The 55,301-nt window shown below is 71.8% G+C and carries 52 protein-coding genes and 4 pseudogenes (1 of these 56 running past the window's edge); 29 read left to right on the top strand and 27 right to left on the bottom strand.

Going from position 1 to position 55,301, the window contains the following annotated elements; all coding sequences use genetic code 11:
• Nucleotides 1-1,338 carry the 5' portion of an FUSC family protein gene (locus tag IE318_RS02675; protein ID WP_189895849.1) on the bottom strand. Its footprint begins 168 nt before the window's first position, so only the first 1,338 of its 1,506 coding nucleotides appear in the window; its start codon is at nucleotides 1,336-1,338; its stop codon lies off the left edge, out of view.
• Between the two features lie 298 nt (nucleotides 1,339-1,636).
• Here IE318_RS02675 and IE318_RS02670 point away from each other — a divergent pair, with 298 nt between their 5' ends.
• Nucleotides 1,637-2,113: an Lrp/AsnC family transcriptional regulator gene (locus IE318_RS02670; RefSeq protein ID WP_189895847.1), complete on the top strand. Its 477-nt coding sequence runs from the start codon at nucleotides 1,637-1,639 to the stop codon at nucleotides 2,111-2,113.
• Between the two features lie 13 nt (nucleotides 2,114-2,126).
• Here the strand turns inward: IE318_RS02670 and IE318_RS02665 are convergent, their stop codons facing one another.
• Complete coding sequence (locus IE318_RS02665; RefSeq protein ID WP_189895844.1) at nucleotides 2,127-2,969, bottom strand: LysR family transcriptional regulator substrate-binding protein; 843 nt, start codon at nucleotides 2,967-2,969, stop codon at nucleotides 2,127-2,129.
• A gap of 59 nt (nucleotides 2,970-3,028) precedes the next feature.
• Here IE318_RS02665 and IE318_RS02660 point away from each other — a divergent pair, with 59 nt between their 5' ends.
• Together IE318_RS02660 and IE318_RS02655 are read left to right on the top strand one after the other, a co-directional pair.
• Entirely contained in the window at nucleotides 3,029-3,445 is a 417-nt protein-coding gene (locus IE318_RS02660; RefSeq protein ID WP_030166632.1) for a DUF5997 family protein, read from the top strand.
• A 292-nt stretch (nucleotides 3,446-3,737) separates the two neighbouring features.
• A complete protein-coding gene (locus tag IE318_RS02655; RefSeq protein WP_189895842.1) occupies nucleotides 3,738-6,647 on the top strand; it encodes an ATP-binding protein in 2,910 nt (969 codons plus the stop codon).
• 61 nt (nucleotides 6,648-6,708) lie between these two features.
• Here the strand turns inward: IE318_RS02655 and IE318_RS02650 are convergent, their stop codons facing one another.
• The 4 genes from IE318_RS02650 to IE318_RS02635 are packed head-to-tail and all read right to left on the bottom strand — an operon-like array spanning nucleotide 6,709 to nucleotide 11,603.
• Nucleotides 6,709-7,860 (bottom strand): XdhC family protein, encoded by a 1,152-nt coding sequence (locus tag IE318_RS02650; protein ID WP_189895840.1) that lies wholly within the window; start codon nucleotides 7,858-7,860, stop codon nucleotides 6,709-6,711.
• A complete protein-coding gene (locus tag IE318_RS02645; protein WP_189895838.1) occupies nucleotides 7,853-9,991 on the bottom strand; it encodes a xanthine dehydrogenase family protein molybdopterin-binding subunit in 2,139 nt (712 codons plus the stop codon). Before IE318_RS02645 ends, IE318_RS02650 begins: the two co-directional genes overlap by 8 nt.
• Nucleotides 9,988-10,980: an FAD binding domain-containing protein gene (locus IE318_RS02640; protein WP_189895835.1), complete on the bottom strand. Its 993-nt coding sequence runs from the start codon at nucleotides 10,978-10,980 to the stop codon at nucleotides 9,988-9,990. Before IE318_RS02640 ends, IE318_RS02645 begins: the two co-directional genes overlap by 4 nt.
• Nucleotides 10,977-11,603: a 2Fe-2S iron-sulfur cluster-binding protein gene (locus IE318_RS02635; protein WP_189895833.1), complete on the bottom strand. Its 627-nt coding sequence runs from the start codon at nucleotides 11,601-11,603 to the stop codon at nucleotides 10,977-10,979. Before IE318_RS02635 ends, IE318_RS02640 begins: the two co-directional genes overlap by 4 nt.
• A 270-nt stretch (nucleotides 11,604-11,873) precedes the next feature.
• Here IE318_RS02635 and IE318_RS02630 point away from each other — a divergent pair, with 270 nt between their 5' ends.
• The 7 genes from IE318_RS02630 to IE318_RS02600 all read left to right on the top strand — a co-directional run bounded on the left by IE318_RS02630 (nucleotide 11,874) and on the right by IE318_RS02600 (nucleotide 18,777).
• Nucleotides 11,874-12,452 (top strand): TetR/AcrR family transcriptional regulator, encoded by a 579-nt coding sequence (locus tag IE318_RS02630; RefSeq protein WP_189895830.1) that lies wholly within the window; start codon nucleotides 11,874-11,876, stop codon nucleotides 12,450-12,452.
• A 638-nt stretch (nucleotides 12,453-13,090) separates the two neighbouring features.
• A complete protein-coding gene (locus IE318_RS02625) occupies nucleotides 13,091-14,224 on the top strand; it encodes an acyl-CoA dehydrogenase family protein (protein ID WP_189895828.1) in 1,134 nt (377 codons plus the stop codon).
• 84 nt (nucleotides 14,225-14,308) lie between these two features.
• A complete protein-coding gene (locus IE318_RS02620; protein ID WP_189895827.1) occupies nucleotides 14,309-15,415 on the top strand; it encodes an SDR family oxidoreductase in 1,107 nt (368 codons plus the stop codon).
• Entirely contained in the window at nucleotides 15,412-16,695 is a 1,284-nt protein-coding gene (locus tag IE318_RS02615; protein ID WP_189895824.1) for an aspartate aminotransferase family protein, read from the top strand. The genes IE318_RS02620 and IE318_RS02615 overlap by 4 nt, the downstream gene beginning before the upstream one ends.
• Nucleotides 16,696-16,759: 64 nt before the next feature.
• The gene (locus tag IE318_RS02610) at nucleotides 16,760-17,245 is read left to right on the top strand and encodes a type II toxin-antitoxin system RatA family toxin (RefSeq protein ID WP_189895822.1); all 486 of its coding nucleotides are present in this window, start codon (nucleotides 16,760-16,762) and stop codon (nucleotides 17,243-17,245) included.
• Complete coding sequence (locus tag IE318_RS02605) at nucleotides 17,238-17,813, top strand: flavin reductase family protein (RefSeq protein WP_189895811.1); 576 nt, start codon at nucleotides 17,238-17,240, stop codon at nucleotides 17,811-17,813. Before IE318_RS02610 ends, IE318_RS02605 begins: the two co-directional genes overlap by 8 nt.
• 94 nt (nucleotides 17,814-17,907) lie before the next feature.
• Entirely contained in the window at nucleotides 17,908-18,777 is an 870-nt protein-coding gene (locus IE318_RS02600; RefSeq protein ID WP_189895810.1) for an alpha/beta fold hydrolase, read from the top strand.
• A 65-nt stretch (nucleotides 18,778-18,842) separates the two neighbouring features.
• Here the strand turns inward: IE318_RS02600 and IE318_RS02595 are convergent, their stop codons facing one another.
• The 10 genes from IE318_RS02595 to IE318_RS02550 all read right to left on the bottom strand — a co-directional run bounded on the left by IE318_RS02595 (nucleotide 18,843) and on the right by IE318_RS02550 (nucleotide 29,817).
• Entirely contained in the window at nucleotides 18,843-19,469 is a 627-nt protein-coding gene (locus IE318_RS02595) for a hypothetical protein (protein ID WP_189895809.1), read from the bottom strand.
• Nucleotides 19,466-20,518 (bottom strand): fatty acid desaturase family protein, encoded by a 1,053-nt coding sequence (locus tag IE318_RS02590; protein ID WP_189895808.1) that lies wholly within the window; start codon nucleotides 20,516-20,518, stop codon nucleotides 19,466-19,468. The genes IE318_RS02595 and IE318_RS02590 overlap by 4 nt, the downstream gene beginning before the upstream one ends.
• A gap of 75 nt (nucleotides 20,519-20,593) precedes the next feature.
• The gene (locus IE318_RS02585) at nucleotides 20,594-21,574 is read right to left on the bottom strand and encodes a ferritin family protein (RefSeq protein ID WP_189895807.1); all 981 of its coding nucleotides are present in this window, start codon (nucleotides 21,572-21,574) and stop codon (nucleotides 20,594-20,596) included.
• Between the two features lie 42 nt (nucleotides 21,575-21,616).
• On the bottom strand, nucleotides 21,617-22,660 hold the full coding sequence (locus IE318_RS02580) for a DUF2156 domain-containing protein (RefSeq protein WP_189895806.1): 1,044 nt from the start codon (nucleotides 22,658-22,660) through the stop codon (nucleotides 21,617-21,619).
• Nucleotides 22,657-23,124, bottom strand: a complete 468-nt coding sequence (locus IE318_RS02575) for a membrane protein (protein ID WP_030166687.1) — start codon at nucleotides 23,122-23,124, stop codon at nucleotides 22,657-22,659. Before IE318_RS02575 ends, IE318_RS02580 begins: the two co-directional genes overlap by 4 nt.
• 5 nt (nucleotides 23,125-23,129) lie before the next feature.
• Complete coding sequence (locus IE318_RS02570) at nucleotides 23,130-24,029, bottom strand: SAM-dependent methyltransferase (RefSeq protein WP_189895805.1); 900 nt, start codon at nucleotides 24,027-24,029, stop codon at nucleotides 23,130-23,132.
• Nucleotides 24,030-24,122: 93 nt separating this feature from the next.
• On the bottom strand, nucleotides 24,123-25,676 hold the full coding sequence (locus IE318_RS02565; protein WP_189895804.1) for an ABC1 kinase family protein: 1,554 nt from the start codon (nucleotides 25,674-25,676) through the stop codon (nucleotides 24,123-24,125).
• Between the two features lie 103 nt (nucleotides 25,677-25,779).
• Complete coding sequence (locus IE318_RS02560; RefSeq protein ID WP_189895803.1) at nucleotides 25,780-26,427, bottom strand: hypothetical protein; 648 nt, start codon at nucleotides 26,425-26,427, stop codon at nucleotides 25,780-25,782.
• A gap of 137 nt (nucleotides 26,428-26,564) precedes the next feature.
• The gene (locus tag IE318_RS02555; RefSeq protein WP_229903302.1) at nucleotides 26,565-27,140 is read right to left on the bottom strand and encodes an RNA polymerase sigma factor; all 576 of its coding nucleotides are present in this window, start codon (nucleotides 27,138-27,140) and stop codon (nucleotides 26,565-26,567) included.
• A 280-nt stretch (nucleotides 27,141-27,420) separates the two neighbouring features.
• Nucleotides 27,421-29,817: a glycoside hydrolase family 65 protein gene (locus tag IE318_RS02550; protein WP_229903318.1), complete on the bottom strand. Its 2,397-nt coding sequence runs from the start codon at nucleotides 29,815-29,817 to the stop codon at nucleotides 27,421-27,423.
• Nucleotides 29,818-30,215: 398 nt separating this feature from the next.
• On the opposite strand from IE318_RS02550, the gene IE318_RS44665 reads away from it, so the two are divergent.
• On the top strand, nucleotides 30,216-30,431 hold the full coding sequence (locus tag IE318_RS44665; protein ID WP_229903317.1) for a universal stress protein: 216 nt from the start codon (nucleotides 30,216-30,218) through the stop codon (nucleotides 30,429-30,431).
• A 163-nt stretch (nucleotides 30,432-30,594) separates the two neighbouring features.
• Nucleotides 30,595-31,008 (top strand): VOC family protein, encoded by a 414-nt coding sequence (locus tag IE318_RS02540; RefSeq protein ID WP_189895802.1) that lies wholly within the window; start codon nucleotides 30,595-30,597, stop codon nucleotides 31,006-31,008.
• A gap of 51 nt (nucleotides 31,009-31,059) precedes the next feature.
• Here IE318_RS02540 and IE318_RS02535 read toward each other — a convergent pair whose 3' ends face one another.
• Nucleotides 31,060-32,211, bottom strand: coding sequence for an MFS transporter (locus IE318_RS02535; protein ID WP_189896418.1), 1,152 nt, complete (start codon nucleotides 32,209-32,211; stop codon nucleotides 31,060-31,062).
• A 216-nt stretch (nucleotides 32,212-32,427) separates the two neighbouring features.
• Here IE318_RS02535 and IE318_RS02530 point away from each other — a divergent pair, with 216 nt between their 5' ends.
• The 5 genes from IE318_RS02530 to IE318_RS02510 all read left to right on the top strand — a co-directional run bounded on the left by IE318_RS02530 (nucleotide 32,428) and on the right by IE318_RS02510 (nucleotide 35,989).
• The gene (locus IE318_RS02530) at nucleotides 32,428-32,880 is read left to right on the top strand and encodes a hypothetical protein (protein WP_189895801.1); all 453 of its coding nucleotides are present in this window, start codon (nucleotides 32,428-32,430) and stop codon (nucleotides 32,878-32,880) included.
• 86 nt (nucleotides 32,881-32,966) lie between these two features.
• Nucleotides 32,967-33,308 (top strand): ArsR/SmtB family transcription factor, encoded by a 342-nt coding sequence (locus tag IE318_RS02525; RefSeq protein ID WP_030166715.1) that lies wholly within the window; start codon nucleotides 32,967-32,969, stop codon nucleotides 33,306-33,308.
• Nucleotides 33,305-35,011 carry a SulP family inorganic anion transporter gene (locus tag IE318_RS02520; protein WP_189895800.1) on the top strand — a complete coding sequence of 569 codons (1,707 nt, stop codon included), beginning with the start codon at nucleotides 33,305-33,307 and terminating at the stop codon, nucleotides 35,009-35,011. Before IE318_RS02525 ends, IE318_RS02520 begins: the two co-directional genes overlap by 4 nt.
• Nucleotides 35,011-35,439 (top strand): ATP-binding protein, encoded by a 429-nt coding sequence (locus tag IE318_RS02515; RefSeq protein ID WP_189895799.1) that lies wholly within the window; start codon nucleotides 35,011-35,013, stop codon nucleotides 35,437-35,439. Before IE318_RS02520 ends, IE318_RS02515 begins: the two co-directional genes overlap by 1 nt.
• A gap of 196 nt (nucleotides 35,440-35,635) precedes the next feature.
• Nucleotides 35,636-35,989, top strand: a complete 354-nt coding sequence (locus tag IE318_RS02510) for an ArsR/SmtB family transcription factor (protein WP_030166725.1) — start codon at nucleotides 35,636-35,638, stop codon at nucleotides 35,987-35,989.
• Here the strand turns inward: IE318_RS02510 and IE318_RS46460 are convergent.
• Nucleotides 35,886-36,506: a universal stress protein gene (locus IE318_RS46460; RefSeq protein WP_373311057.1), complete on the bottom strand. Its 621-nt coding sequence runs from the start codon at nucleotides 36,504-36,506 to the stop codon at nucleotides 35,886-35,888. The genes IE318_RS02510 and IE318_RS46460 overlap by 104 nt on opposite strands.
• A 290-nt stretch (nucleotides 36,507-36,796) precedes the next feature.
• Here IE318_RS46460 and IE318_RS02500 point away from each other — a divergent pair, with 290 nt between their 5' ends.
• Nucleotides 36,797-37,219: a pyridoxamine 5'-phosphate oxidase family protein gene (locus tag IE318_RS02500; protein WP_189895797.1), complete on the top strand. Its 423-nt coding sequence runs from the start codon at nucleotides 36,797-36,799 to the stop codon at nucleotides 37,217-37,219.
• A gap of 631 nt (nucleotides 37,220-37,850) precedes the next feature.
• Here IE318_RS02500 and IE318_RS02495 read toward each other — a convergent pair.
• From IE318_RS02495 to IE318_RS02485, 3 genes and pseudogenes are all read right to left on the bottom strand, one after another.
• On the bottom strand, nucleotides 37,851-38,885 hold the full coding sequence (locus IE318_RS02495; RefSeq protein ID WP_189895796.1) for a 2-hydroxyacid dehydrogenase: 1,035 nt from the start codon (nucleotides 38,883-38,885) through the stop codon (nucleotides 37,851-37,853).
• Between the two features lie 43 nt (nucleotides 38,886-38,928).
• Nucleotides 38,929-39,153, bottom strand: a pseudogene (locus tag IE318_RS02490) (type I glyceraldehyde-3-phosphate dehydrogenase); the annotation flags it as partial.
• A gap of 102 nt (nucleotides 39,154-39,255) precedes the next feature.
• Nucleotides 39,256-39,384: pseudogene (locus tag IE318_RS02485) on the bottom strand (NrdR family transcriptional regulator); the annotation flags it as partial.
• A 104-nt stretch (nucleotides 39,385-39,488) separates the two neighbouring features.
• Between IE318_RS02485 and IE318_RS02480 the strand changes: the two are divergent.
• Nucleotides 39,489-39,817 (top strand): annotated as a pseudogene (locus IE318_RS02480) (LexA family protein); the annotation flags it as partial.
• A gap of 38 nt (nucleotides 39,818-39,855) precedes the next feature.
• On the opposite strand, the gene IE318_RS02475 reads toward IE318_RS02480, so the two are convergent.
• Nucleotides 39,856-40,056, bottom strand: a complete 201-nt coding sequence (locus tag IE318_RS02475) for a hypothetical protein (protein WP_189895795.1) — start codon at nucleotides 40,054-40,056, stop codon at nucleotides 39,856-39,858.
• Nucleotides 40,057-40,441: 385 nt separating this feature from the next.
• On the opposite strand from IE318_RS02475, the gene IE318_RS02470 reads away from it, so the two are divergent.
• A complete protein-coding gene (locus tag IE318_RS02470) occupies nucleotides 40,442-41,911 on the top strand; it encodes a hypothetical protein (protein WP_189895794.1) in 1,470 nt (489 codons plus the stop codon).
• 192 nt (nucleotides 41,912-42,103) lie between these two features.
• On the opposite strand, the gene IE318_RS02465 is transcribed toward IE318_RS02470, so the two are convergent.
• Nucleotides 42,104-42,694: a TetR/AcrR family transcriptional regulator gene (locus tag IE318_RS02465; RefSeq protein ID WP_189895793.1), complete on the bottom strand. Its 591-nt coding sequence runs from the start codon at nucleotides 42,692-42,694 to the stop codon at nucleotides 42,104-42,106.
• A gap of 94 nt (nucleotides 42,695-42,788) precedes the next feature.
• Between IE318_RS02465 and IE318_RS02460 the strand changes: the two genes are divergently transcribed.
• The 6 genes from IE318_RS02460 to IE318_RS02435 all read left to right on the top strand — a co-directional run bounded on the left by IE318_RS02460 (nucleotide 42,789) and on the right by IE318_RS02435 (nucleotide 47,415).
• The gene (locus tag IE318_RS02460) at nucleotides 42,789-43,799 is read left to right on the top strand and encodes a zinc-dependent alcohol dehydrogenase family protein (protein ID WP_189895792.1); all 1,011 of its coding nucleotides are present in this window, start codon (nucleotides 42,789-42,791) and stop codon (nucleotides 43,797-43,799) included.
• 38 nt (nucleotides 43,800-43,837) lie between these two features.
• Nucleotides 43,838-44,242, top strand: a complete 405-nt coding sequence (locus IE318_RS02455; RefSeq protein ID WP_189895791.1) for a nuclear transport factor 2 family protein — start codon at nucleotides 43,838-43,840, stop codon at nucleotides 44,240-44,242.
• Nucleotides 44,243-44,334: 92 nt separating this feature from the next.
• Nucleotides 44,335-45,084: an SDR family NAD(P)-dependent oxidoreductase gene (locus IE318_RS02450; RefSeq protein ID WP_189895790.1), complete on the top strand. Its 750-nt coding sequence runs from the start codon at nucleotides 44,335-44,337 to the stop codon at nucleotides 45,082-45,084.
• 253 nt (nucleotides 45,085-45,337) lie between these two features.
• Nucleotides 45,338-46,474 carry a VanZ family protein gene (locus IE318_RS02445; RefSeq protein ID WP_189895789.1) on the top strand — a complete coding sequence of 379 codons (1,137 nt, stop codon included), beginning with the start codon at nucleotides 45,338-45,340 and terminating at the stop codon, nucleotides 46,472-46,474.
• 104 nt (nucleotides 46,475-46,578) lie between these two features.
• Nucleotides 46,579-46,860 carry an IS3 family transposase gene (locus IE318_RS02440; protein ID WP_189896417.1) on the top strand — a complete coding sequence of 94 codons (282 nt, stop codon included), beginning with the start codon at nucleotides 46,579-46,581 and terminating at the stop codon, nucleotides 46,858-46,860.
• 114 nt (nucleotides 46,861-46,974) lie between these two features.
• Entirely contained in the window at nucleotides 46,975-47,415 is a 441-nt protein-coding gene (locus IE318_RS02435) for an integrase core domain-containing protein (RefSeq protein ID WP_189895788.1), read from the top strand.
• On the opposite strand, the gene IE318_RS02430 is transcribed toward IE318_RS02435, so the two are convergent.
• From IE318_RS02430 to IE318_RS02420, 3 genes are all read right to left on the bottom strand, one after another.
• Nucleotides 47,375-48,028, bottom strand: a complete 654-nt coding sequence (locus IE318_RS02430) for a TetR/AcrR family transcriptional regulator (RefSeq protein WP_229903299.1) — start codon at nucleotides 48,026-48,028, stop codon at nucleotides 47,375-47,377. The genes IE318_RS02435 and IE318_RS02430 overlap by 41 nt on opposite strands.
• Nucleotides 48,029-48,082: 54 nt before the next feature.
• Nucleotides 48,083-49,321 (bottom strand): MFS transporter, encoded by a 1,239-nt coding sequence (locus IE318_RS02425; protein ID WP_189895787.1) that lies wholly within the window; start codon nucleotides 49,319-49,321, stop codon nucleotides 48,083-48,085.
• A gap of 235 nt (nucleotides 49,322-49,556) precedes the next feature.
• Nucleotides 49,557-50,513: a LysR family transcriptional regulator gene (locus IE318_RS02420; protein WP_189895786.1), complete on the bottom strand. Its 957-nt coding sequence runs from the start codon at nucleotides 50,511-50,513 to the stop codon at nucleotides 49,557-49,559.
• A 123-nt stretch (nucleotides 50,514-50,636) separates the two neighbouring features.
• On the opposite strand from IE318_RS02420, the gene IE318_RS02415 reads away from it, so the two are divergent.
• From IE318_RS02415 to IE318_RS02405, 3 genes are all read left to right on the top strand, one after another.
• Complete coding sequence (locus tag IE318_RS02415; RefSeq protein ID WP_189895785.1) at nucleotides 50,637-51,332, top strand: type 1 glutamine amidotransferase domain-containing protein; 696 nt, start codon at nucleotides 50,637-50,639, stop codon at nucleotides 51,330-51,332.
• A 166-nt stretch (nucleotides 51,333-51,498) separates the two neighbouring features.
• The gene (locus IE318_RS02410) at nucleotides 51,499-52,893 is read left to right on the top strand and encodes an MFS transporter (RefSeq protein ID WP_229903298.1); all 1,395 of its coding nucleotides are present in this window, start codon (nucleotides 51,499-51,501) and stop codon (nucleotides 52,891-52,893) included.
• A gap of 68 nt (nucleotides 52,894-52,961) precedes the next feature.
• The gene (locus IE318_RS02405) at nucleotides 52,962-53,747 is read left to right on the top strand and encodes an SDR family NAD(P)-dependent oxidoreductase (protein ID WP_189895783.1); all 786 of its coding nucleotides are present in this window, start codon (nucleotides 52,962-52,964) and stop codon (nucleotides 53,745-53,747) included.
• A gap of 1,058 nt (nucleotides 53,748-54,805) precedes the next feature.
• Here IE318_RS02405 and IE318_RS02400 read toward each other — a convergent pair.
• Nucleotides 54,806-55,301: pseudogene (locus tag IE318_RS02400) on the bottom strand (IS5 family transposase); the annotation flags it as partial.

Here is a 55,301-nt window from a genome sequence, read left to right as displayed (position 1 = left end):
CTCCACGGCCGCCTCCACTCGCCAGCAGGCGGCGGCCAGGCGCGCGTCGTGGGAGGCCTCCGGGTCGGCGGCCACGGCGACCAGACCTCGGATCTCGCGGGCGCAGTCGTCGAGCAGCGCGAGCACCTGGCGGGCGCGGCGCTTGCGGCCGAGCATCGGGTTCAGCGGGTGGACCAGCGGAGCCACGGAGAGCCGTACCCGGCCGAGCAGCTGCTCCAGTTCGGCCACGCGGGGCGTGGGATCGGCGTCCGCGACGCCCGCGAGCCGGGCGGCCGCCTCGGCGGTGCACACGTGGACGCAGCGCAGGGCGCGCTGGATCCAGGCGTCGGTGACGGAGTGGGTGGTGACGGGCAGCACGAACAGCACGGCCAGCCCGGCACCGAGTGCGCCGACGGCGGTCTCCCCGAGCCGCAGGGCGACCAGGCCGGGGGTGAGGACGCCGAGGAGGCCGTAGAGCGACTCGGCGAGCAGCGTGACCCAGAGCATCATCCAGGTGTAGGACACGGCGGCCGTGTAGAAGATGCCGAAGACGCTGACGGCGACGAGGGCCAGGGTGGGCAGGACGGCGCCGTGCAGCGGGACGACGAGGAGGGCGCCGAGGCCCAGGCCGAGCACCGTGCCGAGGACGCGGCGGAAGCCGCGCACCAGGGTCTCGCCGCGCGAGACGGTGTTCACGAAGACCCACCAGGTGGCGCCGACGGCCCAGTACCAGCGCTGTCCGGAGACCATCTGCCCCACGACGAGGGCGAAGGCGGCGCCGGAGGCGGCCTGGACGGCCTGCCGGGTGGTCACCCGGGCCAGTGCGCCGCCGGCCGGCGGCGCGGGCGCGGCGGCCGGGGGCAGTCGGCGTTCGTAGCACCACAGCCCGAAACGGACCGCCGCCGCGCTGAGCACGGACAGGACGACGGCGGCCGACAGCTCGGGCAGCTGCCCGCCGGTCGCGTGCAGGAACTGCGCCACGAAGAAGGTCATGAACGCGAACACGCCCAGGCTGTGGCCCCGCGGTCCCCAGCGGCGCGCGTACACGCCCGCGCCGACCACGGCGAGGAAGGCGAGGTCCCGCGCCACGGCGTGGTCGTGCAGTTCGGCCGCGGCGGCGAGGACGGGGATGCCGACGACCGGCAGCAGCGCAGTGGTGACCGCCTGCCCCCGGACCGTGGGGTCGGTGACGGTGAACAGGGCCAGCAACGCGGCGAGCCCACCGGTGACGGCGCCCGGAAGGGAGTGTCCGGCCAGTCCGCAGACGACGACCGCCAGGCCGATGCCGAGGACGGCACGGGCCGCGAACCGCAGCCGCACCCGTCCCGGGTCCGGAGCCGCGAACACCCTCTTCAGCATTGTTTACCGCCCCCTTGGCAGACCTGGAACACCGGCATGGGACGCCGGTACGGCGCACCGGCACGAAAAAGGCGCCGCGGGGGTCCGCAGCGCCATCGACGTGTCCATAACACCATCCTCTCCACCCATGGCTCAAGTGAAGTCCGAATCACTGAGCCATTGGCCCAGCCGGACGCCGATATCCGGTACCGGCGGAGGGCCAATGGACGACGGCGCCCGGCCAGGGCAGGGCGCACCGCACTGGGCCATTGGTACAGTCGGCGTCGATCGACGAACGCAGGAGGGCACGGGCGCCGCCATGGCCGTGGACGAACTCGACACCCGTATCCTGCGGCTGCTCCTCGAACAGCCGCGCACCAGCGTGCGCGAGTACGCCCGCGTCCTCGGCGTGGCGCGCGGCACGCTCCAGGCCCGCCTGGACCGCCTCGAACGCGACGGCGTGATCACCGGCACGGGTCCCATCCTCTCCCCCGCCGCACTCGGCCACCCGGTGCTCGCCTTCGTGCACATCGAGGTCACCCAGGGGCATCTGGACGACGTCGGGGACGCGCTGGCCGCGGTACCGGAGATCGTCGAGGCGTTCTCGATCACCGGCGGCGGCGATCTGCTGACTCGGGTCGTCGCACGGGACAACGCCCACCTGGAGGACGTGATCCAGAAGCTGATCAGTTTGCCGGGCGTGGTCCGCACCCGCACCGAGGTGGCCCTGCGCGAGCGCGTTTCCCACCGGCTGCTGCCGCTGGTGGAGTCGATCGGCCGTACGGCGAAGAGGTGACCGAAGAGGTGACCTAGGGCCGGCGCGGCCTGCCGCGCTTGGTGCCCTTGGTCTCCTTGGCGGTCCTCGCGCCCTTCGCGCCCTTCGCGCCCCTGCCGCCGCGTGATCCTCCGGAGCCGCCCGAGCCGGCTCTCGTGGTGCCGGCCTTGCCGGCACGTCCGGTCGCCTTGCCCGCCGCGGGCTTCCGGCGGGCGTCCGCGGCCCCGGTCCGGTCGTCCTGGGAGCCGCCCGGGGTCCGGGCGCCACCGCGTCCCCGGGTGCTGTTGACCGTCCGGCCTCGGACGATCCCGATGAAGTCGTCGACCAGGTCGGTGGTCCTCTCCTCCGGCCACGCCAGCGCGACGCTCGACTGCGGGGCGTCGACGACCGGACGGTAGGTGAGGTCCCGGCGGTGGTGGAGGCGGGCCAGCGACTGCGGGACGACGAGCAGACCCACGCCCGCGGCCACCAGCTCGACGGCGTCCTCGGTGGTGGCGGGGCGCTCGAAGGCGGGCTCCCCCGGTGGCCGCTCCCAGCCGAGTACGTCGTCCAGGGGGTGGAAGACGACCTCGTCGGCCAGGTCCTCGACCGATACCTCGTCCGCGGCCGTCACCAGATGGCCCTTGGGGACGATGACCACCGTCGTCTCGGTGTAGAGGGGGATCGCGCTGAAGAACGTACGGTCCACGGGCAGCCGTACGAGGCCCGCGTCCGCCGCGCCGTCGCGCAGCATTCCGGGCACGTCGGCGGCCGGGACCTGGACGAGTTCGAGGGGGATGTCGGGCAGCCGCTCGTTCCAGATCCGAGCCCACTTGGCGGGCGTCGCCCCGGGAACGTACGCGAGCCGGAACGAGGGGGATGCTTCCGAGCCTGTCACCCAGCCAAGGTTACCCGGCGTGGTCGGACCACCCGCGACCGGTCGATATTCTGGACACCATGAAGTCGCACCGCAGCACCCAGACCATGAAGCCCGCCACCGCGGCGAAGAAGCTGGGTGTGTACCTGCCCGCCACGCCCGCCGAGTTCCAGGAGGGCGTCGTCTCGCGGGCAGAGCTCGACGAGCTCCAGGCCGAGCCGCCCGAGTGGCTGCTCGAGCTGCGACGCAACGGCCCCCACCCGCGCCCGGTGGTCGCGGCCAAGCTGGGCGTCTCCATCGCGGGGCTCGCGCGCGGAGGAATCACCGAGGCGCTCACCACGGAGCAGATCGACGCCCTGAAGCAGGACCGGCCTCAGTGGCTGGAGAAGGAGCGGGCCACTCAGGCCGAGGTCCGCAAGGAGGCGGCCCGTCTGAAGAAGCGGAACGCCGAACGCGCGGCGCGGAGCGCCGAGCAGAGCGGCACATCGCGCGCCTGACACCGGAGACCACCGGCCGACTCAGCACACACACAAAGGCGGTTCGCCGCACGCCTCTGCGCGCTCCTCTACTGGTCCCGCAGTGTGCCCCGCTACGCGGACACGGCGGAGGTGCCCGCCTGGTAGACGCCTATCCGACGCGAGATACCCCTCCGAAGAGAGGACCAACCCTCTCCGCCCGCCGATTCCCCCTTCCTTGTCCCTTCGGCTCTCTGTCCAGTCGGTGCGGAGCGATGCGGGCGTACGCTCTGGCCTGCCCCCGATGGCCAAAGGACAGGAAGCGGAAGGGCACATGGCACATGGGCCGCGGCAATCGACCAACAGGCACCAGCCGTTGCTCGAACGCCACCGAGAACTCCGCGCACTCGATGCCGCGCTGGCCGACCTCACCGCAGCACCCGATGGGGCACCCGATGCGCAACGCGGCGGGCTGCTCGCCTTCACCGGTCCTGCCGGGCTGGGCAAGACGACGCTCATGGCACAGGTGCGCGCCCGGACCGAGGCGCACGGACTCACGGTGCTCTCGGCGAGAGGCGGTGAGAACGAGCAGGAGCTGGCCTTCCATGTGGTCCGTCAGCTCGTGCAGCCCGCGCCGGCCGCGATGACCGAGCCGGAACGGCGGACCTTTCTCGGGAGCCGGTACGACATCGTCGCCACCGCCCTCGGTCTGGAGGCCACGGGCCCGGCCCGGGTGCCGGACCCGACCGGCGTACGGGACGGTCTGGACTGGGTCATGACACGCCTCACCATGCTGAAGGCGCCCGTCGTCCTGCTCGTGGACGACGCCCACTGGGCCGACGCCGAGTCGCTGAGCTGGCTCGCCTCCTTCGCGCCACGGGTCGAGAACCTTCCGTTGCTGATCGTCGTCGCCCACCGGCCCCAGGAACTGCCGCCCGAGGCCGTCGCGTTCCGGGCGCTGGTCGAACACCACGGCAACCGTCCCCACGCGCTGGAGCCGCTCAGCGCGACCGCGGTGGCGCGGATCATCAGGGAACACGTGGGTGAGGGAGCCGAGGACGGGTTCTGCGCCGAGTGCTGTGCGGTCACCGGCGGCAGCCCTTTCGAAACGGTCGAGCTCGCCATCAGGCTCGCCGAACGGAAGTTGACCGGGGCACGGGACGAACTGCCCGTCATGCGTGACCTCGCCTCGGCGGTGAAAGGGCCAGGGCTGCTGGATCGCCTGCACCGGCTCGGCACGACCACCGTCCGCTTCGCCTGGGCAGCCGCAGTCCTGGGCACATCCATCTCACCGGAGCTGGCCGCCGCTCTCGCGGTGCTCGGCGTCGAGCAGGCCGCCCAGGAAGTGGAAAAGCTGCGGCGCGCCCGGATCTTGACGGACGGCCACTGCACCGACGGTGATCTGGAGTTCGTGCACCCGCTGATCGCCACCGCGATCTACCGCTCCATCCCCGCGGAACTGCGGGTCGGGCTGCACAAGGCCGCCGCGGAGGCCATTCTCGCCGCGGGCCTGGGCTCCGCCGCGGCCGCCCGGCATCTGCTGGAGGTCCCCTGCGAGGGCAGCACCGAGGCGGTGACATGCCTGAGTGACGCTGCCCGTGAGTACCTGCGCGCAGGGGCGCCGGAGGCCGCTCGACGTCTGTTGACCCGGGCACTGCAAGAGCCTCCACTCGCCGAGCAGCGGGCCGAGCTGCTTCATGAACTGGCGCGGTCCACCTTCCTGATCGAACCCACGGCCACGGTCAGCCACCTCCGGGAGGCGCTGGCGCAACCCGGCGTGGACGCCGAACTGCGTGCCTCCCTCGTGTACCTGCTGGCCCAGGCGCTGGCGCGCACCGACCGGCTGGCCGAGGCGGCCACCGTGGCCGCGGAAGCGGCGCAGCAGGCGCCCAACTCACGTCTCCGGCTGCGTCTTCAGGCCGATCATTTCGTGTGGAGCGCCTTCCGCACCGACGAGCCGGACTCGGCCGCCCGCTCCCGACGGCTGGCGAAGCTGGCGGCACGGCTGACCCGCCGGGGCCTGGAGGAGCGGTACATCCTGGGCCTGCGGGCCTGGGACGCCCTGGTGCGCGGTGAGCCGCGGCAGACCGTGTTGACGTGCGCGGAGCAGGCCCTGGACGGCGGCATGAGCTGGACCGACGAGAACCGCGGCTTCGAGATTCCCGTCTCGGTCGCTCTGACGTTCATGTACTGCGACCAGCCGCGGCGCGCCGAAGAGCTGTTCACCAAAGGCATCGCCGAGTGCGAGAGGAGGGGCTGGCGGGGTTCCCATCTGGCCGTCGGCCAGACCCTCTTCGCCTACATCCGCTACCACCGAGGCTCCCTCGCCGAAGCCGAGGAGCTGGTCCGGGAGGGGCTGCGGATCGCGGACAAGGTGGAGGGGGCGGTGCCCGCGCAGTGGTTCGCGATCGGGGTGCTGATCCAGACACTGCTGGCCCGGGGGCGGACGGAGGAGGCGCGGCGGATCGCCGATGCCTACCACTACGGCGACGTCGTGCCGAACGCGGTCATCTACCCCGATCCGCGCACGGTGTACGCCGAGTTGCTGATGGCCGAGGGCCGGCATGCCGATGCGGCTGCGCTGCTGACCGACGTCGGCGAGTGGCTCGACGGCCGGGCGTGGCGCAATCCCGCCTGGTGTCCGTGGCAGCTGGACCTGGCGTCCGCGCTGGCCTCCACGGAGCCCGAACGGGCGGCGGACCTCGCACGGGATGCCGTCCAGCGGGCCCGGGAGTTCGGTGCGGCGTCGGCGACCGGGCAGGCCCTGCACACGCTGGCCGAGGTGACCGGGGGGCCGGCGGCGCTGGAACTGCACGCGGAGGCGGTGGAGCAGCTGGAGCGGTCACCCGCCGCGTACGAGCTGGCCCGGGCGCTGGTCGGGCACGGTGCCGCGCTGTCCCGCAACGGCCGGCTGCAGGAGGCCGCCGACCGCCTCTACCAAGGGCTGGAGACCGCGGTGCACTGCGGGGCGGAGGCCCTGGCCGGCCGGGCCCGGGAAGAGCTCTCCGCGGCCGGACTGCGGCCGCTGCCCCTGCGGTACGCGCAGACGGACACGCTCACCGCTCAGGAACGCAAGGCTGCCGAGCGGGCCGCCCAGGGCCATCCGGTGGCAGTGGTCGCCAAGGAGCTGCACCTGCGGGAGCAGGGTGTGCGGCAGCTGCTCTCCTCCGTGTACCGCAAGGTCGGCACCGACGCCGCCGGGCTGGCCGCCGCCCTGGAGACGTTTCCCCGGCCCCGTTCGTGACCCGCCCCCGGCGGGGCCCGGCGGCCTCGGTGGCCCGGCGTCCGGGGTGACCGGCCGGCGCTCAGGCCGCGCGGGTGCCGCCGGGCTCCGTCTCCTCCCGTTCCTCCCGGTGGATCGGTGTCTCCGAGCCGGTCAGGGGGACGCCGGTGCCGCCGCGCCGGGTGGCCACGATCTCCGCCACGATCGACAGCGCGGTCTCCTCGGGTGTCCGGGCGCCGAGGTCGAGGCCGATCGGGGATCTGAGCCGGGCCAGTTCCCGCTCGCCGAGGCCTGCTTCGCGCAGCCGCCGCTCGCGGTCGGCGTGGGTGCGGCGTGAGCCCATCGCGCCGACGAACGCCACCGGCATCCGCAGCGCCTGGGTCAGCAGGGGTATGTCGAACTTGGCGTCGTGGGTGAGCACGCACAGCACCGTGCGCGCGTCGGTCGTGGTGCCCCGCAGATAGCGGTGGGGCCAGTCGACGACGATGTCGTCGGCCTCGGGGAAGCGGGCCCGGGTGGCGAACACGGGGCGGGCGTCGCACACCGTCACGTGGTAGCCGAGGAACTTGCCCGCCTTGACGAGTGCGGCGGCGAAGTCGACCGCCCCGAACACGATCATGCGCGGCGGGGGCACGTCGCACTCGACGAGCAGAGTCAGGCCGCCCGGGCAGTGCGATCCGTCCTCCGACAGCTCCCGCGTGCCGGTGCGGCCGGCCTCCAGCAGGGCGTGGGCCTCGGCCGCCGCGGTGCGGTCCAGCTCCGGATGGCCGCCGAGGCCGCCCTCGTACGTGCCGTCGGGCCGGGCCAGCAGCGTGGCGCCGAGGAGGCCGGCCGGTCCCCGGACGACGCGGGCGAGGGCCACCGGCTCGTCGCGGACGGCGGCCGCCAGCGCCGCCCGGAACACCGCCCTCGGCGGCGTGTCCCCGCGGACCGGGGTGACGAGGATGTCGATGATCCCGCCGCAGGTCAGTCCGACGGCGAAGGCGTCCTCGTCGCTGTAGCCGAACCGTTCGAGGACGCTCTCGCCGTCCTGGAGCGCCTGCCGGCACAGCTCGTAGACCGCTCCCTCCACACAGCCGCCGGAGACCGAACCGATCGCCGTGCCCTCGCTGTCGACGGCGAGGGCGGCGCCGGGACCGCGCGGTGCGCTGCCGCCGACGGCCACCACGGTGGCGACGGCGAAGTCCCGGCCCTCCTCGATCCAGCGGTGCAGCTCGCCGGCGATGTCAAGCATGCGGTTCCCCGGGGAGGCTCTGCAGGACGCGGTCGGGGCGGATGGGAAGGTTGCGGTGGCGGACGCCCGTGGCGTGCCACACCGCGTTGGCGATCGCGGCGGCGGCGCCGACGACGCCGATCTCCCCGATGCCCTTGATCCCGACCGGGTCGTCCGGGTCCGGGTCGTCCACCCAGTCGGCCTCGACGAAGGGGACGTCGGCGTGCGTGGCGACGTGGTAGCCCGCGAGGTCGGCACCGTAGAGGCCGCCGGTCGCGCGGTCGCGGACCGCCTCTTCGTGCAGGGCCATGGAGATGCCCCAGGTCATGCCGCCGACGAGCTGGCTGCGTGCGGTGAGCGGGTTGACGATCCGGCCGGCCGCGAAGATGCCCAGCATGCGGCGCACCCGTACCTCGCCGGTGGTGACGTCGACCGCCACCTCGGCGAACTGGGCGCCGAAGGAGTGCCGTTCCTTCTGAGCGAGGGCGCCGAGGGCAGCGGTGGTGTCGGACCGTACGGTGATGCCCTCCGGCGGGACGTCGGCGCCCAGCGCCAGCCGCTCCCGCAGTTCGGTGGCCGCCGTCATGACCGCCCAGCCCCAGGAGCGGGTGCCCATGGAACCGCCGGCGATCATCGCCGGTCCGAAGTCGCTGTCGCCGATCCGGACCTCGATCCGGTCCGGTGAGACCTCCAGCGCGTCGGCGGCGATCAGGGTGAGCGCGGTACGGGCTCCGGTGCCGATGTCGGCGGCGGCGATCCGCACCGTGAACGTGCCGTCCGGTTCGGCCGTGGCAACCGCCGTGGAGGGTCCGGCTCCGGCGTGGAAGGACGCGGCGGCCGTACCGGTGCCGAGCAGCCAGCGCCCTTCACGGCGCACACCGGGGCGCGGATCCCGGTCCGCCCAGCCGAACCTGCGGGCGCCCTCGCGGAAGCAGTCGGGCAGGTTGCGGCCGCTGAACGGCAGTCCGGAGACGGGACCCCGCTCGGGTTCGTTGCGCAGCCGCAGTTCGATCGGGTCGAGCCCGCACTTCTCGGCGAGTTCGTCGAGCGCGGACTCCAGGGCGAACGAGCCCGGTGCCTCGCCCGGGGCACGCATGAAGGTCGGGGTGGGCACGTTCAGCCGTACGACGCGGTTGGCGGTGTGGTGGGCGTCGGCGTCGTACATCACCCGGGCCGGTCCGGCCGCGGACTCGACGAACTCATGCACGGTCGAGGTGAGGTTGACGGAGCGGTGCTCCAGTGCCCGCAGCCGTCCGTCGGCGTCCGCGCCCAGCCGGACGCGCTGCGCGGTGGGGCTGCGGTAGCCGGTCAGGGAGAACATCTGACGTCGTGTCATGACGACCCGGACGGGGCGCTGGAGGACGGTCGCGGCCATCACGGCGGCCACCTGGTGCGCGCGGACGCCCTTGCTGCCGAAGCCCCCGCCGACGTGTTCGGAACGTACCCGCACGGATGCCGGGTCGAGCGAGAACATCTTGGCGAGTTCGCCGACGACCCAGGTGGTGCCCTGGTTGGAGTCGACCAGTTCGAGCCGGCCGCCGTCCCACCGGGCGGTCGCCGCGTGCGGCTCCATCATGGCGTGGTGCTCTTCGGGGGTGGTGTACTCCTCGTCGACGACGGTGCGGGACGCGGCGAGCTCGGCGTCCAGGTCGCCCTTCTCCACCACCGCCGGCATGTAGCCGTCCACCGGGTGGGCGTCCGGACGGGCGCCGGAGAAGTCGATGTCGTGCGGCTCCTGTTCGTAGTGCACGACGAGTGTTTCGGCGGCCTCGCGGGCCTGTTCGGACGTCTCGGCGACGACCAGTGCCACCGGCCAGCCCAGGTGCGGCACCCGGTCGTGCTGGAAGACGGCGCAGGTGGGGTCCGGGACGCCCAGCATGCCGACGTAGTCGGTCTCCACGCGCGGGGCGTTCTGGTGGTGCAGTACGGCCAGTACACCCGGCCGGGCGAGGGCGGGGGCGGTGTCGATGGACCGGATCCGGCCGCGGGCGACGGTGGACAGCACCAGCCAGCCGTGGGCGAGGCCGGCGAAGGGGATCTCGCCCGCGTACCGGGCGGCTCCGGTGACCTTGTCGCGGCCCTCCACGCGGGTGTGCGAGGTCCCGGTGAAGCCCTTGGTGGTCGTACGAGTCCCGGTCGTGGCGGTGGTCATCGGGCGGCCTCCTCGGTGAGTTCGGTGAGCACGGCCACCACGAGGTTGCGGATCAGGGTCACCTTGTACGCGTTGTGGGGCAGTGGATCGGCCGCCGCCAGTTCGGCGTCCGCGGCGGCGGCGAAGGTCTCGGCGTCGGCCGGTGCCCCGGTCAGCACCTGTTCGGCCGCCCGGGCCCGCCACGGCCGGGACGCGACCGCGCCGAAGGCGAGGCGGACATCGCGTACGGCACCGTCCTGGACGTCCAGTGCGGCGGCGACCGAGCCGATCGCGAAGGCGTAGGAGGCGCGCTCGCGGACCTTGCGGTAGCGGGAGTGGGCGGCGACCGGCGCGGGCGGCAGGGTGACGCCGGTGATCAGCGCGCCCGGCGGCAGGGCGGTCTCGCGGTGCGGGGTGTCGCCCACGGGCAGGTAGAAGTCGTCGAGCGGCAGCTCGCCCGGCCCGTCGGCCGTCTCATAGGTGACGACGGCGTCGAGGGCGGTCAGCGCCACGCCCATGTCGGAGGGGTGGACGGCCACGCAGTGGGCGGAGGCGCCCAGGATGGCGTGGTTGTGGTGTTCGCCCTCGATCGCGGGGCAGCCGCTGCCGGGGGTGCGCTTGTTGCACGGCTGGGTCACATCGGTGAAGTAGCCGCAGCGGGTGCGCTGGAGCAGGTTGCCGCCCACGGTGGCCATGTTGCGCAGCTGTCCGGAGGCGCCGGCCAGGACGGCCTGCGTCAGCACCGGGTAGCGGCGGCGCACCTCCGGGTGGGCGGCGAGGTCGCTGTTGGTGACGGTCGCGCCGATGCGCAGGCCGCCGTCCTCGGTGACTTCGATCCCGTCGAGCGGCAGTTCGCGGACGTCCACGAGGCGGGCGGGCCGCTCGACGCCGGTCTTCATCAGGTCGACGAGGTTGGTGCCGCCGCCGAGGAAGCGGGCCTCGGGGTCGGCGCCGAGCAGCGCCACGGCGCCGGCGACGTCGTGGGCCCTCTGATAGCCGAACTCCCTCATGCGGCGGCCTCCTTGTCCTTGTCCTGGGCGGCCGGCGCGGACTCGCCGGCCCGCACGGCTCGCGGCTCCTCGGTGCCCGCGGCCGTCTCGGCGGCCCGGGCGACGGCGCGCACGATCGACACGTAGGCGCCGCAGCGGCACAGGTTGCCGCTCATCCGCTCGCGGATCTCGTCGGCGGTCAGCTGGGGTGGTCCGGCTTCGGGGCGTACGTCGTCGGTGACGGCGCTCGGCCAGCCGGCCGCGTGCTCCTCGATCACCGCGATGGCCGAACAGATCTGTCCCGGTGTGCAGTAGCCGCACTGGAAGCCGTCCAGGTCGAGGAAGGCCTGCTGCACCGGGTGGAGCGTGTCGCCCTCGGCCACCCCTTCGATGGTGGTGATCTCGCGTCCCTCGGCCGCCACCGCGAGCTGGAGGCAGGCGACGGACCGGCGCCCGTCGACCAGGACGGTGCAGGCTCCACACTGGCCCTGGTCGCAGCCCTTCTTGGTGCCGGTCAGATCCAGGCGCTCACGCAGGGCGTCGAGCAGGGTGGTGCGGTGGTCGGCGGTCAGGGTGTGCTTCTCGCCGTTGATGTTCAAGGTGATGGCGCTGTACGTCGGGAGGGCCGGGGAGGCTGGGTCCATGATCAGCTTCTTTCGCGTATCCGGAAGCACGTCGCGGGACGGCCTGGCAGACGGACGAATCTGGGACGGACGGAGGGCGGCGAGTGGAGGAGCCGGCAGTGTCTTGAGAGCAAGAAAAGAGGCAGGAAGAGAAAGTGCCGTACATGGCGGAAACACACCTCCCGCCACTATGGTGGTACTAAGCGGACAGCTGTCCGTTATCCGAAAACCTACCGGACAGCTGTCCGCTTAGCAAGACCGGGTTCGGCGACGCACCCAAAAGGAGGACGAGTGCGGCAGAAGAAGGACGCGCCGCTGCGCTCGGACGCGCAACGCAACCGCGAGACCATCCTGGAAGTGGCGGTGGCCGAGCTGACCCGCTGCGCGGACGCCCCGCTGAGCGTGATCGCCCGGAAGGCCGGAGTCGGTCAGGGCACGTTCTACCGGAACTTCCCCAACCGCGAGGCACTCGTCCTGGAGATCTACCGCCACGAGATGCAGCAGGTCGCGGACAGCGCGGCCGAGCTGCTGCGGTGCCGCGAACCCGACCAGGCGCTGCGCGAGTGGATGGACCGCCTGGCCCGGTTCGCCATGACGAAGGCGGGCCTCGCCGAGGCGATCCGCCAGGCCACGAGCGGCCCCGGGAGCCCGGCGAAGCCGGGCAACAGCGCGGTGATGGCGGCGACCGAACTCCTGCTGCGCGCCAACAGGGAGGCCGGCACCATCCGCCCGGACGTGACCGCCGACGACTTCCTCCTCGCCATCGCCGGTCTCTGGCAGATCGACCCCCACGGCGACTGGCAGTCGCGCGCCACCCGTCTCCTGGACCTCGTCATGGACGGCCTGCGCGCGGGAGCACCCGGCCGGTAGACGGCAGCGCGCGGAGCGTGAGCGCGCCGTGCGCGCCGCGCGCCCAGCGCACAGTGCCCGTCGCACGGCCGCCACCAGGCACACCACCAGACGCCCGGCTGCGAGGCGTCGGCGCCCACCACGCGCGCTCCCGGCGTGCGCCCCGCGTCAGGGCGCCCGGATGCGGGCGCGGGCATGCGCCGGGGCTCGCGATGCGGGCAAGCGATGCGGGTGGCGATCACCGGGAGAGGGTGTGGGCGGCCGGTCACGGACGGCCGGACGCTGGAAGCGGTCGCGGACGGCCGGACGCTGGAAGCGGTCGCGGACGGCCCGTAGCGGGAGCGGTCACAGGCCCGGCAGCCGCGGACAGCAGCCACAGACCACCGTCACGGAACACGCTCACAAACCCCGGCAGCCGCGGACAGTGGGCCACGGAGCGCCGGTCGCCGAACGCGGCCACGGAGCCCGGCGGTAGTGGCCCCGGTGGCAGGGCCGCGCCCATCTGGCCCTCGGTGTCCGTCTGTTCATGTCGTCCCGGTTCGTCCCGAGGGGTTCTCGTGGCCCGGGCGTAAACACAAGCGACGCTGCCACGACAGCGACAGCGACGCCGTGGACCGTCGCCGCCGGCAGCGCCCGAGGACCAAGGAGCAGGGGACGACATGAGATTCCTGGACCGTGAGCGCGCGGCCCTCACCAAACTGCTGCCGGGGCTGGACGACAGTCTGCGAGCCGTACCGCTGATGACCCTGGAGAAGCCCGGAAGTCCGGGGATCGGGCTGTTCCGGCAGAGCGGCGGCCCGGGGCTGCTCGCCCCGAACTCCCTCCAGGGCCGGGGGGCCTCGGCCCTGGACGCCGTACGGGTGCAGCGCGCCCTGGGCAGCCGCTCGCCCTCGCTCGCCGTGGCGACGACCATGCACCACTTCTCGATGGCCACCCTGGTCGGACTGAGCAACTCCGGTGAGGGGCTGGAGTGGATGCTGGTCCAGGCCGTCGCCACCGAGAACAAGCTGATGGCCTCCGGGTTCGCCGAGGGGCGCAGCGGCAGCGGCATCCTGTCGCCGTCGATGACGGCCACCCCGGCCCCGGAGGGGCTGCGGATCAGCGGGGTGAAACGGCCGTGCAGCCTGGCCCGTTCCATGGACCTGCTGACCGCCAGCGTGCTCGTGCCGTGCGAGGACGGCGAGGGTCAGGAGCTGGCCGTGGCCCTGATCCCCGCCGAGAGCGAGGGCCTGAGCGTCAGCGGCTTCTGGTCCAGCGGATTCCTGGCCGGCGCCGAGAGCGACCAGGTGACCCTGGACGGGGTCCTGGTGCCGCCCGATCTGCTGGTGCGTACCGCGTGTCCGCCCGGTGCCCGGCTGGACGAGGTGCAGACGGTCGGCCTGGTCTGGTTCGAGCTGCTGATGACCGGCAGCTACCTGGGTGCCGCGAGCGCCCTGGTGGAGCGGGTGCTGCTGAACGACCGGGTGCCCGAGGGCGAACGGGTCGCCCTGCTGGTCGCCGTCGAGGGCGCCGCCGCCGCGGTCGAGGGCCTGGCCCGGCGCGTGGACGAGGGCACACCGGACGAGTCCACCCTCGCCGACTCGCTCTACGTGCGCTACGGCGTGCAGGACGCCCTGGCCCGGATCGTCCCGCGGGCCGTGGAACTGCTCGGCGGACTCAACTTCATGACCTCCGACGAGGTCGGTTATCTCGCCGCCTGCGCGAACGGCCTCGCGCTGCACCCGCCTTCCCGGTCACGGATGACCGGACCGCTCGCCGGCTACCTGGCCGACGGACCGCTGACCGTTGCCTGACGTGCCGTCGATCCACGACTTCACCTCCGGCCGACCCTGCCCGACCAGCGCCCTCCACTCCTTCCGACCGAGGGGAACCTTCGCATGCCTCATCTTCCGCCGCCTGCGCCGCCCCGCCGCCCGGCACTCCTGCTCACCGGCGGCTCCGGCGTCCTGGGCCGCGCCCTGATCGAGGAGCTGTCGCCCGACTTCCGCATCATCTGCCTGCGTCACCGCACTCCCGTGGACGACCCCAGGGTCGAGGAGCTCGGTGCCGACCTGCTGGAGCCCGGCCTGGGGCTGTCCCGCGCACGGTTCGAGGGGCTCGCCGCCGACGTGGACCTGGTCGTGCACTCCGCCGCCGCCACCAACTGGAAGGCGGCCCCGGAGGCCATCTGGCGGGCGAACCTGGACGGCACCGCCACGATGCTGGACCTCGCCGCTCACGCGGAGGCGCCGTTCTACCACATCAGCACCGCGTTCGTGGCGAACCCGCTGGCCGCGGAGGAGCAGGAACGCTTCCCGGGCGCGGCCGCCTATCTGGCCTCCAAGACGGCCGCCGAGCAGGTGGTGCGCGAGGCCCCGGTGCCGGGGGCGATCCTGCGCCCGTCGGTGGTGATGGGCGACTCCGTCACCGGCCGGATCGCGGGGGCCCAGGGTCTGACCCGGGCGCTGGGCGCCATCGTCAAGGGTCAGGTGCCGGTCCTGCCGGGGGAGCCCGGGGCGCGTATCGACATGGTGCCGCAGGACGTCGTCGCCCGTGCCGTCGGCGACCTGCTGCGTGCCGGGGTCACCGGCGGGGAGTACTGGCTGACGGCCGGCTCCCAAGCCCTACTGCAACGTGAAGTCGTCGATGTCTGCCTGGAGTTCGCCGACCGTTACGGGCCGCGGCCGCATCCGCCGCGGCTGATCCCTCTGGAGTCGGTGCACCGCCTGCTGCTGCCGCTGATCGAAGGACCGTCCTTCCCCGAGTCACTGCGCCGCCGCTTCCACACCTACGCGGAGCTGCTGCTGGTCTTCCAGCGCGCGCTGCCCTTCGACTCCTCGCTGGGCTCCGCGCACTGCGGCACGGCCGTCGCCAAGGACGACCTGCGCCGGGCGCTGGTGCGCAACCTGACCGCCTGGGCGGTCGGCCCGGCGGGACCGCGCCGGCAGCGACCGGCCCGGCCGGCGCTCCAGCAGGGCTCCGCGCCGCGGGAACTGGCCTCATGACGGCGCTGCCCACCGGCACGGCCCCCCGGACGGGGGAACCGCCCGCCGACGGCGCGGACACGGCCCGCCTCTACCGCGAGCACCTGGCCGTGGGCCGGGCGGTGCTCGGCGAGGTGCTCGGCGGCATGGTGGAGACGAGGTCCGAGGGTGCCTGGGTGCACACCGAGGACGGCCGACGCCATCTGGACTTCGGCGGCTACGGGGTCTTCATCCTGGGGCACCGGCACCCCGCCGTGACCGCGGCCGTGCACCGGCAGATCGACGCGCATCCGCTGGCCACCCGGGTCTTTCTGGAGCCGGTCGCGGCCCGTGCCGCCGCGGCGCTGGCCGCGCACACCCCGGTCGGCCTGGACCGGGTGCACTTCGTCAACTCAGGGGCGGAGGCCACCGAGGCGGGCCTGAAGCTGGCCCGGGCGCACGGGCACACCGCGCTGATCAGCACCGTCGGCGGCTACCACGGCAAGACCCTCGGGGCGCTCAGCGTCACCGCCAACCCCACCTACCAGGACCCGTTCCGCCCGCTGCTGCCGGACAGCGCGGCGGTGCCCTTCGGCGACCGGGAGGCGCTGGCGGAGGCGCTCGCCCGGTTCGGGGAGCGGGCCTGTGTGATCGTCGAGCCGGTGCAGGGCGAGGGCGGTGTGCGCATCCCCCCGCCCGGCTATCTGGCGGACGTGGGTCGGCTGTGCCGTACGCACGGGGCCTTCCTGATCGTCGACGAGATCCAGACGGGCCTCGGCCGGCTGGGTTCGTGGTGGGGCGTGGACACCGAGAACGTCCGCCCCGACGTGCTGCTCGTCGGCAAGGGGCTGAGCGGCGGGGTGGTGCCGGTGGCCGCGATGGTGGCCACCGACGAGGCGTACGCGCCCTTCTCCCGGGACCCCTACCTGCACACCTCCACCTTCGCCGCCTCTCCCCTGGCCTGCGCCGCCGCGCTGGCCGCCGTGGAGGCCATGGACCGGGAGGACGTGCCCGGCCGGGCCCGGACGCTCGGCATCCGGCTGCTGCACGGTGTGCGCACCGCCTGCACCCCCTACACCGGCGGCCTGGTCCGGGACGTACGCGGACGCGGGCTGCTGATCGGCCTGGAGTTCGGGGTCGAGCAGGCCGTGGGCGAGCTGATCCTGGAACTGGTCGGCCGGGGCGTGCTGGTGAACCACTCCCTCAACGCCGGCCGTGTGCTGCGCCTGACCCCGCCGGCCGTCGTCACCGACGAGGAGCTGCGCCTGTTCCTCACCGCCCTGTCCGAGGCCCTGCACGCCGTGGCGACCCGCCTCGGCTGAGCGGCCCGGCCCCGCACAACCACGCTGGACGAGCCGTCCCCCGCGACGGCGGAAAGGTATGCCCATGCGCCATGTGACCGTACGGATGACCGCCCACGACGTCGAGCCGGAGGCCGCCTACCAGCGGATCAGGGATTTCCGGCGCTACCCGGACGTCACCGAGACAGTCCGCGAGGTGGTGGTGCATCCGCCCGGCGCCGACGGCACGGTGGTGTCGGACTGGACCGTCCGCTTCCGCAACGGCCTGATGCGGTGGACGGAACGCGACTCCTTCCGGCCGGAGGAGCTGGTCCTCGCCTTCACCCAACTCCGCGGCGACTTCCAGGTGTTCGAGGGCAGCTGGCGGTGCGCGCCCGCCGAGCGCGGCACCGACGTCACCTTCGACGCCGCCTTCGACCTCGGCATCCCCACCCTGGCCGATCTCCTCGACCCGGTGGCGGAGTCCACCTTGCGCACCAACATCGAACTCATCCTGCGGGGGCTGCTGGGCCGGGTCAGCGCGCTGCCCTCCGCGTCCCTGGCCCGGACGGCCGCCCCCACCCATGGCTGAGCTCGCCCTGGCCCCGCGCCGGCCCGGAGCGCCCGGGGCCGCGGGCTGGGACACCCTGCGCGACGAGCCCGGCCCCGACGCGGTGCGCTGCCTGGGCCTGTACGCCAAGCTGGCGGCCGGTGTCACCGTGGTGACCGCGCTCGACGCGGGGGGCCGGCAGGCCGGGACGACGGTCTCGGCGCTCACCTCGCTGTCGGCCCGTCCGGCGCTGCTGCTGGCCTGTCTGCGCGCCGGCTCGCGGACGCTGGCGGCCGTGCGGGCGCGCGGTGTGTTCGCCGTCAGCTTCCTGGCGGAGCACCAGCGCGCGGTGGCCGAGCGGTTCGCCGACCCGGCCCTGCCGCCCGCCGGGCGTTTCACCGGCGTTCCGGTACGGCAGGTCCTCGGTCTGCCGGTGCTGTCCGAGGCGCTGGCATGGACGGTGTGTCTGGTCGAGGACGTCCGCCGGTACGGCGACCACGACCTGGTCGTCGGCCGGGTACGGGCGGTGGAGGTCGGCGACGGCCGGCCGCTGCTCTGGCACGACCGCGCCTTCCGCACGCTCACCTGCCCGCCGTCCGAAGGAGGTTGACGTTTCGCTTGCCGTCCCGGACGCCCGGCCATCTGCCACACCGGCCGGGCGTCCGCGTATCCGCCCACCGCCCTCACCACACCCAGGAGGTCACATGTCCCTGCCCCCCATTCCCGGAGTGAACGCCGACGACGTGCGGACGGAGCTGACCCGCGCGCCGGAGCGGCTGTCCGGCAACGCCACGGCCGCGGGCCACCGGGCCGCCGCCGTCCTCGGCCCCGACGTCGCGGCGGACGACTGGGGCCGGCCGCCGGACCCGGAGCGCCCCCACCCCGTCGTCCTGGTGCACGGCACTCTCGGCGACCGGCAGTACGTCTGGCGGGAGGCGGTGCCCGCCGTCAAGGCCGCCGGGCACCGCGTCTTCCGGCTGAACTACGGGGAGATGCCGAGCCTGCCCGGGCTGTACGGCCTCGCCGACGTCCGGCTGTCCGCCCGTGAGCTCGCCGCCTTCGTCGAGCGTGTGCTCGCCGACACCGGCGCGCCCAAGGTGAACCTCGTCGGGCACTCGCAGGGCGGGATGCTCCCGCACTACTACCTCAAGTACCTCGGCGGCGCCGACAAGGTGCACCACGTGGTCGGCATCGCGCCCAGCAACCACGGCGTCACCGTGGAGGGGCTGACGGCACTGGTCCGCCAGGCGGTCGGCGTGCGGGACGTCGTGGAGGAGCGGATGCTGTTCCGGGTGAGCCCGGCCTTCACGCAGCTGCTGCACGACTCGGAGTTCATCCGCGAGCTGACGGCCCACGGCGACACCGTGGACGGGGTGCGGTACACCGTCATCTGGTCCACGCGGGACGAGGTCGTCCAGCCGCCCACGTCCCAGCGGCTCACTCCGTCGGAGCCGGGTCACGAGGTGACCAACCTGTGCCTGCAGGAACTCGCCCCGGACAACAGGGCCACGCACATGGCGATGCCGTACGACCCGGTCGTACTGCGCGAGGTGGTGCGGGCGCTCAACGGCTGAAGCGGCACACACCGAACGGTGGGGTGCGGCCCCGAAGGCCGCACCCCACCGCCGTGTCGACCGGGTCAGTACGCCGTGCAGCGGCCCTTCTCACCGTTCCAGAAGCACACCTGGCCGACCACGTCGAAGCCCGCGACGCCGTTGGGGTCGATCTTGTCGAAGCGGGGGACGGGGATCTGCAGCCCGTTGATGCCGTCACCGGCGAGCGGTCCGCTGGTGACGGTGCGGTCCGGGACCGGACTGCCCTTCTTCAGCTCGCCGTTGAAGTAGAGCGAGCCCCCCTCTCCGGTGTTCCACACGCCGCTGCCGGTGCCCTCCACGGAGAACGTCGGCACCGGCAGCGCGCCGAACCTGCCGGTGCCCTGGACGTGGAAGACGATGTCGGTCAGCTCGGACGCCGCTCCGTCCGGCGAACGGCAGTCGCGGTAGCCGATGTACCCGGTCACCTGCGCCTCGCGGACCAGCACGCCGAGCGGCGGGCTGAAGTTCACCTCGGCGTCGAGCCGGCACACGAGGTCGGGCACGGGCGCCGGGTCGGCCGCCTGGGCGGCGGCCTGTCCGCCCGGGGCGAGCAGGCCGAGGCCGGCCAGCAGGACGGCGGGCAGCAGCGCCCTGCCCAGCCGGGAGCGGCGCGCCGTGCGCGACGGCTTCGGGACGGTCTTCATCTGCTGGTGTCCTCCCTGTCGGATCATGCGGTGACGGTCCCCGAGCGCAGTACCTCGCTCGCGGAGCCGAGGTGGCGCGAGAGGTCCCGGTAGGACTCCAGGACCCCCGTCTCGGTGTAGGCGATGCCGCGCTCGGCGCAGAACCGCTTGACGATCGGGTAGGCGTGCCTGAGCGCGGAGCGCGGCATGCCGGGGAACAGATGGTGTTCGATCTGGTAGTTGAGGCCGCCGTAGAAGAAGTCGCCGATCAGGCCGGTGGGCAGGGTGCGCGAGGTGAGCACCTGGCGTTCCAGCCAGCTCCACTCGCCGCCGGTCCGGGTGGGCAGCCCCTTGTGGTTGACGGCGAAGGCCAGCCCGAGCAGGTAGCCGAGCAGCCCCTGATGGATCGTCAGGAACAGCAGCACGCTGGGCCAGGGCAGCAGCCAGAACAGCGCGCCGAAGAACAGCACCGCGTGCAGGGCCATCAGGCCGCCCTCCAGCCAGGGCCGGCGCAGGGCGCGCCGGCGCAGCGCGATGACCCCGGCGATGCGCAGCACCACGGCCTCCAGGCCGAGCAGCGGGAAGAACAGATGGCGCTGGTGGGCGGCGAGGAACCGGGCCAGGCCGGTGCGCTGCCGGGCCTGTTCCGGTGCGAAGATCGCGACCCGGCGCAGGATGTCGGGGTCCAGCTCCAGGTGGTTGGGGTGGTTGTGGTGCCGGTTGTGGTGCTGCACCCACCAGCCGAAGCACACGCCGAGCATGAGGTTGCCGTGGATCAGTCCGAGGGCCCGGATGGTCTTCTGGGAGCGGCTGATCTGCCGGTGTCCTGCGTCGTGCAGCAGGAAGGCGAGCTGTTCGTGCCAGACCGCCAGCCAGAGCGCCGCCAGGACCACCTGCCACCAGGCGTGGTCGCAGAGCGCGAGCGCCGCCCAGCCGGCGGCGTTCATCAGCCACACCGTCGCGATGGCGGTGGCGTACTGCCCCTTGCGGGGCCGCATCAGCCCGGCCGCCGTGACGCGCCGGGTCAGTTCGCGAAAGTCCTCCTCCGCCGCGCCCCGTTCACGCGGTGCGGAGTCGACTGCCGGGATGTCGCTCATCGGGGTGACACCAGCCCTTTCGTTCTCGGTGATGTGCGGGGTCGCAGGGCAGCGAGTGAGCCGCGGGGGCGCGCCTCACGGCGCCAGCCCCATGTCGGCGAGGCGTGCCCGCTGGGTGTTCTGGGCCCACTCGGCGGCGGTCAGCATCCGCTCCTCGGCGGTGGTGTCGGCCAGTCGGCGACCCGGCCACACCTCGTACGCCCCGGCGAGGTCCCGGTGCTCCTCCAGGCCCTGCTGGTAGAGCTGTTCGCGCCGGAGCGTCAGTTCCGGTACCGGCAGCCCGGACCACAGCCCCGTGCCCCGCGTGATCAGTTCGCCGATGCGCTCCCGGTCCTCGGGGTGGCGTTCCAGGTGCCGCCGGACGACGGTGGTGCCGACGGAGAGGTGGCGGATCTCGTCGATGCCCGCGGCCCGCTCGATCTGGGCGGCGGCCGGGTCGAACGGCCACCACTTGCGCTCGCTGAGCTCCGCGGTGGGGGCGAGCACGCCCTCGACGAGGACCGTGAGCGTGATGACTCCGCCGATGTAGTCGCGCTCGTCCCGCAGGACGCGGAGCCCGAACTCCTCCAGCGGCGCGAGGATCGCGTCCCGGTCCGCACCGGCGAGGTCCTCCATGACCGTCTCCAACTCACGCTCTTGGACACCGAGTTCGAGAAGGTGGCCACGGAAGGCGTAGGCGTGCCGGGCCTCGTCCATCAGCTGGGTGGTGTAGAAGTCCATGCCGGCGAGGTCGGGGGCGTGGGCGACCAGGTAGGAGATGGCGCGGGCGGCCTTCTCCTCGGCCATGGAGCGGAAGGCCAGCTCCTGCATGACCGCCTGCCGCAGGGGTCCTTCGCGCAGCATGTGGTCCGGGACCGTGACGTCCGGGGTGCGGCCCATGGGGTCCCCGGCGAGCGTGCCCTCGGGCACGGCGCGGAACCAGTAGCCGAGGTCGCAGCCCTCCGGTGTCAGGTCGGCGTGGAGTGCGCCGTCGAGCAGGCTCGGGGCCCGGTTCCGGTCGGCCTCGGCGGGGATCTCGGTGGCACGGGCCGGGTCGTGGGCGATGGATGTGGTCATGTCTGCCTTTCTGATCACGATGGAGGCGGGCGCCGCGCGGTCTCAGACGGCCTTCGTCAGCCGCATGAGGCGCCATACGGCGCCGGGAGTCACTCCGCCCTGGAAGGCCAGGTACTCCGGTTCGATCTGCTGCGGCCGCCATTTGAGCTTGAAGGACTCCTGGGTGGCCGCCGGGTAGATCGCCCGGCCCTTGGCCGCCACCAGCTCCAGACAGCGCCGCAGCGCACCGCTGGTGGGCCCGAAGTCGCAGGCGTCCCGACGGAGTTGCACGAAGGGGGTGAAGCCCAGGTGCAGCCAGGCGCAGTCCTCGTCCTGGAAGCGGCGCAGCGCCGTGGCGAAGACCAGCTCGACGGTGCCAGGCGGTGCCTCCGGCCGGCGCCGCGTCAGGTCGTAGAGCCATCCCGCGCGTTCGCCGAAGACGGGCGAGTACGACACGTAGGCGACCGTCCGTCCGGCGTGCCGGGCGGTGAACAGCCGACGGTGCGGTGCCCCGGGGCCGCCGCGTTCGCCGATGAGGAAGTCCAGTTCCTTCACATGGCGGCCCTTGTCCCGCAGCCAGGCCCGGTCCACGGCGTCGAGCGCGGCGGTGACGATCGGTCCGTCGCGCTCGGCGGCGGTCACCTCGGTGACGGTCACGCCCTCCCGGCGCGCCCGGTTGACCATGTTGCGCACCTTGACCATGCGCTGCCCGCCGAGGCCGTAGCCGTCGAGGTGGATGCTGAAGGAGGCGCCGAACTGGTTGACGGTGAAGCCGTGGCGGGCGTGCAGTTCGGCCGCCGTGCGGGAGAGCTGGACGGCGGTGACCCTGCGGCCGTCGCTCGCGGCCTTCGCCAGCAGGGCGGTGAGCAGCAGCTCCTGGTCGCGCGCGGCGCAGACCGGTCCGCCCAGCGCGAACAGGTGCCGTCGGCCGCCCTCCCGGTAGGGCACGAATCCGTCGATGCCGGCCCCCCGGAAGCGGTGGTTGCCCGCGTTCAGGGCGAGGAAGGCGCTGCTGTGGCCGGCGTGGCGGCGCAGCATGGCGTAGGCCTCGTGGTCGGTGAGGGCCCGCGGGGGCCGCGGTGTCGGGCGTGCCTGCCGGGTGCTCATCGGGTGGCCGCCTGGTGCCAGGGTACGGAGGCGAAGTCCCGCAGCGCGGACTGGACCGAGGGGTGCGGGCGGGGTTCGAAGGACACGGTGAAGGACTTGACGAAGTTGCCGAACAGGGCGCGGTCGCCGAAGAGGTGGATCGGCAGCACCAGCAGCGCCCACTCCCAGCCGTGCAGCAGGACCCAGGCGCCGAGGACGGCGCCCTGCACGCTCAGGCTGTGCATGGTGTTGTAGAGCACGTAGTAGACGCGGGGGATGCGCCGGTCGGGACTGCGGTGGTAGGCGACGGCGCCGGGGACGTAGCCGATGAGGTCGACGTAGAGGAAGAGCACGGCGGCGACCCACCAGCGCACCTCGGCGAGGTGGGCGAGGAAGAACCCGGCGGCCACGAACAGCCCGAGCAGGTACTCCAGGCGCAGCAGCCGGTAGGTGGTGGGGGTCTGGCAGAGGTTGTGGCCGTCCATCGCGGTCACCGTCCGCCGGCCGGCCGGGTGGCGGTCACCAGGAGCATGCTCTGCTTCTCCAGGCCGGGATGGGCGGCCAGGTGGGGGGCGAAGCGCTCGACGGCGTACGGCAGGGCGAGCAGGTCGGCGACCTGAGCCTGCCAGCCGCGCTCGCCCCACCAGTGGTCGGCGTCGGCGAGGTGCCACACCCACGGTGTGCCCGAGCCGGACAGGGCCTCCAGCCAGGGGCGGACGAAGGGCGAGTCGGCGGCGTCGGCGTTCAGGCACTCGGCGCCCAGCGTGCTGCCGGGTGCGGACAGTTCGCTCGCGACGGCGACCAGCCGGTCCACGGCCTCGGGCGCCAGGTAGAACAGGAGTCCCTCGCACAGCCAGGCGGTGGGCCGGCCGGGGTCGAACCCGGCGGAGAGCAGCGGGCCGCGCCAGTCGGCGAGCAGGTCGGCGGCGACCGGGACGCGGCGGGCGACGGCCGGGGGGTGGCCGGCGACGATCCGCTCCTTGAAGGCGTGCACGGCCGGCAGGTCGACCTCGAAGAGGTGGACACCCGCGGGCCAGTCGAGCCGGTGGGCGCGGGTGTCGAGCCCCGCCCCCAGCAGGACCACCTGCGAGCGGCCCGCGCGGGTGACGGCGAGGAGGTGGTCGTCGAAGAACCGGGTGCGTACCGCCAGCCAGTCGGGCAGTACCTGCTGGAGCACACCTCTGCCCGGCGGGCTGCCCGCCTTCCGGGCGCGGGCCAGGAACTCGGCCGCCAGCGGATCCTCGAAGAGGGCGTCGGCCCGGACGGACTCCTGGGCCCGCATCCGGACGGTCCACAGGGCCGTCCCGGAGACGCCGTCGAGCGCGTCGGCGGGTGACGGCGCGCTCTCGTGCCCGTGAGAGGTGTCGTCGTGCTGAGGGAAGTTGGGCATGCGTCGGGATCCTTCGCGGGAAGTGGTACGAGGGAGCTGGTACGTCGCGTCGTGGCGCGAGGTGCGTGTGCCGGGCCGATGGCCGGCGCGAGGTCAGCGCGGCGAGCGGCGCCGGTCGAGCAGGAGGGCCGCCGCGCCCAGCGCCATCAGGCCGCGCGAGGGCGACCACGGGCGCTGACCGCCCATGGCGGCGGGGGTGTACGGCTCGTTGACCTGGAGGGCGAAGCGGCGGTTGGCGGCGTCGGCGAGCACCCCGCGCCACTGCTCGGGGCCGGAGGTCACGGCCGTGAGCAGGTCCATGGTGTTGCGGGCGACCTGGTCGAGGGAGAAGTACTCGCGCAGCAGGGAGACGATGATGCCGCGCACCTCCGCCTTGAAGACCTCCGCGAGGGCGATGTCCGGTGCCAGGCAGCGCACCGACCCTTCGAGGTTGGCGAAGGACTTGCCGAGCAGGGAGATGGACGGCGCGGATCCGATGCCCCGTCGGGTGGCCTTCTCCAGGACGGTGGTCAGGGACACCCCGAAGTTGATGTCCTCCAGGGAGGCGGTGGCGACCTTGGGCACCAGGGCGGCCATGTCGGAGGCGAAGGCAGGCAGGTTGGACCAGGCGGTGACCCGGCCCATGTCCGCCCAGGCCCAGGCCAGCCCGTGGCCGTCGTTCTGCGCGATGGACATCAGCAGCGGCAGGAGCCGCAGGCTGGTGCGCCGGTCGAGCCGGCCGACCATGCCCCAGTCGATGAGGGTGGCCGGGCCGCCGGGCTGGGCGAAGACGTTGCCGGCGTGCGGGTCGGCGTGGAACATCCGGTCGACGAAGTAGCCCCGGTACATGAAGCGCAGCAGGTCCTTGCCGATGTCCATGCGCTCCCGCTCGCTGAACATCCGCCGGTCGACGTGGCGCACGGAGCTGCCGGGCGCGAGCGACTGCACCAGCACCTTGGGTGTGGCGTGCACGACGCGGGGCACCTCAAGGGTCGGGTAGCGGCGGATGTTCTCGCGGGCCTCGTCCATGTTGCGGGCCTCGCCGGTGAAGTCGAGTTCGGGCTCCATGGCGTCGAAGATGGAGTCGAGCATCGCCTCGACGTCGATGACCTCGTTGAAGCGGGGTGCGGTGCGCGCCACGATCCGCGACGCCTTGCGCATCAGGGCCATGTCGGCGCGTACGGCGTCCCGGATGCCGGGGCGCTGGACCTTGATGACGGCGGGCCGTCCACCGGGCAGCCGCACCTGGTAGACCTGGGCCAGCGAGGCGGCGCCGAGCGGGCGGGTGGTGTCGACGTCGTCGAAGCACAGTTTCCAGTCCGGGCCGAGTTCCTGCGCCAGCACGGGTTCGAAGACGGAGAACGGCTGGACGTCGACCTGGTCGTGGAGGTTCTGCAGTTCGGCGATCATGGTGGGGGGCACCATGTCGGGGCGGGTGGACAGGATCTGCCCGAGTTTGACGTAGAACGGGCCGAGGCTCTCCAGGGCCTGGCGGACCGCTCGCGCGCGGCGGGCCCCGTCCTCGCCGGGGCGCGCGTCCGCGTCCGGGGAGGCCCGGTCCCGTCCGGACTGCCGACGGGATCGCGCCAGTTGGCCGACCTCGTCGGTGACGAGGCTTCCCAGCACCTTCACCACCAGCCGTAGCCGGCTGCCGAGCGGGGCACTCATGTGCCGCAACCTCCTGATGTCTGACGGGACATGTCGGTTCTGCCGGTCCTGCACCGGGCGGGAGGTGTGTCCGCCCGGTGTGCGCGGGGCGCCGGGGACGGGTTCAGCTGCCCTTGCGGGCGGCGGGCGTGGTTGCGCCGGCGAGCGGCCCGGCGACCTTCTGGACGTTCTCCAGCACGCTCGCCAGGTTGGCGACGAGCTCGGTGAGCTGGGCGAGCTGGCCCGGCAGCTGGGCCAGCCCCGAGGCGACGTCCGCCGCTCCCGAGACGGCCGAGGCGGCGCCGCCCGCGACCTGGCCGAGCGCGGCGAGGGGGTTCGCACCGCCCGACAGGGCCCCGAGCGGGTTCGCGGCACCCGCCGCGCCGGTCAGGGCGCCGAGCGGGTTGGCGGCCGCCGGGGCGAGGGCCGCGAGGGGGTTGGCGGCGCCGGCGACGGCCGCCAGCGGGTTGCCGCCCGCGCCGGTCAGCACGGCGAGCGGGTTGGCGCCGCCCCCGGCCGCGGCATTGGCGGCGTTGGCCAGCGCGGCCACGGGGTTGGCCACTCCGCCCAGGGCTGAGAGCGCGCTGACCGTCCGGAGGACGTCGCCGGGCAGCCCGGTGAGCGCCTGGTAGGGGTTCAGGGCACCGAGCCAGTCGCCGGAGTTGCGGTCGTCGTCCTTCCGGTCGAGCAATTCGTCGAATGCCTTCTTGGTGCTGTCGGCGATGTCGCCGATGAGGTCCTTGATGGTGTCCTGGGTGTTGTTCTTACCCACGGCCGTTTCCCTTTCTTTTGCCCCTCGGAATAAAAGGGGTGCCATCACGTAATTGCTCTCGAGAATCCAGGGGCCGATGCCGCAGAATTTCACGTGACCCCGGGAGTGGATTCAAGTCGGATTCCTCGCGCCCCCCTTCAGGCCATGACGCCGTCCAGTGCGCGGGCGCACACCAGGCGCAGCCGGGCCCGACCCCGTGTGAAAGCACCCTCGGCGGCTTTGACCGAGATCTGGTGCATGCGCGCGAATTCCAGCGTGGAGATCCCCTGGGCGCGGGCGAGCACCACCTGGCGCTCCCGTCCGCGCAGCAGATCGACCTGTCCGAGGAGCCAGCGCCCGAAGTCCTGGTCGCACACGCCCTCGTCCGGCAGTTCGGGAACGCGCGCCTCGGCCGCGCGGCGCAGCAACCGATGGCGTCGTTCCTGCTCGCGGTAGTGATCGACACACAGACGCAGGGCGACCGAGGTCAGAAAGGGCCCGATTCGCTCGCGGTCGAGGTTGCCGTGCGCGGCAGCCCGGAGCATCGCCTCCTGTACGCAGTCCTCCGCGTCCTGGGCGTTCGGCAGCCGGCGGCGGACCAGTCGCATCAGGCGTTCACGGTGGCCGGCGATGACATCCCAGGAGAATTCTCGCTGAAACTCTTTTGCACGATTGAGCTCTTCAGAACAGTCCACGAAATCCCTCCGCCCGTCACCCCGGAAAATGTCCTGCACGGGACATCAGCAAACAAGGGAAGGGGACGTCCACTCATCCGCGTGAAGATGGCCAGACGGCGGTACGCGGCGTTCCGCTTTGTGTTAATCTCACGGAGGAAAGAGGCCGTGGGGTCGATTTCCAGAAACCCTTGGCGAATAAATCCGGCCAGCCGAAACGTACCGGCAGACGCGGAAACGTGCCAGCACTGGGGAAAGCGTGACGGAACCCGGGACACACGGCCGGGGCGCGAGGGCCGGCCTCACCGGCCGTACCGGCATCACGGACGGTACGGCCGCATCACTCGGGCAGTTCCACGTGGCACGTCTCCCCCGGCCGGACCTGGACGGCCCGGTCGGCCACGCGGACGTCGATCGGTGAGCGGTCGGAGTGGGGCACGGCGATCTCCGTCCGGCCGTGCTCCAGTCGCAGCCGGACGCCCCAGTGACCCTGGTAGCGAAGGGAGAAGCCGTAGGAGGACAGCTCCGGCAGCGGGGCGGGATCGAGCCGGAGCGCGCCCTCGCGGGTCTCCAGGCCGGGCAGTCCGCGCTGGACCAGGTCGAGGGTGCCGGCCATGGCACCGAGGTGGATGCCCTCACCGGTGGTGCCGCCCTGCAGGTCGGCGACGTCGCCGCGCAGGGCCTCCTGGACGAAGGTCCATGCCTCGGAGCGGCGGCAGCGCGCGAGCACCCAGCCGTGCACCAGGCCGCTGAGGGTTGAGCCGTGACTGGTCCGGTCCAGGTAGTGGTCGACGGTGCGCTGCCAGAGTGCCTCGTCGAGGTGGTGGCCCAACCGGCCGAACAGCGCGATCAGTTCGCAGGGCGAGAAGAGGTAGCCGAGCATGAGCACATCGGCCTGCTTGGACGCCTTGTAGCGGTTGACGGTGTCGTCCTCGGCCTCCAGGATCCGGTCCAGGCGGCGGATGTCGTCGTAGCGCCTGCGGTAGCCGGCCCAGTCGAGTTCCTCCAGGTCGCCGTATCCCTCGAACTGGCTGATGACGCCGTCGTGGAAGGGCACGTACAGCGTGCGGGAGATCTCCTCCCACTGTTCCAGTTCCGCGTCGTCGAGGCCGGTGCGTTCGACGAGTTCGCGCCGGCGCGGCTCCGGCAGGGCGTGCAGCAGCTCCAGGGCGCGGGCGAGCACCCAGGCGGCCGTGACGTTGGTGTAGGCGTTGTCGTCGAGGCCGGGCCGGTCGGCGTCCGGGTAGGCGTCGTGATACTCGTCGGGGCCCATCACGCCCAGGATGCGGTGCCGCCCGAGGCCTTCGTCCCAGGTGGCCGAGTCGCCCCAGAAGCGGGCGACCTGAAGGAGGATCTCGGCGCCCTGAGTGTGCAGGAAATCGGCGTCGCCGCTCGCCTCGCAGTACCGCCACACGTTGTAGGCGACGGCCGAGCCGACGTGCCGCTGCAGGTGCGAGTGATCCGGCAGCCAGCGCCCGGAGTGTGGATTGAGGTGCAGCCGCTGCGTCTCCTCCCGGCCGTCGCTGCCGCTCTGCCACGGATACATCGCGCCCCGCCGGCCGGCCGCGCGCGCCGCCGAACAGGCCTGTGTCAGGCGCCGGTGGCGGTAGTGCAGCAGGGCGCGGGAGACCTCGGGCAGGTGCAGGTTGAGATACGGCAGGACGAACAGCTCGTCCCAGAAGACGTGCCCCCGGTAGGCCTCACCGTGCAGTCCGCGGGCGGGCACGCCGACGTCCAGGTCCGCGGTGTGCGGGGAGAGGGTCTGCAGCACGTGGAACAGGTGCAGACGCAGGATGCGACCCGGCTCACCGGGGACGTCGATCTCGGTCAAGCGCCACAGCTGGTCCCAGGCCGCCCGGTGGCTGCGCAGCAGGTCGTCGAAGCCGGGCGCCGTCTCCACCCGTTCGGTCGCGGCGCACCGCGGGTCGCTGATGGCCGGGTCGCGCGAGGTGTGCACCACGGCCGTCTTGTCGACGGTGACGGTGCTGCCGGGCTCCACTCGCAGGCGCACCATCTGGACGGCGCGCGGATGCTCGTGCCGGGTCGTGACCGGTCCGCCGCCGGTCAGCCGGGTGGCCATGCCGATCCGGATGTCGGAGGTACGGGTGCGGCAGCGCAGCCACACCGTGCCGGGCTCGGCCGAGCCGGTGTGCACATGGGTGAGGTGACGGCCGTCCAGGTCCCGGTAGCGGGGCACCCCGGCATTGGTGACGCCCCCGTCGATCGCCGCCTCGACCTCGAGGTCCGCCGTGAAGCCCTCGGCGGTGAACTCGGTGCGCAGCGCGGCCAGATGCGGATCGGCCATGTGCACGATCCGCTGCTGGCGCACGGTCAGCGCCCGTCCCTCCCCGAGCCCGAAGCGGGTACGGCGCTCCAGGAGACCGCAGTCCACGTGCAGGATCTGCTGGTGCTCGAGGACGGTCGCCGTGTCCGGGGTGAGCCAGTCGCCGTCCGCAAGCCGGAAGCGCAGCGGCAGCCAGTTGGGCAGGTTGACCATGTCCTCGTTCTCGACCTGACGGCCCGCGACCTCGGAGGTGAGCCGGTTGTAGCAGCCCGCCACATAGGTTCCCGGGTAGTGCACGCCGTCCGCGTCGCACTCCGGCAGGGCCCCGCGGGTGGCGAAGCAGCCGTTGCCCAGCGTGCACAGCGCCTCCCGCAGGCGCTCCTGGGCAGGGTCGTAGCCCTCGTACTCCCAGGTCTCGGCCGTCAGGGTGGTCGTCACCGCCGTCACCGCCATCACCGGCCCTCTCCGTCCTCGTCCCGCCGCTCTTCCTCGTCCCGCTGCTCTTCCTCGTCCCGCCGCTCTTCGTCGTCCCGGCGCGTCTTCATCGGCCGGCCGCCTCGTGCGGCGGCACGTGGTCCCGTTGTCACCGTCGCATCCGTTGCGCCCGGACGCGAGGGCGGCCCGGCCGGGAGCGGGCGCGGCTCGGGTGCGGGCGGCGGTCCCCGGACGGCGGGGGCCGGGACGCGCCGTGCAGCGTGGGCGTAGACACAGCGACTGCTGAGTGAGGTGGCCATGCAGTTCTCGGGACCGCGAAGCCGGGTGGTCGTGGGTCTGAACGGTTCGCCGTCGTCGTACGCCGCGCTGCGGCGGAGGAGCTCCGCGACGTCTTCGCGGCCGGCCGCCCCGCGCATCTGGAGGAACACCTCGTCGAGGGCGATCCGTCCGAGGTGCCGATCCGGGCGTCCCAAGGGGCGGAACTCCTCGTCGTGGGCGGCCGCGGACGCGGCGGCTTCGCCCGGGCGATGCCGGGCTCGGTGAGCCGGCACCGCGCCCGGCACACGGCCTGCCCGGTGGTGGTGGTCCGGCATGACCACGACGGCCACGCCTTCGACGGCCACGCCCGCTGATCCGGTGATCCGGTGATCCGGTGATCCGGTGATGGTGCCCCCGCACCGTCAACTTGGGATCCATCAGCGCTTCGTGACACCCGGTGCCGCGTCCACGGGCCGTTGTCAGTGGTCCGCGTTACTGTGCCCGCAAGTGACCCTCGGCCCCGTTCAGGAGGCGCTCATGGCATCCCGTCTCAACCCCTACCTCAGCTTCGACGGCACCGCCCGGCAGGCGATGGAGTTCTACAAGGACGTCTTCGGCGGCACCCTGGCCCTCAACACGTACGGTGACGTCGGCCAGCCGGGAGGCGCGGACGCCGACCGGATCATGCACGCCATGCTGGAGACCCCGAGCGGCTTCACACTGATGGCTGCCGACATCCCGCCCGGCATGGAGCACACCCCCGGCACCAACATCACGGTGAGCCTGAGCGGCGACGACGACGCCGACCTGCGCGGCTACTGGGAGAAGCTGTCCGCCGGCGGCTCCGTGGCCGTGCCGCTGGAGACGCAGATGTGGGGCGATGTGTTCGGCATGTGCACGGACCGGTTCGGCATTCCGTGGATGGTCGACATCACCGGCCCGCAGAGCTGACGGGACGTCGTGGCGCCGCCGGGCAGCCGGCCGAAGGCGTGGCCAACGCCGTCACCTGCCCGGTGATCGCGATGCTGCCGTGCGGTGGGCCAGGGCGAGCAGCGGCAGCCCGGCGGCCAACAGGATGGCCAGCGCGGCGTATCCGCAGGTGAGTGTGGCGGTGGCGGCGACGGCGCCGACGATCAGCGGGCCGCCGGCATCGCCGAGTTCGCGGCCCAGTTCGGCGGCTCCCATGGTCTGGCCGAGGCGCTCCGCGGGGGTGGCCGCCGCCAGGGCGGCGAAGCCGAGCGGTGTGATCACGCCGGTTCCGGTGCCGATGAGGGCGGCGGCGAGGAGTACGCCGGCCGGGCCCGGCAGCGTCGCGGCCGCGAGTCCGGCGGCGGTCACGGCGAGTCCGGCCGCCAGCCCGGTGCGCACGGTCAGGCGTTCGGCGTCCAGGGCGCGGCCGGCGCGGGGCTGGACCACGGCCGCGCACAGCGCGAGAACGGAGACGGCCGCCCCGGTGGTGATGGTGCCGAGTCCGGCGGCGGCGCCGGAGACGGGCAGGAAACCGACGCCGGCGGAGAGCGCGGCGGTGGCGGCCGCCAGGGCGCCGGTCGGGCCGAGGAAGGCGGAATCGGCCAGGCGGCGCGCGAGGTCGAGAAGCGTCTGGCGCCGGCGTGGCAGGGGCGGCACGCGCGGGACGGCTGCCGCCACCCAGAGGGCCACCGCCGTGCCGAGCACGGCCAGGACGCCGAACAGCAGGCGCAGCCCGCCCGCCCACACCAGGACGCCGCCCAGGAGCGGACCCGCGGTGTAGCCGATGGACTTGCAGAAGCCGTAGCTGCCGAATGCCCGGCCGTGGGTGGCGGCGGGGGTGAGCCGGGCCACCGTCGCGGACGCCGCGGGGGAGAACGCGGAGGCGGCCGCGCCCTGGCCGAGGCGCGCGGCCCACAGCCATGGCGGGCTGCCGGCCACGGCGTACGCGGCTGAGGCGAGCGCGAAGGCCACGAGGCCGCCGAGGATGACCGGGCGGGTCCCGACGCGGTCGGCGAGGCTGCCGAAGACCGGCTTGAGCAGCACCTCCGCCGCGTCGTACAGGGCGAGGAGCCCGCCGAGCACAAGCAGGGACCTGACCGCGTCGGCGGACCGGCCGCCCAGGTTGGCGGCGATGCCGTGAGCGCCGAAGGCGGTGGTGAACCCGGCCGCGTACAGCGGCCACATCCGCGCCGCCGCGGTCTCGCCGTCGTGCCGGGCGCCTTCCCGCGCGGTGGGTGTGCCGGTCATGCGTCGCCTCCGTCCGCGGCGGGTCCGGCCCGGTCCAGGGCGGTGAAACCCAGTATCCGGCGCGCACCGCAATCCGACGGGCTCCCTGCCACGTATGAACGTCAGAAGGAATTCCCTCGAAGAAGTCCCTTCCAGTGCTCAGCAGGAGTCCCCTTGAACTCCACCTATGCAAAAGACGTCCCGAACTCCACCCATGCCCAAGACGTCACGGTCCTGACCGGCACGGCGGCGTGCTGCGCCGTGGGCAACGCCGTGTTGCACACCCTGATGGTCCCCGATCATCTCGAGGAGAAGTTCTACATCGGCGTCCTGTTCGTGGTGGGCAGCGCGATCATGCTCGCGGTGGCGGCGGGGCTGGTGTTCATGAAGCGCCCGGCGGCGGCCTGGCTCATCGGGGCGCTCGTCAGCCTCGGCATGATCGTCGGCTTCGCCCTGTCCCGCACGGTCGGCCTGCCGTACGGCTATCACGAGGACGGCTGGGAGGCGCCGTACGGTCCCCTGTCGCTGCTCGTCGAGGGCCTCTTCGTCCTCGCGTTCCTGGTGCGGTTCGGCGCCAGGCCACTGCCCCGCACACTCAATGAATTGCGAGATTTCGCAATTCGTTAGATGCTGATTCCGCTGTGCCTGCACATGGTCGTGGGGCAGCTTCTGTGAGCGCCCCGGCCGGGGCCCGTCGGTGAAGCAGAGGGTCCGTGTCCGTACCGCTGTACCAGGCCAAGGCAGAGTTCTTCCGGATGCTGGGGCATCCCGTACGGATACGGGTCCTGGAGCTGCTCCAGGACGGGCCGACACCCGTGCGGGATCTGCTGGCCGCCGTCAAGGTGGAGCCGTCCAGCCTCTCGCAGCAGCTGGCCGTGCTGCGCCGCTCGGGCATCGTCACCTCCCGGCGCGAGGGCTCGACGGTCGTCTACGCGCTCGCGGGCGGGGATGTCGCCGACCTGATGCGGTGTGCGCGCCGGATCCTGACCGAGATGCTCACCGGGCGGCACGAACTGCTGGCCGAGCTGCGGGACGCGGGGGTCCGCGCGTCATGAGGTTCTCGCTCGGCCGGGCGGGGACCCGGTTCGCCGCGCTGCTGCCCGGCCGTACCGACCTGGCGGAGGTACGGCGAGACCCGCGCCGCGACCTGCTCGCGGGTCTCACCGTCGCGATCGTGGCGCTGCCGCTGGCGCTCGGCTTCGGGGTCTCCTCGGGGCTGGGTGCCGAGTCGGGCCTGGCCACCGCGGTGATCGCCGGGGCGGTCGCGGCGGTGTTCGGCGGCTCGAATCTCCAGGTGTCCGGTCCCACGGGCGCGATGACGGTGGTGCTGGTGCCCATCGTCGCCGAGTACGGGCCGGGCGGGGTGCTGACCGTCGGTCTGATGGCGGGCGTGATGCTGGTCGCGCTCGCCGTGCTGAGGGCGGGGAAGTACATGCAGTACGTGCCCGCGCCGGTCGTCGAGGGCTTCACCCTCGGTATCGCCTGCGTGATCGGGCTGCAGCAGATCCCCAACGCGCTGGGGGTGCCCAACCCCGAGGGCGACCGTGTCCTGCTCGTGGCCTGGCGTGCCGTACGGGAGGCCGCCGAGAATCCGAACTGGACCGCCGCCGGCTTCGCCCTGGCGGTCGCCGCCGTCATGCTGGTCGGCGCCCGTCTGCGGCCCACGGTCCCCTTCTCCATCGTCGCAGTGATCGCGGCCACCGTCGTCGCGCAGGTCGCCGGGCTGGACGCGGCCAGGCCGATCGGCGATCTGCCCTCCGGCCTGCCCGCCCCCTCCCTGGCCTTCCTGGACCCGGGCGCCCTCGGCTCGATGCTCGCGCCGGCGGTCGCGGTGGCAGCGCTGGCCGCCCTGGAGTCGCTGCTGTCGGCGTCCGTGGCCGACGGCATGACGGTCGGGCAGAGGCACGACCCCGACCGGGAGCTGTTCGGCCAGGGGCTGGCCAATATCGCCGCCCCGTTGTTCGGCGGTGTCCCGGCCACCGGCGCGATCGCGCGGACCGCGGTCAACGTCCGTACCGGCGCCGGCTCGCGGCTCGCCTCCCTCACCCATGCCGCGGTCCTCGCCGTGATCGTCTTCGCGGCGGCGCCCCTGGTCTCGCGGATCCCGCTCGCCGCGCTGGCCGGTGTGCTGCTGGCCACCGCGGTCCGCATGGTCGAGGTGGGCTCGATCAAGGCGATGGCCCGGGCGACCCGATCCGACGCCCTGATCCTCGTCCTCACCGCCGTCGCGACGCTCGCGCTCGACCTCGTGTACGCCGTGATCATCGGCCTGGTGGTGGCGGGCGCCCTCGCGCTGCGGGCCGTGGCCAAGCAGGCCCGCCTGGACCAGGTCCCGCTGGACCGGGGCGACCACAGCGCCGAGGAGCACGCCCTGCTCGCCGAGCACATCGTGGCCTACCGCATCGACGGACCGCTGTTCTTCGCCGCCGCCCACCGCTTCCTGCTGGAGCTGGCCGAGGTCGCCGACGTGCGCGTGGTGATCCTTCGCATGTCCCGCGTGACCACCGTCGACGCCACCGGAGCCCTCGTCCTCAAGGACGCGGTGGAGAAGCTGGACCGGCGCGGGATCGCGGTGATGACCTCCGGGATACGTCCCGGTCAGCGGCAGGTCCTGGAGTCCGTCGGCGCGCTGGAACTGCTGCGCCTGGAGGGACGCGAGTACGCCACCACGCCCGAGGCGATCGAGGGCGCGCGCACCTATCTGAAGTGCGCGGGCGTGCTGGTACCTCCGCCCGTCCACACCCGCGTGGAGGCGTGATGCTCACCTTGGAGACCCTGCCCCACCGGCACGTCCTGACCGTGCAGGCACGGCCGTCGGCGGTACGGCTGGCCCGGCGGACCGCCGAGCAGGCCCTGGCCGAATGGGGGGTGAACCCAGCCCACCCCACGGTCGGACCGGCCCTGCTGATCCTGAGCGAGCTGGTCACCAACAGCGTCCGGCATGCCGCCGTGCTCTCCCCCCAGGTGACCGTGATCTACGCGGCCGGCGCCGACTGCCTCGCCTTCGCCGTGCACGACCGGCACCCGTACCAGCCGCCGTTGTACGGAGCGGTCACCGGCGCGGGGCGCGCGACGCGCGGCCTGGCGACCGTCATGGAGCTCACCCTCGGCCTCGGCGGCACCGCGGTCGTCCGTGGCGACGCCGACGGCAACGGCAAGAGCATCTGGATCACCCTCCCCCTGTGAACAGGCACCTCCGTGTACAGGAGTGGCTACGTGAGCAGCAGTGACGGCAGCAGAGCGGGCGCTGCGCCTGCCCGGATTCGGTCTGGACGACAGCGCAGGCGAGGATGGGTCCCATGGTGTCGAGACATGGGCGGGTGCGAGGCGTCGGAGACCGGTCGGCGCGACCGGGCCGGTGCACCGGGGAGGCGACGGCGCGATGAGTACGCCGCTGTACCAACTGAAGGCCGAGTTCTTCAAGACCCTCGGCCACCCGGCGCGCATCCGGGTGCTGGAGCTGCTGAGTGTGCGCGAGCACGCGGTGGCGGAGATGCTGCCGGAGGTGGGGATCGAGCCGGCGCATCTCTCGCAGCAGCTCGCGGTGCTGCGCCGGGCGAACCTGGTGGTGAGCCGCAAGGAAGGGTCCACCGTCTACTACTCCCTGACCAGCCCGCACATCGCCGAGCTGCTCAGGGTCGCCCGCACCATCCTTTCCGGCGTACTCGCCGGTCAGGCCGAACTGCTCGCCGACCTGCGAGCCGCCCAGACGGAGGCCAACCCGCCGTCGCAGTGACGACGGGTCCGCGTCGGCCTCTCCCCTTGGGACGGAGTGGGGTCGACGTGGCCCGGTCGGTACGGATCCGGCTGGCCCGGCGTGGGGAGGAAGACGACGGGGTGGCGCTGTGGCGCAGGCAGTACAGGCCGACGCCACCGGGGATGTCGGGCGAGCCGATGCCGGTGGTGCCGAGGACCAGCAGCTCCGCGCCCTCGGCCCGGTGCACGAGCTGCTCACCGGGCCGGCCGTGCAGCGGCGCGGTGAGCACGCGCTGGGGCAGGTTCCGTTCGCGGGCCGGCTCGGTGAGCACGTGCTCCAGCCGCTCCCGGGCCATCTCCAACGGCCCGTCGTCGTACCGCCCGTGACCGGCCGGCGGCTCGGGCGGCTCCTCCCATACGGCCACGATGTCCAGGACGGCGTGCCGCTCCCGGGCCTGGTCGGCCGCCCAGCGCACTGCGGCGCTGCCGGCGTACGACCCGTCGACGCCGACCACCAGCCGGGGCCGCTCCCGACCGGTCACCTTCTGGCCGGGCATATTGCGGCCGGGGCTCGCTCGGCACCCTTCCACGGCTGGACCATGGTGTCCGCCCTTTTCCTCTTGTGGTGGCACTGTGCCCACGGGATCGCACGCGCACCGCGGGCCCCTTGCCTGCGGTGCGGCATCCCGACGCCACTGTCCGTGACCCCGGCCCGGCCACGGCATGGGCCATGCGTCCCTCCCGGCGGACGGACGGCCCCGTGGTGGTGGACCCGGCAGGTCCCGGCTGCGCGGGACAGGGCCGACCGGCCCTATCCCGTCGCGGCGGCCGCGCAGAGGATGGAGGGATGCTCCACGACGACGGTTTTCACGCACTCGACCGGCAGGAGTGCCTGCGCCTGCTGGCCAAGGTGCCGGTCGGCCGTGTGGTGTACACCCGGCAGGCACTGCCCGCGGTCCTCCCGATCAACTTCTCCCTGGACACGGACGCCGCCGTGGTGCTGCGCACCTCACCGGCCTCGGACCTGGTGCGCGCCATCGACGGCGTGGTGGTCGCCTTCGAGGCGGACGAGTTCGACGCCACGACGCGTTCCGGATGGAGTGTGGTGATCACCGGACGGGCCACCGTCGTGACCGACCCGGCCGAACACGAACGGCTGTCCAAGGTCGGCCCCGACTCCTGGATGCCGCAACGGAAGGCGGTCTTCGTCCGGATCGAGTCGAAGATGGTCACCGGGCGCGAGCTCGGGGCCGGACTGCGCGCACACTGACCGACCGCCGTGCGGCGCGACGACCCGGCGGCAGCCGAACCGTCGGTACGAGCTGTCGGCCGAGGTGCTCAGCGGCCGACACGGTCGCGACGACCGCGAGATCTCCGCGTCCACCACGCCCTCGCCCGCCCGAAGACCGGGCTGAGCGTCCTCGAGGCCGCCCTGGGCGCCATCGGTCGGATCGCCGTGCCCACCCCGTCCCAGCCCTGAGGAGTCACCCGTATGCCCGCCACCGTGATCACCGACCTGGCCGCCGAGCTGACCGTGCCCGAGGACGGCACGCTCAGCCGCGTGCTGTACCGCGACGACCGGCTGCGCGCGGTCGGCTTCGCCTTCGCCGCCGGACAGGAACTGACCGAGCACACCTCGGCCCTGCCCGTGGTCATCCAGGTCGTCCATGGTCACCTCGACCTCGTCCTCGGTGGGGAGAGGACCGAGGCGCGGCCCGGGAGCTGGATCCACCTGCGCGCGGCTCCCGCACACCGTGCGTGCCACCGAGCCCAGCGTCATGCTGCTGACCATGCTGCCCGGCGCCGAGTCGCCCGCGTCCGGGACGCCCTCCGCGGACTGACCCCCCTTTCCGGACGGAATCGGCCCCTCTGGCCCGTCGTCCGGGGGGCCGATTCCCCTGTCACGGAGGTGTGCCTGTCCCCGCACCGAGCCCCGGCCAAACGAGCGTGTTGTCGCCGGTGCGGCCGGCGAACCAGTCCGCGACGTTGCCCACGCTGGTCTCGGCGATCTGCCCCACCGCGTCCCGGGTGAAGTACGCCTGGTGCGAGGTGACCAGGACGTTGCTGAAGGTCATCAGCCGTGCCAGGCGTTCGTCGGTCATCACCTCCAGCGACTTGTCCAGGTAGAACACCCCGGCCTCCTCCTCGTAGACGTCGAGGCCGACCCCGCTGAGCCGTCCCGCGCGCAGGGTCTCCAGGAGCGCGTCGGTGTCCACCAGGCCGCCCCGGCTGGAGTTGACCAGGATCGCGTCGTCCTTCATCAGCGCCAGGGCGCGTGCGTCCACCAGGTGATGGGTGTCCGGCAGCAGTGGCACGTGCAGGCTGACCAGGTCCGCCTCGGCGAACAGGCGCTCCCGCTCGACGTACTCCATGCCCAGGGCCAGGCAGTCGGGGTTCTCGGCGACGTCCCAGCCCAGCAGCCGCATGCCGAAACCGTGCGCGATCCGGGCGAACGCCGTCCCGATCTTCCCGGTGCCCACCACTCCGGCCGTACGGCCCCGCAGGTCGCGGCCCATCAGCCCGTCGAGCCGGAAATCGAACTCCCGGGTGCGATGCGCGGCACGCACGATGCGCCGGTCGACGGCCAGCGCGAGCGTCCAGGCGAACTCGGCGACCGAGTACGGCGAGTAGGAGGACACCCGCGCCACGGTCAGCCCCAGTTCCTCGGCCGCGGTCAGGTCGATGTTGTTGTAGCCGGTGGCCCGCTGGGCGATCATCCTCGTTCCGCCCTTCGCCAGCGAACGCAGGACCTCGGAGTCGAGGGTGTCGTTGACGCTGCTGAGCACGACCTGGTGGCCGGCCGCCGTGGGGACGGTGTCCCGGTTCAGGAACAGCCCCAGGCAGCGCAGCTCATGACGGCCGTCGAACTCCTCGTCGAACGCCTGGCGCAACAGCGGCTCCTCGTCCAGGAGGACACCGTAGGCGACGATCTCCACTGCTCTCCTCTCCTCGCGGGGGGGGTGACCGGTCTCCGTCGGGTCAGGCAAACCTGGTGACGACGTACTCGGTGAGGCCGAGCAGCCGGTTCCTGTGACCCCACTCGTTGTCGTACCAGCCGAAGACCTTGACCATGTCTCCGTGCGCCTGGGTGAGCGATGCGTCCAGGACGCACGAGGCGGGATCGGCCGACGATGTCACGGGAGACGATCGGGGCGTCGGACACGCGCGGATCCCCTTCAGCGACCCCTCGGCGGCCACCCGGAAACGGCGTTGACCTCGTCCGTGGCCCTGTGATCAGGGACCGAAGGCCCCTCTTCGCGCCGTTCCCGGGCTCGCGCGGTGACCTTGGCTCGCGCGGTGACCTTACGTCTCCACGGTCGTGAACCGGCGAGAGCAGTCGAGGCACTGGCGGCGCTTACGGATCCACGTGTCGTCGTCTGTCGTACGGCTGTCGACGACGCGGCTGTCGGGGTACCTGCAGAAGGGGCAGTGCATGGACCCCACCCCCTCCTCACCCTGCGGCTGAGCGGGGCAGAAGTGCCCACGAAGCCGCGAATCCGGAGGACACAAGCGTTCCCTGCCGGGGCCGACCTCGAGACATCCCGGCGGACAGCTCGGGCCTCACCGAACGCCAGGCGCCGCGTGATCGAGGTCATCAGGGACTCGGTGCAGCGGCGCGGCACCGTGCCGCCGTCCATGCGGGAGATCGGCCAGGCCGTCGGGCTGTCCAGTACCTCCTCGGTGGCACACCAGCTCATGGTGCTCGAGCGCAAGGGCTTCCCGCGGCACGATCCGCACCGCCCACGCGCGCACGAGGTGCAGCGGCTCGGACCAGCTAGCCACGCGACAGCCCACGGACACCGCGGACAAGCCCGCCGCGTCCTACGTCCCGCTGATGGGCCGGATCGCCGCGGGCAGACCGATCCTCGTCCGTCGAAGACGTCTTCCGCCCTGACGCTGGCGGCCTCAGGAGAGGAACTGGGCGAGTGCGCCGGTGACGACAGCGGCGAGGGTGAGGACGGCGGTGAAGGCGGTGGCGGCGCGCATGAGGGCGGCGGGGTACGTGGCGCCATCGAGGCGGGCGAGTGTGCCCGCGGCCGCGGCGGCCAGGAGCGCGAACACGACGACCAGGGCGGCGCCGAGCAGGACGATGGCGATGTGGTTCACGGCTATCTCCCCGTAAACAGGCGGGATGTTGACGTGATCGAAGGTCGCGGAAACGATGTTCGCCGTGGTCCGGCCGGACGATGATGAACACCGTTGAACACACAAGGCTGGGGGTCCATGTGGGCGGGGGATCCGATGAGCGTGCGGTGGCACTCACTGAGCTGCGTAAGCGCTGGAAGACGCTCTGGCCCACGAGGGGCTGACCAAGACCCAACTCGCCACCCGAACGGGACTGGGACGCACGACCATCCAGGCGGCTTTCCAGCTCGACGGGCCTCTTCCATCTGCCGCGACGGTCGCGGCGCTCGCCGGCAAACTGGACCTGCCGGTCGAGCAGCTGCTGGAACTGCGACGGACCGCGGCCGGCGAGGCCGATCCTTTGCATGTGCCGGATGAGGGGCTCGGCAAGCCGATCGGGCAGTGGGATCCTCACGACCTGGAGGTCCATCCCGCCGGAACCGCCACCGCCGCAGCTGGCTCCGCTGCCCGGGCGCAGCGGGCGCTGCCCGGCTATGTGCGCCGCGCCCACGACCAGGCCCTGGCCGAGGCGGTGGGTGATGCGGCAGGGGGTCGCAGTCGGATGCTGGTGCTGGTCGGATCGTCTTCGACCGGCAAGACGCGGGCGTGCTGGGAGGCCGTCCAGCTACTCGCCGCCGAGGGGTGGCGGCTGTGGCACCCCTACGATCCGACCCGGGCCGAGGCCGCGCTCGCCGACCTCGGCCGCGTGGGGCCCCGCACGGTGGTGTGGCTCAACGAGGCCCAGCACTACCTTGGCCATCCCCAGGCCGGCGAGCGCATCGCGGCCGCACTGCACACTCTGCTCACCCACACCGACCGCGGGCCGGTCCTCGTCCTGGGCACCTTGTGGCCCGAGTACGCCGACTCATACACGGCCCTGCCCGTCCCCGGGGAGCCCGATCCGCATAGCCGGGTCCGTGAACTCCTGACCGGACGGACCCTCACGGTCCCCGACGCCTTCGGCAAGGAAGCGCTCCATGCCGCTTCCGCCCTTGCCCAAAGCGGCGACCGGTTCATGCAGGACGTCCTCACCCGCGCCCACGCCCACGGTCGGGTCACCCAGGACCTTGCCGGCGCACCCGAACTCATGCGCCGCTACGAGCACGGCACTCCGCCCGTCAAAGCCCTGCTGGAGGCCGCGATGGACGCCCGCCGCCTCGGCGTCGGACTCCACCTCCCTCAAGCCTTCCTCATCGATGCCGCCACCGGCTACCTCACTGACGACGACTGCGACCAGCTCACCGAAGACTGGGCCGAAGCCGCCTTCGTCGCTCTCGCACGCCCCGTCCACGGCAAACAAGCCCCCCTGCGCCGCACCGCTACCCGCCCCCCGCGCATTCTGGCACCGACCACGACGCCCGTTACGGTGTCAGGACCCGTCTTCCGCCTCGCGGACTACCTCGAACAGCACGGTCGCACCACTCGCCGAAGGCTCTGCCCGCCCGCCTCCTTCTGGCACGCTGCCCACACCCATCTCACCGACCCCGACGACCTCCGCAACCTCGCCACCGCCGCCGACCATCGGCAGCGCTTGCAGTGGGCCCACCACCTCTGGCGCAAGGTCTCTGACGCCGGCCACCTGGATGCCCTGACCGACCTGGCGCGGATGCGGGAGCGGGCCGGGGACCGGGCGGGCGCCGAAGCCTTGGCCCGGCAAGCCGCCGACGCCGGCGAGGCCTCTGCCCTGTTCAGCCTGGCGTGGATGCGGGAGCGAGCTGGGGACTGGGAGGGCGCCAAAACCCTCTACCGGCAGGCCGCCGACGCTGGCGAACAGCTCCTTGCCCCGGAGAGGCTGTGGCCGTACGGACTCGACGCGAGGAAGCCGAGGGTGGTGTAGCCCTCGAGCATGGGGTCGAAGGCGGTGGTTCCGGGTTGTTCCATCTGGAACCAGTGGTCCATCAGCGTCAGCGCCGAGAAGCCCGTCTCGTCGGCGGCGCGGGCGGTGGCGGTCAGTACGGAAGGCAGCGCCTGGGGGCCGCCGGGGACGTCGAACCTGGGCAGATGTAGCGCAATATCCATATTCCTCAGGTCACTTCCCGGTCGGGTGTGAGTCGGGGGTGATGACTCTGCGGACGGCTTCGACCAGGGCGGCCCGGTGGGCGGCCAGGCGGTCGGCCGAGGTGGGGTCGGCGCCGTCGGCGGCCAAGAGGTCGGCCGGGCTGATCAGCCAGCTGGCCGCCATGCCCTGGACGAGGACGAGCAGGTCGGTCGCCGGCAGGCCGCTCGGGTGCGCGGGGCCGTGCTGCCCGGCCATGGCCTGCACCTTCGAGGTGTAGACGTCGGCCGCGTCCGGTCCGATGGCGGGGCGTTCCAGCTGGCGCCACAGGCTCAGCCGCAGCGCCTCGGGGTGGGTCAGCAGATGATCGAACATCCGGCCGGCGTAGCCGGGCAGGTCGTCCTCGGTGACCGGGACCTCGGCGATCAGTGTTCCGATCACATGGTGGAGGACGGCGCTGAACAGGCCCTCCTTGTTGCCGAAGTAGACATAGATCATCCGCTTGTTCGCCGCGGCGACTTCGGAGATCCGCTCGATGCGGGCCCCTGCGAAGCCTCGTGCGGAGAACTCCTCCACGGCGGCGTCAAGGATCTTCCTGCGCGTGGCAGCGGCATCTCGTGACATGGCCCCACCTTAAGTAAATAACCAGTTATTGACAATCTCGGCGATCGGGTGTCTGCTGGTAAACATCCGGTTAGTTACCTACGGAGGGAAACCGATGAAGCGCTGGATACTCCCGGCAGACGTGACCGATGCGGCGAAGCTGGTGCTCGACGAGGTGCCGGTGCCGGTGCCGGGGCCCGGCGAGGTGCGCATTCGCGTCCGGGCGATCTCGATGAACTACCGCGACCAGCTGGTTCTGAAGGGCCCGTTCGGACGGCTGCCGGGCCGCGACCTGGTCCCGCTCTCGGACGTCGCCGGTGAGATCGATGCCGTCGGCCCGCAGGTCGAGCAGTGGCGTGTGGGCGACCGGGTCACCAACCTGCACGTGCTCGGCTGGAGCGACGGCCGTCCGCCTGCCGCGATGGGCCTGGGTCTGGGCGCGCTGGAGGAGGACGGAGTGCTCGCCGAGTACGTCGTCCTGCCTGCCGAACGCGTCATGAAGGCACCGGCGAACCTCGACCACGCCGAGGCCGCAACCCTGCCCGTGGCCGCGCTGACCGCCTGGAACGCGCTCTTCGGCGACCAGCCGATCACCGCGGACAGCACCGCCCTGATCATCGGCAGCGGCGGCGTGTCGCTGTTCGCCCTGCAACTCGCCCGCGCCGCCGGCGCCCGCGTGTACGCGACCGTCCGGAAGGACGCGACGGGCGAGGCACTGGTCCGGCTCGGTGTCGACGGCTTCGTGAACAGCGTCACCGAACCCCAGTGGGGCCAGGCGGTGTTCGAGCTGTCCGGCGGCGTGGACAAGGTGGTCGACATCGTCGGCGTATCGATCATGTCCCAGGCCCTGACCGCGCTCGCGCCCGGCGGCGAGGTCGCCACCCTCGGACTGTTCGACGTTGCAGGCGAGCCGCTGGACGGGTACGCCCTGCTCGGCAAGCAGGCGCGCGTCCGTGGTGTCGCGGTCGGCAGCCGGGCCATGCACGACGACCTCGTGCGCTTCGTCGAGACCCACGACATCCACCCGGTGATCGACCAGCGGATCGACTTCCTCGACGCCCCCGCTGCCTACACCACTCAGACCTCCGGCGGACTGTTCGGCAAGGTCGTCATCGAACTCAGCTGACCCGGCCCCATACCGGCGCGGCAGAACGGAAGCCTTTCATGGCCGACTTCGACAAGGTGCGCATCAACCAGCTCAGCGACCAGGGACTCGCCTGGTTCGCCGAGGTGCTGCGGGTCATCGAGACCCTGGACGTCAACGCGTACGTCGCCTTGATGGCACCGGACGTACGCCTCGTCCTGGACAACGGCGCCCTCACCCTCGAGGGCCACGACGCCGTGCGCACGGCTCTCGCGCAGGGGTGGCAGCAGCTCGCCGGCATCGTCCACGACGAACGGAACCTCTACGGCACCGATCAGCACTTCGTTCACGAAGCCACCAACACCTTCACCTTCGCTGACGGTACGAACACCACCGTGGCCTCCACGGTCTGGATCGACCGCGACGAGCACGGTCGGCTCGCCGGGGCGCGCGTCTACAGCAACCCCGAAGCGCTACGGGCCTGATCCGACGCGGTGGGTGGCAGCCGTCCGCGAACGGCTGCCACCCACCGGTCCATGGCAGTTCAACACCGCACCTGACTACAGGAGCCTCAGACATGACCAAGCTCAACGGAAGAGTCGCCGTTGTTACCGGAGCCGGCAAGGGCATCGGTGCGGGCATCGCGGCCCGGCTGGCGGCCGACGGAGCGGCAGTGGCAGTCAACTACGCCCACGACGCCACAGCCGCCGACACCGTCGTCGACAAGATCCGCAAGGACGGTGGCCATGCCATCGCCGTCCAGGCGGACGTCGCCCAACCTGACGATGTCTCCGCCCTTTTCGCCACCACCCGTGACGCGTTCGGCCCCGTCGACATCCTCGTCAACAACGCGGGGGTCTTCCGCTTCGGACCGCTGGAGTCCATCACCGTGGCCGAGTTCCACCGCCACTTCGACACCAATGTCCTGGCCACCCTGCTCGCCACCCAGGAATTCGCCAGGCAGCGCGAGGCCGACGGCGGCAGCGTCATCAACATCACCAGTGTCGGCGTGTCCTTCGCCCAGCCCAACGCCTCCCTGTACACCGCCACCAAGACGTCCCTGCTCGGCATCACCCGCACCCTCAGCATCGAACTCGCACCCCGGCGCATCCGCGTCAACGCCATCGCCGCAGGACTCGCCGACACCGAAGGCGTCCGGGCCACCGGTCTGATCGGCACCGACGCCGAACGCGCGCTCGTCGCCCAGATTCCTCTGGGCCGCATAGGCGTCCCCGAGGACATCGGCCCCGTCGCAGCCTTCCTGGCGTCCGAAGACGCCCGGTGGATCACCGGCGACACACTCTTCCCCACCGGCGGCCAGTACTAGTGTCCTGAGTCAGGAATTCGGTTCAGATATCCGGCGAGGCGTTCGAGGATCTCGTCCGCGCTGACCGAACTGCCGTACTCGCTGCCGCGCTGAAAAGGCGGCCCGACATGTGTCCGCACGTGGTGGACCGGCCGTTACAGCTTGGTCATGGGTCGAACCAACGGCTATGACCTGAGGGCGACACGGTGATCTCCGACGAGCCGGGTCCCGTGCGCTGTCGGCCCATCCCCTCACGCTCCATGAAAGGCTCGCATTGTTCGCTCTCGTATTTGGGGGGCATCTGCTGTACGTCCTCCTCGTTACCCTCGTCTCCGCCGCGGTGCTGGGGGTCACCGCGCACGTCCTCCGTAGCCGCTCCGACCGGCCCTGGGTCTACGCGGCCTGGGCGGCATCGACGACGGCCACCTTGTTCCTGACGCTCTGGTTCAGACCCGTCGGTACAGGGGCGGTAAGGTGCACGGTCAGCAAGGACGTGTGGGAGGCGTTCGGGACGGCCCAGGGCTGGATGAACGTCGCACTGTTCGTGCCGATCGGCTTCTTCGGCATGCGCGCGGCCCAGCGCCCTGTACCTCCCCTGCTGCTGTCCCTCCTCCTGGCCTGCGGGATCGAGAGCGTCCAGGCCGTCCTTCCCGTAATCGGCAGATACTGCGACACCAACGACCTGATCACCAATGTCGCGGGCGCCGCCGCGGGCGTGGGCGCCGGGGTCCTGTCCCCTCGCCTCACTGGTTCGCGGCGGTCCCCCTGGCCCACGCGCCGCCGCTGGTTCACGGTCGCTACGACGGCGGCTTTCGCGGCCGTCGCCTGCCTGATGACGACCGCCGTCGACGTGCGCGTCGTCGACCATGCCGAGCCGAGCAGGCAGGCGTCCGAGGAACAGCGTGCGGCGCTCAGGCAGGCGGTCCGCGAGGCGCTGGGTGACGACTTCAGGGTCGGCAGCGTCCTGGACAACACGCCGTGCGGTGTAGAGGGCTTGAACGAAACGGTCTGGGCCGAACTGCAACCGAGCGGTATGGCCTCCATGGACTGGCCCGACCAGAACCGGTTCCAGATCGACGTGTCGGCCGCTACCAAGGTCGGGGGCGTGCCGGCCGGCTACCCCATCCCGGGCTCCGCCGGGGCTGTGCGCGACGCGGCCGCCGCCGAGGAGGCCGCCAGCCGGTACGTGGCGGTGCACTACCCCACCGTCGACACCGAGCGGGCGGTGGTGAAGCGTGCCGCCGACGGTCCCGGCTGGGCATGGAACGTCACCTATCCATACGGCGACGACCGCACTCCGGCCGTCAGGTCACTGAAGGTGACAGTCAGCTCCGCCGGACGCCTGCTTGGCGTCCGCCTCGCAGCACGCGTCGACAGCGGTCCGGATGAGGCAACCGAAGGTTGCCCGTGACGGCCCGGAGTGGGGCGTTGGAGAGATGCCAGACCGGCTCAGACCCGAGAAGAAAGGTAGGGCGTGATGTGTGCAAGCGATTCGTGGCCTTGTGGGTGAAGTAGCTGAGGCGGACCCCCGAGGAGATCGAGGAGATCTTCCACGGCTCGGGCAGCACCTACGGCTCGCCGAAGGTGTTCATCGAGCTGGTGCGCGCAGGCTGGCGGGTATCGGTGAACACGGTCGCGAAGGTCATGGCCGAGCTCGGGCCGGCCGGACGTAAGATCCGCGGACGCCGGTCGCTGACGAGGCCGGGCAGACGGGCAGCCGCCCCGGACTTCGTGCACCGGGACGTCACCGCGGAGGAACCCGATCTTGTCTGGGTGGGCGATCTCACCGAGATCTAAACGGGCGAGGGCAAGCTGTACTTGGCGACGGTCATCGACCTGTTCTCCCGCCGGCTACTCGGCTACGCGATGGCCGCCCGTCACGACGCCGACCTGGTCGTCGCATGACTGAACATGGCCGCGGCCACCCGCGGCGGCGATGTGCGTGGCGTGATCATACACACGGACAGGGGCAGCGAGTACTGCTCGCGTCGGTTCAAGCGGGCGTGTCGAAGGCTCGGCATTGTCCAGTCGATGGGCAGAGTTGGATCTTGCTTCGACAACGCCGTGAGCGAGGCGTTCAACAGCGTCCTCACAGTGGAGTACGTGCACCGGCACACCTTCCGCACCCGCACCGAGGCCCGCGTCAAGATCGCCACCTGGATCACCGGCTTCCACAACACCAGGCGGCTGCACAGCGTATGCGGGCTCAAGAGCCCGATCGACTACGAACGTGACTACCGGGCCACCCCTCGCCGAGGGACTGGCCGCATAGATCGTCTCCACGCTGCGAGGGGATTGACATGTTGGACGTTCACTCGAAATGCGCTAGCCGGTCGGCAGCATACGTCCTGATCTGGTCGATGACGGTCGTCAGCGCGAGGTGCAGTGGGCGGCTGCTTCGCTGGACCTGCGAGAGGAGAGTGCCGCCCTGGAGAGCAGCGAGCAGAGCGGTCGAGAGAGTCTCGGGTTCCGCGTCCTGCCGCAGTTCACCGCGGTCACGCATGGCCGTCAGCGCGACGCGAAGGGGCAGTTCCCACTTGTCGAAGTTGGCAACGAGCTCCTGGCGACAGGTCTCATCGAGTTCGGACACCTCGCCGGCGAAGGAGCCGAGCAGGCAGCCGCCAATGCACTCGATCCGTTCACGCTCGTCGACGTAGTAGTCCCGCCATCGTTCGAGCCCTTCGAACGAATCGAGTCCTACCACCAAAGGCTCAAGCGCACCGAGAACGAGCGAGCCCTGAAGGGCGATGACCTCCTGCACCAGCGCGTTCTTGGTCCCGAAGTAGTGATACAGCTGGGATCCGCTGACTCCGGCGGCCTTCTGAACCTCGTCAAGACTGGTGCCGCTTACGCCCTTCTCGAGCATCAGCTTCGAAGCAACCTGGATGATGCGGGCGCGGGTCGCCTGGCCCTTGGCAGTAAAGCGCTGCGCGCGCGCGATGGCCGGAGAATTCACAGCGTCCACCCGTCTGGAGTCGGTTCCTACAATCCTACCGAGGGTGCGACGGCGTTCCTGCTCCTACGAGGCCGCCAGCTCGTGATCGGACAGCTCCGAGCCGGCACCGGGAACGGAGCGTGCGCGGCGGCGCAACGCGCTGCTCAAGGCGATCGAGGTCAGCAACGCGACCGTCAGGACGATCGTGGCGAGAGCCATGGCGCTCCCAACTCCCGCTGCGTTTACGGCCGCCCCGCCGACGAGGGCGCCAAGACCGATGGACGCCTGGAAGACGCTCGTGTTCAGAGCCTGCGCCGCGTCGACGGGGTGCCCTGCCTTGTTCGCGACAACGAAGAGGAGGACCTGAGTGCCGACTGGAGTCGCGCTCCAAGCCAGAGCCCACAGGACGAGGCCGCCGATGACAACCGGGAGACTCCTTCCGAAGGCGATCAGCAGGCCCAGCCCGACGACGAACAGGATCGCCGTGACCACAACGGTCGCCATGCTGCTCTTTCCGGCGAACTGTCCGCCGGCGAAGTTACCGAGGAAGGTGATCAGGCCGTAGACCAGCAGGAGCACGCTCACCGTCGTGGGCGTCGCGTGGGTCACCTGCTGCAGGTAGGGGGTGATGAACGTGAATCCGGCGAAGTTGCCGATGACGAGCAGCACCACGAGTGCAAGTACCGTCACCAGAGCGGGGGAACGCAGCACGGCACCGAAGTCGCGGAGACCAACAGCGCGCTCGGCGCGGATCGGCGGCAACAGCAGCAGTTGCAGGACAAAGACGAGCAGCCCGAGAACGAGGCCGATGGCATAGACCTGGTTCCACTGCATGAACCCGACGAGGAAGGAGCCGACCGGGGCGCTGAGTACCGTTCCAAGTGCGATTCCGCCAAAGACGAGCGACGACGCCGTGTGCGCGCGCTCGGGCATCAGGGCGGTGGCCGCGAGTATGCCGGCCGCCCAGAACCCTCCGGCGGCAAGACCCAGGACGGCCCGGGCGATCAGGAGCGCGGTGAATGAGTTCGCGACGATGGCCAGCAGGCTGGAGATGACGAGCATCAGGGTGAGTGATGCAAGAACCCAGCGCCGGTCGAGCCGGCCGACAGCGAGCGGGATCAGAGGCGCGGTGACCGCCGCGACCCAGGCGGTCACCGTGACAACCAGACCCGCGGTTCCCTCACTGACGTGCAGGCTTCGACTCACCGTCGGGAGCATCCCGACCGGAAGAAGCTCGATGAAGACGAGCGCAAAGGCGCCCAGGGCGATGAGGACCACGGCCAGCCAGCGCCGCCTCGCCGAGAGTGGGGTGTTGAGAGACATGATCGGCTTTCTGTAGGGACGATCGACACCCTAACAAGAAAATGTATGAGTCGACTCAAACAATGAATGCCACCGCAGGTCGCCACCCCTCACACGGCACAGCCGGGCCATGGGCCTATGGCAGTCGAATCTGCACTACCGCACGCAGAGCCTGCTCAGCTTGGAGACGTCGCCTTGGGCCGGCGAGTGGGCGGGTCGTCAGGATCGCGATAGCGGGAGTGGAAACCGGCTGCAGTCACCATGACTGCGCGGCGCGCAGGAGGCATTCCCGTACGGCTGTGACGGGAGGGCGGGGCAGGGCGCCTGTCCGCTGGACCAGGAAACCGGTGTTGATGGGCGGGTCCTCGGGGGACAGCAGTGTGACGAGCGCCCCCGAGGCGAGGTCGTCCTCGCACAGGTAGCGCGGCAGGACCGTCACGCCCGAACCGGCGGCGACAGAAGACCGCACCCCGCGCAGGTCCGGGACGACGACGGCGGGTCGCGCGGACAGGCGTGCCCGGAAGACGTGGCGCCAGTACCGGCGCAGCAGCGGCAGGTCCTCGGCGTACGCGACGAGCGGGACGTCCCGGAGCGGCCCCGGGTCGTCGCAGGTGAGCGGTCCGATCCGTCCGGCCCAGGCCGGTGCCGCGACGAGGACGAACTCCTCGTCCATGAGCGGGACCGCGGCCATGACGCGGCCCCGGGGGCGTACGGCGGACAGGACCAGGTCGAACCGCCCGGCCTGGAGGCCGTCGAGGAGTTCGTCGGCCAGGCCGGTGGTGACACGGAGCTGGATGCCGCCCACCGTCAGCGGGGCGAGGGCGGGCAGTGCCCGTACCGCGAGCATCTCGGCGGGACCGGCCAGATGCACCGGTTCGGGGAACGCCTGCACGCCAGGCCGTCCCCGGTCTGCGACAGCGGCCAGCGCGTCGAGCGGGGCGGCGATCTCTCCGGCCAGCGCATCGGCCACCGTGGTCGGGGCCACACCCCTGGGCAGGCGCTCGAAGAGCTGGCGGCCCAGGTGCGCCTCCAGGGCTTGTACCTGCGCGCTCACGGTGGGCTGGGAGATGCCCAGCTCCCGGGCTGCGGCCGTCAACGAGCTGGCCCGGTGCACAGCCAAGAAGGTCCGCAACAGACCCAGGTCCAGGGACCCTTTGCCGGTCGGGCGGGGGTCGGGACCAGCCTCGGAGCCATCGGACTTCTGTTGGGTCATATCGGCTTCCCTATTGGTTTGCTGATGGATCTGCGACCTAGTGTCGTTGACGTTCCGCCGCCGGTCCACCGGCGGCCCGTTCCCCACCCGGGCACTCCGGGACGTCGAGAAAGCACATGCGACATGTCTGAGATCCTCATGGTGATCACCGGCGCCGACCGTCTGACGATGGCCGACGGCACCGAGCACCCCACCGGCTACTGGGCCGAGGAGTTCCTGGCGCCCTACCGCGCCTTCACCGAGGCCGGGTACCAGGTGTCTGTCGCCACGCCGGGCGGCGCCGCACCCACCGTCGACCCCGCCAGCCTCCGGCCCGAGGTCAATGGCGGCCCAGAGGGTGCCGCCGCGGTCGCGGTCGCGCTGGACGCCGCCGCCGAACTTCGCCGACCGCTCGACCTGGCCGGCATCGATCCCTCCCGTTACGCCGCCGTCTTCTACGTGGGCGGACACGGCCCGATGCAAGACCTCGCGCAGAACGCCGACTCCGCCCGGCTGCTGCGCACCACGCTGGACGCGGGCACGCCCCTCGGCCTGGTGTGCCACGGTGTCGCGGCACTGCTCGCCACCGAAGAGGAAGACGGCACCTGGCCGTTCGCCGGCTACCGGCTCACCGGCTTCAGTGCGGCCGAGGAGCAGCAGACCGGTCTCGCCGACGGGCTGCCCTGGCTGCTGCAGAACCGCGTCGTGGCCCTGGGCGCCGACTATTCCGCGGCCGAGCCCTGGGCGCCGCACGTGATCGTGGACCGCAGCCTGCACACCGGGCAGAACCCCGCCTCCTCCGCACCGCTGGCCGAGGCTCTGCTCAAGACCATCGGCTGAACCGCCGGCCCGGGCATTCCCCGACACACAGAAACGCCTCTTCATGACAACGCCGCTCCAAGATCATGGGCTGAACCCCGGGCCCGGTCACTCCCCGACCCTCCGGCGCCCGCGCGGCGGCCGGGGGCTCGTCCCGGCCCTGGGGCTGGGCGCCATGGTCGTATCGATGATGCAGACGCTGCTGGTACCGATCCTCGGCACCATCCAACGGGACCTGCACGCCTCGGCCGCCGACGTCAGCTGGCTGACCACCGCCACCCTGCTGTCCGCCGCCGTCTGTACACCGCTGCTCGGCAGGATGGGAGACCAATACGGCAGGCGGCCCGTCCTGCTCGGCGTGCTGGCCGTCACCGTCGCTGGATCCGTGCTGGCCGCCCTCACCGACAGCCTGCCCCTGCTGATCGCAGGACGGGTCCTGCAGGGGGCGTCAACGGCCGTCTTCCCGCTCGCGCAAGCGGTGCTGCGCGCGGAACTGCCCGCCCGACGCCTCCCCGCGGCCATGGGTACGGTCAGCGGCACCCTCGCATTCGGAACCGGCCTGGCACTGGTAGGCGCGGGCCTGCTCACCCGGGGCGACGCACCCGACTACCACCGCGTTTTGTGGCTGGCGACGGCCGTTTCCGTGCTGAGCCTGGTGGCGATCGCGGTATACGTTCCCGCCTCCAGTGCGGCGAGCGGCGGACACACGGACTGGCGAGGTGCCGCGGGACTGACCGTCACGCTCGTCTTGCTGCTGCTCCCGATATCGCGGGGCACTGTGTGGGGCTGGACCTCCGGCTGGACGCTGGGGTGCCTGGCCGCAAGCGGTGCAGCCGCAACCATCTGGGTACGGGTGGAGCAGTCCATGCCGGATCCCCTGGTCGACATGCGCGTACTCGTCCGCAGGCCGGTGTTCTTCGCCAACCTCGCGGGGCTGCTGCTGGGTTTCGCGATGTTCTCGCAGTTCATCCTCGTGTCGGCACTGGTGCAGGTCCCGCCGTCCGCCGGCTACGGCTTCGGCGCCTCCGCCCTCGGCGCCTCCCTCCAGTATCTGCTGCCGTCCTCGCTGGTCTCCTTGGTGGCCGCACAACTGGCCGGCACCCTGGTGCGTCGCACCGGGCCGCGACAAACCCTCGCCATGGGTGCGGTCACGGGTGTCGTCGGGTTCGCGTTGCTCGCGGCCTGGCACAGCAGCAGTGCGGCGGTCCTCGGCTCCGGCATGCTCGTCGGCGTCGCGATCGCGTTCGGCTTCGCCGCGTTGCCGGCCGTCCTGCTCGCCGCGGTGCCGCCGGAGCAGACTGCAGTCGCCAACGGTGTCAATTCCGTGGCCCGCTCGGTGGGCAGCGCGGTGGCCAGCGCCCTTGTGGCCACACTCGTCGCAACGGCAGGTCAGGGCCATCCGCCCGCCGAGCCCCGCTTCACGACGTGCTTCGCCATCGCCAGCGCCGCGTTCGCTCTGATCGCTCTCTTCGCACGCTTCGGCATGGCCGCGACCCCTGGCGACCACAGACACGCGGGCGCTCCCAAAGCCGCGAGCAAGCCTGGCGCCGGACCGGTTTGCCCGGCCTGCCCGGCCTGCTAGGCCCCCTACCCCCACCCCCTCATGCGCGGGCGGCACACGCTGCCGCCCGCGCCCGAAAGGTGAACCACATGGCAACGATCCTGATCACTGGCGCCTCCGACGGGCTCGGCCGTGCCCTGGCGGAGGACTTGGCCGCCGACGGCCGGCACACGCTGCTGCTGCACGGCCGCAACAAGGCCCGGCTCGCCGGCGTCGCGGAGACCACCGGTGGCGTGCCCTACCAGGCGGACTTCTCGTCGCTGGACGAAGTCCGGCGCCTCGCCGCCGATGTCGCCGCCGCGCACGACCGGCTGGACGTGCTCGTCAACAACGCCGGCGTCGGCTTCCACGCCGAGGGCACCGAACGGCTGACCTCCAAGGACGGCCACGAACTGCGCCTGGCCGTCAACTACCTGGCCCCGGTGGCACTCTCCCGGGCACTCCTGCCGCTGCTGCGCCGCGCCGTACCCTCGCGCATCGTCAACGTCGCCTCCATGGGGCAGCAGCCGGTGGACCTCGACGATCCCCAACTCACCCGCGAATACACAGACGTTGCTGCCTACTGCCGTTCCAAGCTGGCCCTGATCTGCCACAGCCTGGACCTCGCCCAGGAACTCTCCGGAAGCGGCGTCACCGTCAACAGCCTTCACCCCGCGGCGTTCATGCCGACCACCATGTCCCAGAACTCCGGCATGGACTTCGTCGACTCACTCGAGCAAGGGGTGGCCGCTACCCGGCGCCTGGTCGACGCTCCCGAGCTGGCCGGAGTGACCGGGCGGTACTTCGACGGCCGTCAGGAAGCCCGGGCGGCAGCCGAGGCCTACGACCCCGGATACCGGCGCCGGCTGGCCGCGATCACCGACCCGCTGCTCTGATGGGCGTGGACCGGACCGGCTGACGAAGACGGCAGCCTGGAAGGCACCGGCCGCTTTCAGAACACGCGGTACATGCCGACCGACGCGGGACGGTCTCACATCCGTGCCACCACCGCCTACGGCGACGTCATCGCCCGCAGCCTGTAAATCCGCAGCCAGCAGAAGGGGAGCATCTCCCATGACCGACTGACCGACTTGGCCATCGCGGCGAGCGGGCTGCGCAAGTCCTGAACGTCCTCGACGGCGTCGATCTGGCCGTCCCGAAAAGAACGATCTTCTTCCTGCTCGGCTACGAGGCGAGAGATCAGCTGCGGTCCTGCTCACCTCACCAACGCTTCTCAGCCGAGTGGGGACCATCCCCGCGGACGCGGGGAGCACCTCGGCGCCGGCGCTTTCAGCTTCGGCTCGACGGGACCATCCCCGCGGGCGCAGGGAGCACGACGCCCTCTCAGGGCAGTGACCGATGACCCCGGGACCACCCCCGCGGGCGCGGGGAGCACTTCGGCCCCGAACAAGAGGCGCACCTGCGCCGGGGACCATCCCCGCAGGCGCTGGGAGCACACGGTCTACGACCTGCTGATCCCGTACGACTGGGGACCATCCCCGCACCCGCGGGGATGGTCCCTGCCCCGATGGGTACAGCCTGCGGGCGCCGAGCTGCTCCCCGCACGCCCAGTACAAGGCGAGGGCAGCCGAGAAGGCAAGCGCCATCACCGTGTCGGCGGCCGCGGCGTCGAGCCGCCGATGATCGGGACCGTCACGCCGCTCACCGTAGGGGGCCGAACCGCCGCTCCGGGCAGAACAAGCGCATGGCACGATCGGCAACCTGCCTTGCCCCTGTCCCAGTTCCAGCCCGAGCTGAGAAAAGCACGCTGGCTGCAGGGAGTCGTGGCACGCACTGGATAGCAAGTCCGGCGCCTCAAACAGGCCGCCTCCCTCATCGCCCACGGGTAGCTGACCCATCCGCCGCCGACACGGCGGAGCGGGGTGTCGGTGGTCCCGCCTACAGTCTGGTCATGGTTCATGAGAGGGTCCTGCGTGGCTACTTACAGGCCGTCTCATTTGGTGAGTCTGCGGTAGCAGATGAGGGTGCAGGCAATGCTGGTGAAGGCCAGGAAGTGACTGGCTTTGCGCTCGTAGCGGCGATGTAGACGTCGACATCCTGCGAGCCAGGCCATGGTGCGTTCGATGGTCCAGCGGTGCCGGCCCAGCCGCTGGCCGGAGTCCATGCCCTTGCGAGCGATGCGTGGTGTGATGCCGCGGCCGCGTAACCAGCGCCGCAGGTGGTCGTAGTCGTAGCCCTTGTCGCCGTGGAGCTTGCCCGGCTTGCGGCGCCGTCGGCCGCGCCGGGACCGGATCGGCGGTATCCCCTGCACGAGCGGGATCAGGGCCTGGCTGTCGTGGACGTTGGCACCCGAGATACCGACGGACAGGGCAGACCGGACCGCTCGGTGATCAAGTGGATCTTCGAGCCGTGCTTGCCCCGGTCCACAGGATTCGGGCCTGTCAGCTCCCCCTTTTCAGGGCCCGCATGTTCACCGAGTCGATCGCACA

It is taken from the genome of Streptomyces spiralis (assembly GCF_014654675.1).
In the GTDB taxonomy this organism is placed as follows: domain Bacteria; phylum Actinomycetota; class Actinomycetes; order Streptomycetales; family Streptomycetaceae; genus Streptomyces; species Streptomyces spiralis.
Note: the sequence above shows the minus strand (reverse complement) of the source record. Positions and strands in the feature narration are given on the sequence as shown.

Excerpts from the sequence above, each read along its gene's own strand:
- IE318_RS02550 (WP_229903318.1), bottom strand. The coding sequence starts at position 29,817 with ATGGCGGTGACGGCGGTGACGACCACCCTGACGGCCGAGACCTGGGAG.
- IE318_RS02660 (WP_030166632.1), top strand. The coding sequence starts at position 3,029 with ATGAAGTCGCACCGCAGCACCCAGACCATGAAGCCCGCCACCGCGGCG.
- IE318_RS02655 (WP_189895842.1), top strand. The coding sequence starts at position 3,738 with ATGGCACATGGGCCGCGGCAATCGACCAACAGGCACCAGCCGTTGCTC.
- IE318_RS02420 (WP_189895786.1), bottom strand. The coding sequence starts at position 50,513 with ATGACCCAACAGAAGTCCGATGGCTCCGAGGCTGGTCCCGACCCCCGC.
- IE318_RS02575 (WP_030166687.1), bottom strand. The coding sequence starts at position 23,124 with ATGGACGGCCACAACCTCTGCCAGACCCCCACCACCTACCGGCTGCTG.
- IE318_RS02620 (WP_189895827.1), top strand. The coding sequence starts at position 14,309 with ATGCCTCATCTTCCGCCGCCTGCGCCGCCCCGCCGCCCGGCACTCCTG.
- IE318_RS02605 (WP_189895811.1), top strand. The coding sequence starts at position 17,238 with ATGGCTGAGCTCGCCCTGGCCCCGCGCCGGCCCGGAGCGCCCGGGGCC.
- IE318_RS02460 (WP_189895792.1), top strand. The coding sequence starts at position 42,789 with ATGAAGCGCTGGATACTCCCGGCAGACGTGACCGATGCGGCGAAGCTG.
- IE318_RS02450 (WP_189895790.1), top strand. The coding sequence starts at position 44,335 with ATGACCAAGCTCAACGGAAGAGTCGCCGTTGTTACCGGAGCCGGCAAG.
- IE318_RS02415 (WP_189895785.1), top strand. The coding sequence starts at position 50,637 with ATGTCTGAGATCCTCATGGTGATCACCGGCGCCGACCGTCTGACGATG.
- IE318_RS02465 (WP_189895793.1), bottom strand. The coding sequence starts at position 42,694 with ATGTCACGAGATGCCGCTGCCACGCGCAGGAAGATCCTTGACGCCGCC.
- IE318_RS02520 (WP_189895800.1), top strand. The coding sequence starts at position 33,305 with ATGAGGTTCTCGCTCGGCCGGGCGGGGACCCGGTTCGCCGCGCTGCTG.
- IE318_RS02590 (WP_189895808.1), bottom strand. The coding sequence starts at position 20,518 with ATGAGCGACATCCCGGCAGTCGACTCCGCACCGCGTGAACGGGGCGCG.
- IE318_RS02570 (WP_189895805.1), bottom strand. The coding sequence starts at position 24,029 with ATGCCCAACTTCCCTCAGCACGACGACACCTCTCACGGGCACGAGAGC.
- IE318_RS46460 (WP_373311057.1), bottom strand. The coding sequence starts at position 36,506 with ATGCCCGGCCAGAAGGTGACCGGTCGGGAGCGGCCCCGGCTGGTGGTC.
- IE318_RS02580 (WP_189895806.1), bottom strand. The coding sequence starts at position 22,660 with ATGAGCACCCGGCAGGCACGCCCGACACCGCGGCCCCCGCGGGCCCTC.
- IE318_RS02670 (WP_189895847.1), top strand. The coding sequence starts at position 1,637 with ATGGCCGTGGACGAACTCGACACCCGTATCCTGCGGCTGCTCCTCGAA.
- IE318_RS02615 (WP_189895824.1), top strand. The coding sequence starts at position 15,412 with ATGACGGCGCTGCCCACCGGCACGGCCCCCCGGACGGGGGAACCGCCC.
- IE318_RS02435 (WP_189895788.1), top strand. The coding sequence starts at position 46,975 with ATGGCCGCGGCCACCCGCGGCGGCGATGTGCGTGGCGTGATCATACAC.
- IE318_RS02405 (WP_189895783.1), top strand. The coding sequence starts at position 52,962 with ATGGCAACGATCCTGATCACTGGCGCCTCCGACGGGCTCGGCCGTGCC.
- IE318_RS02640 (WP_189895835.1), bottom strand. The coding sequence starts at position 10,980 with ATGAGGGAGTTCGGCTATCAGAGGGCCCACGACGTCGCCGGCGCCGTG.
- IE318_RS02625 (WP_189895828.1), top strand. The coding sequence starts at position 13,091 with ATGAGATTCCTGGACCGTGAGCGCGCGGCCCTCACCAAACTGCTGCCG.
- IE318_RS02610 (WP_189895822.1), top strand. The coding sequence starts at position 16,760 with ATGCGCCATGTGACCGTACGGATGACCGCCCACGACGTCGAGCCGGAG.
- IE318_RS02515 (WP_189895799.1), top strand. The coding sequence starts at position 35,011 with ATGCTCACCTTGGAGACCCTGCCCCACCGGCACGTCCTGACCGTGCAG.
- IE318_RS02455 (WP_189895791.1), top strand. The coding sequence starts at position 43,838 with ATGGCCGACTTCGACAAGGTGCGCATCAACCAGCTCAGCGACCAGGGA.
- IE318_RS02635 (WP_189895833.1), bottom strand. The coding sequence starts at position 11,603 with ATGGACCCAGCCTCCCCGGCCCTCCCGACGTACAGCGCCATCACCTTG.
- IE318_RS02595 (WP_189895809.1), bottom strand. The coding sequence starts at position 19,469 with ATGATCCGACAGGGAGGACACCAGCAGATGAAGACCGTCCCGAAGCCG.
- IE318_RS02535 (WP_189896418.1), bottom strand. The coding sequence starts at position 32,211 with ATGTGGCCGCTGTACGCGGCCGGGTTCACCACCGCCTTCGGCGCTCAC.
- IE318_RS02410 (WP_229903298.1), top strand. The coding sequence starts at position 51,499 with ATGATGCAGACGCTGCTGGTACCGATCCTCGGCACCATCCAACGGGAC.
- IE318_RS02540 (WP_189895802.1), top strand. The coding sequence starts at position 30,595 with ATGGCATCCCGTCTCAACCCCTACCTCAGCTTCGACGGCACCGCCCGG.
- IE318_RS02600 (WP_189895810.1), top strand. The coding sequence starts at position 17,908 with ATGTCCCTGCCCCCCATTCCCGGAGTGAACGCCGACGACGTGCGGACG.
- IE318_RS02585 (WP_189895807.1), bottom strand. The coding sequence starts at position 21,574 with ATGACCACATCCATCGCCCACGACCCGGCCCGTGCCACCGAGATCCCC.
- IE318_RS02565 (WP_189895804.1), bottom strand. The coding sequence starts at position 25,676 with ATGAGTGCCCCGCTCGGCAGCCGGCTACGGCTGGTGGTGAAGGTGCTG.
- IE318_RS02425 (WP_189895787.1), bottom strand. The coding sequence starts at position 49,321 with ATGTCTCTCAACACCCCACTCTCGGCGAGGCGGCGCTGGCTGGCCGTG.
- IE318_RS02500 (WP_189895797.1), top strand. The coding sequence starts at position 36,797 with ATGCTCCACGACGACGGTTTTCACGCACTCGACCGGCAGGAGTGCCTG.
- IE318_RS02510 (WP_030166725.1), top strand. The coding sequence starts at position 35,636 with ATGAGTACGCCGCTGTACCAACTGAAGGCCGAGTTCTTCAAGACCCTC.
- IE318_RS02645 (WP_189895838.1), bottom strand. The coding sequence starts at position 9,991 with ATGACCACCGCCACGACCGGGACTCGTACGACCACCAAGGGCTTCACC.
- IE318_RS02650 (WP_189895840.1), bottom strand. The coding sequence starts at position 7,860 with ATGCTTGACATCGCCGGCGAGCTGCACCGCTGGATCGAGGAGGGCCGG.